This is a genomic window from Chryseolinea soli, from assembly GCF_003589925.1.
Lineage (GTDB): Bacteria > Bacteroidota > Bacteroidia > Cytophagales > Cyclobacteriaceae > Chryseolinea > Chryseolinea soli.
Map to the genome: position 1 here is coordinate 1,670,707 of NZ_CP032382.1, position 57,671 is coordinate 1,728,377.

Below are 57,671 nucleotides of genomic sequence, written 5' to 3' on the forward strand. Positions count from 1 at the left end.
CGCCAGACTTTCAACACACAGGAAGTTTTGGTTTATCCCAATCCGTCGTCGGTGGGTTATGTGAACGTCTGTTTGCCGGAAGGCATCTCGCAGCGGGTGAAGGTCCGGTTGGTGGATATGCTGTCGCGCGAAGTGAGTGCGCAAGAACAAACGGTGGACGACACCGGGTGCTTCATGCTGTCGTATGGAAAATTAAAAAAGGGTGTGTATGCGCTTCACCTGGATCGGGGTGGGCAAGTTTTTGTGCAGCGGGTCGTTGTGGCCGATTGAGGTTGGGTGTTCTACGCGGGTGTCAATTGTTTGATGATCGCGTGGTGGTTTGGAAATTCATCTAATAGCTGTGAGGTTGTTGCCATCTCGAAATCCTGGAAATCAAAACCCGGTGCTACGGTGCAGCCCGCCAGGGTGTAGGCATCCTCATCCATGACCTTTGCTCCGAACCATGTGTTCGCTGGAACCGCTACCTGTAACGCATCTCCTTCATCCACACGGCTGCCCAGCTTGTGGATGGTCAATCCCGTTTCCGACAATACATAGATGGCCAGCGTCCCGCCCGCGTGAAAATGCCAGAGCTCGTCGGACTTGATGCGATGGAACATGGACTTGTCTTGCGAGCGCAGTAAAAAAAATATGGCGGTGGAAAAGCTGCTTGCTCCTGCGAAGCGGCCGGGTAAAGCGGTGGCCGGAATATTTTCGGCGGCGCGATAAGTCTCTTTGTAAAATCCCCCTTCCGGGTGGGGCTTTAGGTCCAGGTGGTCGATCCAATATGCGGCAGGTTGCATGCTTCAGGGTTGCTATTTTGTTTGCCGAAGGTGCTTAAAAATCACGAAGCCAAAAAAAGTTTTTGTTCTGTCAAGAAATTATCGGTTTTGTTGAAGGACACCACGAATTACCCTGAAAATAGATTTGCTTGCTATGCCGCCAAAGGTTTACTTTGCTACCCCAGAATCTGACTCCGTAGCTCAGCTGGTAGAGCAATTGACTCTTAATCAATGGGTCGAGAGTTCGAATCTCTCCGGGGTCACAAAAATAAAAGCCTTTGAAACGCCAAGTTTTGAAGGCTTTTTTTATTCCATCGTTTTATCGCGGCACGATCATCATTTTCTGGGCCTTTATCCACGCCAGTGCCGACGTGGCATTGCTATTCACGGCCGACGTCAGATTTTTTCCTTCGTAAAAGGTATAGGTTGTGCTGTCATTGTAGTTGACGACCTCCATGCTCACCAGGCTGTCGGGTATGTTGCCGCCGAACCAGCGGGGATCGGAAGTTTGTTGCCAGGTGAGCAAGGTCACCACGCTGCCCTTTGGATAGTTGTTGTCTTTCCCATCCTTTAAATAGTTGGCAACTACCGCGTTCCCATACAACGTGCTGGTGGTGTGTTTTTTTGTGTCGACAAAAGAATTTATAACAAACCCATTCAACGCTTGCAACGCCTCCGTTTGGACTGGCGTGGCAGCACTATTGTAACGCGTTTGCAACTGAGGTTTATGATCCTGACCGCAAGCGGCGAGAAACATGGCGATGAGTATGATAAAATTGCTGCGCATGGCAAACTAATTTGAAAGATGAATGGGATACGTGAATACAAAATCGTTGTCCTTCACCGGCATGTGACAGCGGGTGCACTCCGTGACGAACAATGCATTTTTTCCATAGGGCTGTAAATCGAGGCCGCGCCAGCGACCCCAGCCCCAACCCTGGGTGTCTTTATATTTTACGGCATCCTTCACCATAAACTCCACTTGCCAAAACTCTCCTGTGCTGATGTTGCCCGTGCTATCCATATTTTCCTTCCAGGCCGCCTTTGCGAATATGGCTCCATCAGGCCAGGGATTGATGTGGTTTTCCCCGATGGCCTTTATCGCGACATCATTGCCATAGATGACCCGCATCGTGCCGTTGTCGAAGCGGTCTGTTGTACTGATGGCTTTCCAGTTTTGCCAGCCGTCAATGTATGCCAGCCCATTCCATTCATCGGCTATTTTTTGAGTTGATGAAGATTTTTTGTCAAGCGCTGCATGCTGTCGTTCGAGAGCCTGCAGCGCGGCAGTATCGCTTATTTTTCGGGAAGAAATTTCAGCGAGGTAGCCCTCCAGGACGGCGATGTCACGGTCATCCAGTTTGGCAGCGCCATGCAAAGCCAGGTAGCTATCCAGGGGCATTTCACCATTGCGAATATCGTTGACGGCCCAAAATAAAATGTTCTTTTGGGCCGGGGGCGGCAGACTATCCCAGTGCGAAAAGTTCAGTGCCTTGCGGCCATCCCTCACATGCGAGGCCACCAAAAAATTTGCTGGTGTGATCTTATCAAACCATTTCAAATTCGTTTCGTTGCTGTGGCAGTCGTAACAACCTTTCTCAAGAACGGCTTTTACGTTGGCGGGCACCGCAGCCGAAATATCTTGCGTGGCCGGTGGATTGATTATGGACGGCCTGATGAATTGCCCCGCGGCAAACGCTACCGCTGCAATGATGATAAGGATAAGAATTTTCTTCATAGCGTGCGAAAAGACAAAACTACTATGCAGCTCTTCCGTCATGTGATCGTGCCTGGAACCAATTTGTTAACCCTAACCCTCTTCCCATCCCTACTCGCAAAGCGGTACGCACGACCATCCCCGTAATATTTCCAAGATCTGTTTATTTGTTTCTCCTAAATCTCTTACATTTATCCGCCGAAAATAATTCGGGGTGTTAGCTCAGCTGGTTTAGAGCACTACCTTGACAGGGTAGGGGTCACTGGTTCGAATCCAGTACATCCCACAACGGGTCCTCCGCAATTTGGTGTTGGCCTTTCCATACACCATCCAATCAAACTCCATCCCAATCCTGCTTTCTGAAACCGCAACAGCGGTATGATATACCGGTTAACCGGTTTTTCGCGGATTTTATTGGCTTTGGCGTCTGTTCATAGGCGTATGGGAAAAAGCAGGCCTAACGGGTACGTTAATTGGCTGTCAAATGACCAAACATTAACCCATTCCCTTTATGAAAAAAAACAAAGCATTTTTGTTTCTGACCGTCCTTGCCGCTGTCACGGCCTGTAAAGACAACGATTCGCAACCGGCAAATGCCATCACGACCGATGAAGCCGCTGTGATCGTTTCCTCTTCGCTGGCCTCCAACACTTCCGGCTTCACATCGGTCTCCGCCAAGGCTTCGGGTGTAACGGAAGACCTGCTGGCCGACAATGCCGGCGGCCGCGTAGATGCTTGCGGCATTTCACAGAACATCGCCTTCTCGGGCTCCAGTCCAGCCGGCGACACCACCAACGTCTACGCCTATGATTTCAGCTACAAGTTCCGCCTGGTCTGCAACGACGACAACACGCCGAAAGAAGTGTCGATCGACATCAGCTTCAGCGGTTCCTTCGACACCCCCAAGTTGAAAGCTTCACACACCGGCGTTTCCGAACTTGACGTGACCGCCCTGGCCGACACTACAAAAAGCTTTTTGCTGAACGGTCTCTACAAACGCAGCGGCTCTTTTGAAAACAAAGAGAAGAAAACTTCCGGCAACAGTAGCATCGAAATTACACTTACCGATCTGGTAATTGACAAGCACTCACACAAGATCATCAGTGGCAAGGGTACCTATTCCATCACCGGCACCGTGCCCGGCAAAGGCGACTTCAGCTACACCGGCGACATCACCTTTGAAGGCAGCGACAAGGCCATCCTGGATGTGCGTGGCGACAAGTTTGATATCGATTTGAAGGCCGGTGGCGTAAACAAGAAAAATTCTTAAACGGAAGATTTCCGAACGGAAAAATTTCTGCTCACCAAGGGCCCTTTCTATTAACAAAAGATCCGGTATGTGCCGGATCTTTTTTATTGTCCATATCACTGGGGCTCTCCATGTTTTTTTGTTGATACAAATCGTTCATATTTGTCATCGTGACAAAAAAATAACCGACACGAAGGCATCAATTGTTGTGCGGGCGCTAACTTTTGTTAAAAATCCACCGGCGCCCAAAAGGTCACCCGCTTTGTTAAAAATAACCGTCTCTATAACATGCAAAAATAACCCCGGTTTTATTATCGGTGAGATACGTGCAATTGGTCACACTGTCTGATTTGAAAATAAGTAGTTCATCTCCCACTACTACTGCGCGACCCGAAAGAATAGTGTCGGGCAATGCTAAGGCGCGATAATCTGAGTTGTGGATCTGGTAGTTTTTCTCGTTGTATAGAAAGTCTATTCCTTCGTCGGTCCGGTGGACCGTGACAGCTTTTCCTTGCTGGTCCAGCAGTTCTTGCGTTTTGATCTCGTCGGGATAGTAGCCGTGATAAACGTTGCGTTGGTAACCAAACAGGTTTGTCCAAAGGTGGATGGCTGCGTTTCTTGGGCCGTGTGTAAAGGGCTCATGCCCATACACGATACAACCTGAGGTCGAACGCCACACCCGGTATTGTGGATCGAGATTAAAAAGTTCCGGCAGTGGATAGCCAACCGTGAGTGTGGTGGCCCTGCCGGAAAAATAGCCTATCGTTCCGATCATGAAATTGATGACGGGAACAAGGATCCAAGCCGAAAAGAAAAGCAATCGCCAAGCCCTCCGGCGGTCGTGTCTGATCAACAAAATAAAAACGATCAACCAAAAAATAGCCACAACGTAGGCGATCTCAAAAAGCAAAAACGCAGGCCACGAGGTGAGGCATGCTATCCAGAACAATTTTCGATAGATATTTTTGCGCCGTCTGTCAGACATCATTATTGTCCTAAACGGGGGCGCGCCGATTACTGTTTCACGGAGGCCCGCATAGGATACATCTCATACGTATTGATCGTCAGCGCCGGGTCTTTCGACATCAGCGCCCTGGCTTCGTCCTCACTCTCCACGCAAACAATGGCCAAACCCCACACGCCTTTGGGATCGAGGACGGGGCCGTAAACGAGCAGCTTCCCGTTTTCGAGCGACGGCTTCCAGTATTCGATGTGTTGCAGCATAACATTTCTCTCTGCATCACTCATGGTGAGCGCAAAGTCGGCGCGGGGCGGAATCAGTTTCATGACGAAATATTTCTTGTCCATGGCGGTGGTGTTTTTTTGTTTAGTAAGATACGCATGGAGTAGAAAAACTTTGCTCGCCTTTGACGTAAAAAATTCGTGAAGCTCAGCCCTAAAGGCTACTCACACCACGTTGTCGGCGCGCAGGAGGGTGAAGGAAATGGTGGTGCCTTTTCCTTCGGTGGAAGAGATAAAGAACACGCCGTGGTTGTATTGAATAAAATCGCGGCACAGCAACAGTCCGAGCCCGGTGCCCTTCTCTCCCTTTGTGCCGCGGGTGCTCTCTATTTTGTCGCCGCGCAGGAGGCGTTCCACCCGCTCGGCGCTGATACCCGGCCCCTGATCGGCAACGCTGATGCGAATGTGGTGCTCTTCGGGTGTCACGTTGATGCGGATGGTTGAGTGGTCGGGGCTAAATTTTATGGCGTTGTTAACCAGGTTACGCAGGATGATCCGGATGTGGTCGCGATCGGCCCGCACCAGGGCTTCCCGCAAATCGCCCGCCTCGATCCGAATGTGTTTTGCCGCCGCGAGCGACGCCAACTGGATGACTTCTTCCACCAGGGTCTCCACGTGGAACACCACCGGGTTAGGCACGATACCTTGTTGTTGCGAAGTTACCCAATGCAAAACCTCCTCCAACATCTTGTAGGTGGTGTCAACATCCAGGCGTAGGTGTTCGGAGACCCGTTGAAATTCCTCTTGTGACAAGTGTTTGCTCTTTAGCAGTGACATCACCGAACTCAAATTTCCCACGGGGCCACGCAAATCGTGCGACAGCACCGACAGAAGTTTGTCTTTTGTTCCATTCAGTTCGGCCAGTTTGCTGGCCTGCTCTTCGATTTCCATCTTTTGACTTTCGATGGTGACGTTGCGGACCAGCAGCTCATTGTTTTGACTTTTGAAGATCTCCGTTTCACGTTCCTGCTGCATTTTAGTGAACGTGATCTTCATCAACTCCTCATGCACCTGTTGATATTGTGTGACCACTCCCAACGAGAGAATGAGGCTTTGGAGCAGAAAGGAAACGCCGGCCAACAGGTTGAGCCCCGTCACCGTGAGCCATCCCATCTCATTGGCGACGATCAATAGCGCCACCAATACCGGCGCCGCGAACGAGAAAAGGAAATAGCGCGCGGGCTGGAAATTTTGCCGGAAGAAGGCTACGCCGGCGTACACGGCAATCGTCAGAACGCTAACAATGTTATAGAGCAGGATCAGGTTGGAGTTCAACGTCAGGTTGACGGGGATCGTGATGATGCAGACCAATGAGAAGATCATCAGACTGATGAACGCCCTTTTCCAACCGAGTGATTTCTTCCGGATATCAAAAAATGAAAACGCAAACCACAGCAACGACAACGGTGCAAAAACAAAATACAATTGATTGGCAGCTGAATTTAAAAACAAGCGCGGAAACGTCTCTCCGAAATAGAACGACAAAAATTGCCCGTTCACCATGAAGTACATGCAAAAGAGATACAGGCAAAACCACATGTAGTTGCGATCGCCCAGAAAAAGGAAAAGTGTGAGGCTGGTTAAAAAAATGATCAGCAGCCCGCCCGTGATAAAGAACGACAGGTGCGAATTGGTTTGAATGAGGGCATCTACATCGGCTTTTTGTTCCAGAAAAATAGCGAGAGGTTGTGCATCGCCTTGAATGGGGTCTACCCGGAGATAGATCACGCTATCGGTGGGGTGAATCGAAAAACAGATGTTCATGAAACGGCGTGGAACGGATCGCGTGGAGGGAGGCGTGTTCCTGCCGTTTTGTTGGTGGACCGTTTCGCCAGAACGAAAGAGGTAAAGATGAATGATCTCCTCCACCCGGGTGGTGGTGCAATACTCACCGGGCGGAATACCGGGTGGAATCTTCAATTTTACCCAGGTAGGAAATTGATTCGACAAACGGTTCTGCGCTGTAAATCGGTGTTGTACGCTGAGCGACGTCATGCTGTCGGGCGTGAGCGTGTTTGCGCTGTCAGAGAGGAAACCGGCGCCGGTGATGAGGGAAACCCGGAAAGCAGTGGATTCGCGTGCCTGGGCGCTGCTTTCCAAAGCCCAAACCATGATCACTCCAAAAACAACTATACAAACCCAACGCATGGAGCAAATAAAATAAATAAAGGGCTGCCTTCATAGGCCCATCCAATTCCTGCAGCACCCAAGCAAGGAAAAGTCCCAAAACGTCGTTTCTTCTTTTTTCCGGACAACCATTTTATTGCCCGGTGCTTTCCATGGACTGGCTTTTCTGCCCGCGGCAACGTACTTTACTCCGGTGAAATCGCTTCTGTTTTTCATGGTGGGATGGTTCATCCTCTTCGGAGGTGAAAAAGTGCTGGGCCAGGGAGGAGACAGCACGCGGGCTTATTTTATTGACGCACGCTTTCACACGGGAAAAATATTGGACAATATCCCCACCGGCAATTCCACCGTGCGGCCCCCGTTCATGGCCGAGTTGGATCTGGGCATTATCAAGAATGAGCAACGGGTGTGGGACTATGCCAATTGCTACGCCAAAAATGGTCTTGCCCTTAGCTACATAGATTTTGGAGACGCCAAGTTGCTTGGCAAAGCCGCAGGCCTCACGATTTTTACGGAACCGCATGTGGTCCGGTCGCAGCGATTCTTGTTCACGTTCCGCGCCGGCGCTGGATTTTCCTACCTGAGCAAACTCTACAATGCCGACTCCAATCCCGACAACATTTATTTCAGTCAACACATCAGCTTTTTATTGTTGCTGAACCCAACGCTTTATTATGTGATCCATCCGCAGTGGCGCATTTTGGGAGGCGTTCAATTCAGTCACATTTCAAATGGCGGCAGCACCTGGCCCAATTGGGGGATCAACATCGTTACAGCCAACGTGGGGGTATCCTATTCGCTGCACCCACTGGAGCTAAAGCCGCGCTCGCGCAAGCCTTTCACCGACCGCCATCTGAAAGTGATCGCGCACCTTTTTGGTGGCAGTCACACCTCGGACCCCACCGACACGGACCCCTCTAAAAAAAGATTTGCCGGCGGTGTCAATGTCGGCGTGGTAAAACCGCTGGGCAGAGTTTGCTCCATCGGCGTGGGTACTGAATTTTTTTACGACGGCGTTAGCAAATTGTTGGAAGAACAAAACAACAAACCGTACAACACGTTTGTGGGCTCTGTGAGCTTGCAGAACTATTTCTTTTTTGGCAAAATTCTTTTCGGACAACAATTGGCCTATTACATAACGCCACATCATCCCAATCCCGACAACAATCTCTACCAACATTATCTCCTCGAGTATCGAATCAAGGGTCCCTTGTATGCCGGCATCTCATTGCACGCGCATGGAAAGGTATCGGACTTTGTTGCGTTCACCACAGGTGTGATCTTTTGATCATTCTTTTTGAAAAAATTGAGCCGGCACCTTGTTGAACGTTGTCAAAAAAGTGCCGGCTCTTATTTTTTTCTTGCGACGCTTACTCGCTTCGCATGGCGTTGACGGGGTTTTCGCGCGCCGCCCTTAGCGACTGAAAGCTGATGGTAAAGATCGCGACGAGCAGTGATGTTGTTCCGGCCCAGATCACGGCCCAGGCGTCCACGCCCGTGTGGAACGCAAAACCATTCAGCCAATTGTCGGCCAGGTACCAGCCCAGTGGCGCGGCAATCACAAAGGCGATGAGCACCAGCACGGCAAAATCCTTGGCGATGAGCACGATGATGTGGGGGACGGATGCGCCCATCACCTTGCGGATGCTGATCTCTTTGGCACGTTGTTCGGCGGTGAACGTGCTGAGTCCAAACAGGCCGAGGCTGGCAATGGTGATGGCAAGCACAGTAAAGATGAGCACGATATAGCTCATCCGTTGTTCGGCGCGGAAGAGCGCATCAAAATTTTCGTCAATGAAAGAATATTCAAAGGCATTGCTGGAATATTTTTTCCAGATGCTTTCCAGCAACGCAATTTTCGCGTGTGTATCCCCGGGCGCCAAGCGGATGGCCATCTCTCCATTGGGCTCGCCGCTGAGTATGATGGCCATGGGCTTCACGTTGTTGCGCAGTGTTTCGAAATTGAAATCCTTCATGACACCGATGAGGTTCATTGGACGCGGGTTGTCGCCGCCATAGTTGATCACAAACTGATTTTCCATGGTCTCGAATCCCATTTGTTTGTAAGCCGCTTCGTTGAGAATGATGGACGCCGTGTCGGCGGGGAAGTCGCGTGAAAAGAATCGTCCTTCGGCCATCGTGTAGTGCATGGCCGCCAGGTGGTCGTGATCGACGAAGTATACCTGCAGCAGGAAATCCTGTTCGGTTCCTCCCTTGCGAAAGGCGTTGTTCCAACCGATGTGTGGCGGCAGGCTGCTGGCAAAGCTTGAGGCTTTGAATTCCGGATGTTGGGCCAGTTCATTTTTGAAAGCCTTGGCGTTTTTATCCAGCGACCAGGTGTGCAGCAAATCGATGACGTTCTCTTTGTCGAATCCCATGTCACGATGCTGCATGAAGGTGAGCTGCTTGTACACCACGATGCTGCCTAAAATAAGTGCGATGGAAATGACAAACTGGAACGTTACCAACACATTGCGCAGGCCCGAGTTCTTGAAGCCCGACCGGATCTTGCCCTTCAATACCTCCGACGGATTGAACGACGTCAGATAAAATGCCGGGTAGCTACCCGCCAGCAAACCGACGATGAGCGTGAACAAAATAAGGCTCACCACCACGACCGGTTTGGCGAAAAACGAAAGCGTCAGCATTTTGCCCGAGAGCACATTGAAAGGCGATAACAACAACGCGATGAGCAACAACGCCAGCAGCATTGATAGCGCGCTATAAATAAGCGACTCCGCCAAAAACTGGCCCATCAACCGCGAGCGCAACGCACCGATGGTCTTGCGCACACCCACTTCCTTGGCCCGGTTCGACGACCGCGCCGTGGACAGGTTCATAAAATTGATACAGGCAATGAGGATGATGAACGCGGCCACAGCTCCGAAAATATAGAGGTACTGCATGTTGCCGCCGGGGATGATGTCTTCGTCTTGTTTGGCCCTTAGGTGAACATCAACCATCGGGATGATCGTAAAGCCGACGTCGCTCCCTTTTTCGCGGAACTGTTTGAAGGTGAGGCCCAGGAATTTTTCAAGATCCCTGCCGATGTTTTTTTCGGCCAGCACATCCAATTTTGATTTGACCTGCTGCACATTGGATTGCGCATGGATCTTGAAATAGGTATAAAGGTTGTTGGACGTCCATTGCTCTTCGTTCATATAGTTCCACGACTGACCCGACAACACCATGTCAAAAACGATGGTCGAGTTGCCGGGAGGGTCTTGCGCTACGCCCGTCACTTCGCAGGCGGTTTTCTCGCCGCCACGCAACAGTATTTTTCCAATAGGGTTCTCGCTGCCAAAATAGCGTTTGGCTGCCGACTCGGTGATCACGATCTTATTGGTCCCTTTCAACACCGTTTTCGGATCGCCCGAGATCAACGGGAAAGAGAAAAATTGGAAGAAGTTGGAGTCGGCCACCAGCATGTAGCGCTCGGTAAAAGTTTTGTCGCCGATGGCTATGGGCTGCGTGCGCCACAACCCGAAGCGTACCGCAGCTTCCACTTCCGGGATCTCGGCCTGCATGGCCGCGGCCACTGGCGCGGGCGACACGGCCATATTGAAATTGTTGCCCTGCAAACGCCCTGCAAATCCAATGCGATAGGTGCGATCGGCATCGGCATGGAACCGGTCAAAACTCAATTCGTCAACGACATACAGCATGATGAGCAGACTGGCCGCAATGCCCAAGCCCAGCCCTACGATGTTGATAAACGAATAGGCTTTTTGCCGGAGCATGATGCGGAACGCGGTGGTCAGGTAGTTTTTGATCATGAACGATGAAGATGTTTGGTAGTATGACGCGGGGACGCGGGTTTTGGTTGCACCAAGATTGCGGGTTTTTAGGGCTGCGGCATGTGTTTTTAGCAAAAAACATCCTTTCGGCGGCGCATCCCAATGTGTTTTAAAAAGCTTCAAATAAACAAGGACTTTCGTTACCCCTCGACAAAGATGCCTTGCGAAAACGAAAGTCCATTTGACAAAAATCAAGAAATTAAAAGTAACCCGGATGGCGAGACAAGCATTACAAATCTTCGAAGTGTAGTCATGTCAGGTGAAAATGATGCGGGCTTACACAATGTATTCAACCCGATGCGCTTCCTGCAACAAAGGAACTTCCAACTTGCTCAACAGGCGCGAAAGAACTTGATTCGGCACCGGATATTCCCGGTTGCTATTCTGATTTATCCATTCCTTATACGGCGTCTCAATATATACCAGCTTCACACGCGCTTTGTAAGAAACAAACAAATCAATCCATTGACCGCGGAGTTGCCGGGTGATATTGGTCGCGTTCCACACAAAGGGTTGCCCCTTTCTTAAAAAAGCCTTCGCTTGCTCCTTAGCTTCCTGCACCACCCAACCGGTGGCCGACGAGTCATCCGGCTTCAATTTGTGTTTGCGCCGGATGTCATCCAGGCTGATCACCGGCAGCCCGGGATAATTTTTTTTCAAGAACGTATCCTTTCCCATGCCGGGCAGACCCGACAGCATGATCACTTCTCCTTTCAAATCATCAAACGGCACATAGTCGGGAGAAGAATCTTCTTTCTGGAAATAAACAAACCGCGCCAGGTCGGTCGGGAAAACGCGTGGCGCATGCCAGCATTGTTGCTCTTCGCAAAATGCTTTGAACAATTCAATGCGGTCCAACAAGTCTTGTTGATCCAAACACCGCCGCCCGAGCGCGTCGGCCTTTGCCAGCATGGCCAGCAACGGCATGTCCAGACGAAGCGACGCCTCCAGGACCGCTTTTCTTGGATCCGGTCTTTCCAGGGCCCATAAAGGCAATCCGTGATACCGCACCAGTGCAGCCACTTGTTCGCGGATAGCGAAAGGTGTGGGGATCGTTTTGTACAAAATTTGCCGCGCCGTAAATTCCCCTTGCCGCGCGTGACCCCGCGACGTGATGCGACCGTCCTCCTCCGTCACCGTGGTGGAACGTTTTTCAACATCGTGCAACAAGGCCGCTGCCCACAGCACTTCTTGTTGCTGCTCATCCAGTAGTTTGAATTCATCGAGCGATTGAAGGGCCTCCAGCACCATGCGGGTGTGGATGGCCACATCGCCTTCCGCATGGTGGAATGGACTCTGCGGCACGTTCCGCATGTCGGCCACCCAATCGAAAGTTTGCTCGAGGTGATCCCATGTTTTATTATTAGTTATTGACCATTTCATAATTTGTCTTTGTTTAAACGGGGAACTCTCCCGTCAGTCTTGCTCTTCTCCAGTTGCGGGTCCAGTGCTCATCGGTTTTCACATGTCCTTTGCGGACGTATTTGAATACATGATGGGCAAACTCGTCCACCGCGTATGCTTTGGCGTTTCTGCTCACGACACCCTCCCGCGTGCACGGTGCTTTTAACGCGATATCATAAGAATCGAATATACTATTCTCCGACACCAACGTCATCACTTCCTGTCGAAACGTGACTTCATCGACAGGGTGCGTCACCTTCAACTCGGGCACCGTGGGGAAATCGAACAGGGCTGCATAAAACTTCACCTCATCCCAACCCAACCACGTATCGTGCTGCCGGACGCCAAAAACATAGTAGTGATGATCCAGTTTTCGGTATTCAATAGAGTGAATGGCGTATACGTTCTCGCCAAAGATCTCGAGATCTCCTAAGTCGTTTTTTATCAACTCCCATCGCGTGCGGATCTGCTGGGTCCACGATGAGGTCGTGGGTGCGGCATGCGACCGGGCAAATACGCCATAGCGACTAAGGCAATTGTTCTCGCCATCCATTTTTTCAGTGTGAACTATGGTATCGATATTTTTTACATCCTGCCAATATTCGTGATTGATCCGGTCGTCGCTGCTCGTTCCCGGAGAAAAGGGATAATGATAGGTTCTTCCATATTTTCTTGAAATACTCATAATGATCGAAGTTAAAATAATGATCGGTAAAGACATGGCTCCGCCCTGCGGACATTTGTGTCAGCTTAATAAGCATGGAAAGCAATCTTTCCAGATTGATCTGAGATACTTATGCTTTACTCGCAAACTTTAGGGCAAAACACCATGAAGGCTCCTGGATGACGGAGCGTTTGAAGCGTTGATATGGCGTCACATGACAGGCATCTTTGAAATTCCCTCTTTTTGAAGGGTTGAACATTATTTAGTGATGCGAAGATAATTGTTAATGTGGTAAAACGGAATAACCGGAGAGAAGTTTTGGATTTCTCTACCGGTCCTGAATAACTTAGACTATATCGCTTGACAACCCGAAGCTCACTCCGAGCGAAGGCTGTTCACCGGATTCGTCAACGCAGCCCTTATGGCCTGATAACTCACCGTGGTCAACGTAATCACAAACGCACCTACCGAGGCTCCCGCAAATACATACCATGACAAGGGCGCGCGATATTCATATTGCTGCAACCAATCATTCATAAAGTACCACGACAACGGAACGGCAATGACACACGAGATCGCCACCAGCAAGGCAAAGTCCTTTGACAACATACTCCACAGCCTGCCAACGGACGCTCCCAAAACCTTCCGGATGCTGATCTCTTTCGCTCTTTGCTCAGCAACGAAAGATGCCAATCCGAAAATTCCAAGGCAACTGATAAAAACTGCCAGTCCCGCAAACATAAACGCCAACTTGCCCGTAAGCTCTTCGTCGCTGAACTTGCGCGCATATTCCTCGTCCACAAATGCGTAATCGAAAGGAGTTGCAGGGTCGTACTTTTTAAAGATCGTCTCTATTTTTGGCAACGCCTCGGCTGCGCGCAGATTCGGATTGATGCGAATGTTCACCAGGTTGTGGGCTGTGTTGTCAAGCATGTAGACTGTTTTGCGCACGGGATAAAAGGGCGACTCCATCAGCATATCTTTAATAACGCCGATCACTTTGAATGAAGTCGTTTTATCGAAGAGGGTAAGTTTGATGATTTTATCCACGGGATCGTTCAAGTTCATATATTTTGCCGCTGTCTCGTTCAGGACGATCGCCGCCGTGTCGCTGGCCATATCTTTTGAGAAATCGCGTCCCGCTACAAATTCCCATCCTACGGTTTTTCCAAATTCAGACGCTACCCAAACCGTGGGAAACCCCGATTGCCAATCGGGCCCGGCGCCCGTCCAGTCATAGCCGTTTAACACAAAGCCAACGTTGGTAACCGTATTGAGCGACTCGGCAATTTCCACGACCGCCCCCGACTTCTTCAGTTCCTCTCGCACGACATCGATATGCTGATGGATCTCCGCCGTCGGGGTATTCACCCAAATCAATCCCTCGCGGTTATACCCCACCGGGCGATCCTTGCCAAATTGGATCTGCTGAAACACAATGATGACGCCCACCATGAGCGTGATGGAAACGGTGAACTGCACCACGACTAAAACTTTGCGCGGAAGCACTGCAAACCTGCCCAGCCGGTAAGTGCCCTTCAGAACATTCACCGCATTGAAAGAAGACAAATAAAAAGCAGGATAGCTTCCCGCCAGCAGGCCCGTGATCAAACAAAATCCAACACTCGCCATCCAAAAGAAAATGTTCGACACCGGGATCGTGATTTCTTTTTCAGCGATTTGATTAAAGAAAGGCAGCGCCAGTTGTGTCAGGCACAAGGCCACGACAAAGGCAAAACCAGTGACCAAGAACGATTCGCTAAAAAATTGACCCACCAACTGGTTGCGCACCGAGCCCATGGATTTGCGGATGCCCACTTCGCGTGCCCGCTTCTCGGAGCGCGCCGTGGCCAGGTTCATAAAGTTGATACAAGCCAGGAGCAACACAAACAACCCGATACTGCCATACAGCCACAGCAAGCTGATGCGGCCACCGCCATTCTCCAGGTCGGAATACAAACGCCACTGGCTCATGGGATGGAGGAACACTTTGAAATTGAAAACAGCATCTTCTGCAGCAGCGTGATTTTGCCGGATCGCTTTGATCTGATCCGAAGCCATCTGCATGTCAGCGCCATCGGCCAGTTGGACAAACGTTCGAAACCCATTTTGGCGCCAATCGTCTTTCCGAACCCACGCGTTGGTGGCGATGAACTGGTCCCACGTGCCAAGGAAGGTCATGTCGCTGAAGTCGGAGCCGCTGGGAATGTCTTCATAAACGCCGGTCACCACAAGGTCTTGCTTGTTGTCGGTCACCGTGATGAGTTTGTTCATAGGGTCGGCATCGCCAAACAAGGCCTTGGCCGTGGAAACGGAGAGAAATACCGCCTCCTTTTTTTGCAGGCCCGACCACGATCCGCTCAGCATTTTTAAAGAGAGCATTTCGGCCATGCCGGGCTCTGCATAGTAGCCCGTTTTGGTCACCTGGTTGTCGCCGACCGCCAGAATGTCTTGGTTTCGGTTGGTCGACATGACCACGTGTTTGAATTGTGGTCCATATAAATTCCGTATCTCGTTGCCAAAAGGAGGCGCCGTGTTCCATTGTACAAACGGCCCGCTGCTGTTTGCTCCACCGACCACCACACGGGCAATGCGTTTATAATTTGGATGTACTTTGTTGAATGACACTTCATCATAGATCCACAACCCAATGAGCATGGCGACCGCCATGCCCACGGCCAGCCCGCCGATGTTGATGAACGCATAACCTTTCTTCTTCACCAGATTTCTCCAGCCGACAATGAAATAGCTCCTGTACATAGCATAAGGGTTTATATATTCTTGTTTTTTTAGTTGTCGTACGATTCCCGGCCGGCAAAGTGTGAGCACGTCGATCACAAACTTTAGATCGGCTCTCCGTTTATTCCCTTGCGCACACCTTTCATAATACAATTCCATCAGATCGCCTTCAATGGCGTCGCGCAGCTTCGGGCGGCAGAACCACCGGAAGAAACGAAGAAAAAGTTTTGGAGGAATTTGCGGGGTCATGGTTCGTCAGCGATTTGTATGTTCAATATGATCTCAATATCTCCAAATCTGCCCATTGAATAACTCCTCATGACAATAATTATTTCCTATTTGTAGGAATATAAAAATGATGCCAGGATCGCAAAGATGGAAATCAGGGTTGATCCGCGAGGACGGAGGCAACGGCTTGTTCGAATGCGGACGAATGCCGGACGGTTTTTCGTTTGTGGATGTCACCCTTTGCCCATCCCAGTCGTTAGCGCGTCATTTTATCCTGGCACAATTATTATTACTACATTTAGGAATTAATTATCACCGGCCGCTCCCCCTATGGCAGGCTCAACCTAATCCAGCGCAACACCGAATTGAAAAAGCACGCCCCACCCCGCCTCTTTCTCCGCTTCTTCCGGTGGTATTGCCACCCGGACCTGGTCAGTCACATCGAAGGCGATCTCATGGAACTCTATAACGAGCGTCTGAAAGACACGGGGAAGCGAAAAGCAGATTGGAGATTTGTGTGGGATGTCCTGTTGCTTTTCCGCCCGGGAATTATCCGCTCGCAAAGAGAATATGACAACATAAACAACTTCGATATGTTTAGAAACTACTTCAAGACTGCCTGGCGCCATCTCGTGAGCAGCAAATATTACAGTGCGCTCAACCTCTTGGGACTCACCCTGGGGCTCACGGTGGGATTGCTCATTCTGCTGTGGGTGAATGATGAGCTGCACTACGACGGCTTCCACAGCAAGGCCGACCGGATCTATCGGATCAACGTGAACCTGGAATCGAGCGGCAACAAATTTTCGGTGTCAGTTGTGCAGCCCACCGTGGCCTTCTATGGATTGAAAGAGATTGCTGACATTGAGCAGGCCGCACGCATCACGCAGACGCAAGACTATGCCGTTTTTCGCCACAAGGATGTGGCGCTCAGCAAAAATGTGGCGGTCTATACCGATCCCTCTTTCTTTAAGATCTTTGACTATCCCTTGGTGGAAGGCGACTTGAAAAATCCATTCCCCACACCCGAGTCGGTGGTGCTCACCCAAGCCACGGCGAAACGATTCTTTGGAGACGAAGATCCGTTGGGAAAGATCTTGTTGGCCGACAACAAAGACAATTTCGTGGTGAGTGGCGTCATGGCCGATTTCCCGGATAACTCCGGCATAAAATGCGACATCCTGTTTTCTACTTCGCTAGCGGAGAAGCAAAGTAAGGATCGGGGATGGCAACCGTTGGAAGAACAATGGGGCAATTATGGTTGGGTCACGTTTCTTCAATTGCGCCCCGGCACGAACCTTAAATCGGTAGAAGAGAAGCTTACCCAGATCAACATCAAGCATCAGCCGGCGTTGAAGCCCGTAGACGTAGGTTTCTACACGCTCCAATCGCTAAAAGATCTCCATCTCTACGACACCGATGGCAAACCCAGTGGCATGCAAACCGTGAAGATCTTCGCCATCGTGGCAGCGTTGATCCTGCTCATTGCGTCGATCAACTATGTGAACCTTTTCACGGCCCGCGCGACGTTGCGCTCGAAGGAAGTGAGCGTCAGAAAAATTATTGGTGCCTCGCGAAAACAGCTCTTCAATCAATTCGTCGTTCAGACCCTTTTGTTTTTCCTGATCGCTCTAACGGTAGCGCTGGGGTTGATCTCGTTTCTCATGCCCTACTACAACGTGCTTGCCGGCAAGCACATGGTGCTCGATCCATTTAGTCCGATGGTTTGGAAAGTGATTGGCGCCACCTTACTGGTAACGCTGTTGGCTTCCAGCGTTTATCCGGCCATGTTGTTGTCGTCTTTTCACCCGATCCATGCACTGCGCCAAAAATTGTCTTGGGGCATTCGCAATGCGGCGTTCCGAAAAATTTTGGTGGTTTGTCAGTTTGCGTTTTCCGTCGGGCTGATCATTGCCACGCTGATGATCGGCCGGCAGCTCACTTTTTTAAGAGAAAAGGAATTGGGCTATGATAAGTCGTTCGTGATCGGGCTCGACATGAACCGTATGAAAGATCATTTCGAAGAAGTGAAAAGCCAACTGCTCTCCCAGACCAGCATCACGGGTGTCACCAGCGCCACCAACAACATTACTAACGTAGGCGGCGCGTCGCTGGATGTTGACTGGGATGGCAAAGATCCCAATGGCAGTTTCTTTATCCACGACATGGGCATCGACAAGGACTTTATTTCGCTTTTCAAGATCGAGATGATCGAGGGGAAAAATTTTACAGGCGCCGCTACCGATTCGTCTTACTTTATTTTGAATGAAACCGCCGTGCGTGAAAGTGGCATCAAAGATCCGATTGGAAAGCGATTCCGGTTGCATCGTATCGAGGGGACCATCGTGGGGGTAGTGAAAGATTTTCATTTTGTTTCGCTCCGGCAAAAAATAGAACCTTTTGTCTTTCATTATGAGCCCGTGAGTTCGGGATTGTTTGTGAAAGCCAATGCCAATGGCGCGAAGGATGCGTTGCGCCACATCGAGAAGGTGTGGAATCAGTACAATGATGGGTTTCCTTTTGATTACGCCTTTATGGACGAGACGTACGGAAAGCACTACGAGTCGGAGCAGCGGATCGGTATGCTTTTCAATCTTTTTACGGGAATTGCCATCGTGATATCGTGTCTGGGTTTGTTGGGGCTTTCTACTTACACGGCGCAGACGCGTGTGAAGGAGATTGGTATCCGGAAAGTGATGGGGGCGAGTGTAGGAAGTATCGTGGTGATGCTTTCGAAGAATTTTCTGTTGTTGATCGGGATTGCTATTGTCATTGCCACGCCGGTGTCGTTGTGGTTGATGCAAGGTTGGTTGCAGAACTTTGCGTATCAGGTGAGTGTGCAGTGGTGGGTGATCGCGTTGGCTGCGGGGACGGCGGTGTTGATTGCTTTCTTTACGATCAGTTTTCAGTCGGTGCGGGTGGCGTTGGAGAATCCGGTGAAGAGCCTGCGGTCGGAGTAAGGGTTCTGCAGTCTGCAAAGAAAGGCGGCACGAGTGCGACACTTGCGCCAACTACATTATTTTGTTTGCCACCTCTTTCCCACTCGTCAACGCTGCCTCTACTGTCCCCATGGAAGGGCCCTCATACATGGCTTCTCCAGCAAAATAGAGGGTGTCTTGTATAGGCTTCGTCACCAGGGCCAAAGCGCTTGAGGTTTCTACAGTAGTGTAGCCATATGCGCCGTGGGTGAAGGGATCTTGTGTCCAATCGGCGATGTGCCAGTGGCGGATCCTGGATTCTATTTCGGCGGGAGTGAGTTTGAAAATGTACTGAAGCGATGCGATGGCTTTTGCAAACAGATCGCCGGTCTGATGATGCGCATTAAAGGTACGCGGGCCGCCAAACCAGCCAGTGAGCAGTGGCGTCTGGTCGGGAAGTTGTGTCCACCAGGTGGGGATGTCGGCATCGGAAAATAAAAAAGCGAGGTTCTTCAATTTTCTGCTGGCGTGATCCTCCCAAAAGGGCTCGTTAAACTCAAACAGAAACTTAATGACCCCTCCAAAGCCCATGGCTTGAAACGCAGTTCGATGCTGCGGCAGATCGGGGGTGAACCGTATCGTTCCTTTTTGCAACACGCCCAACGGTACGGTGACGATCACATTGTCGCCTTCGATGCTTCTGCCGGAATCGGTGGTTACTTTCACGTGGCCTTCTCGCCATTCTATTTCGTGAACCGGCGAAGAAAGCAGGATGGTGCCACCTGCTTTTTTTACCTTTTCAGCAAGATACTGCATCAATGTGCTGTAGCCATCGCGAACATGATATTGATGTTCTTCATCGGTTCCCGACCACTCTTCTCTTAAAGCCAATGCGCTGACACGGTGAATATCGGCCGTGTCGAATCCTTCCGCAAAACGTTGCACGCGGTTGCGCAGGTCTTGGTAGGTGTCTCCTCTGAAATGCCGGTCCAGAAAAGAGGCCATGTCGGTGTCGGTCGTCAGGGTGTTGAGGGCTTGGGTCAATTCGCCCCATTGGTCGTCCATGAAATCGCCTTGCTCTAGTTCACCTTTATTTAGCGTATAATAATTTCCTTGCACTTTCATAGCCTCGCCGTTGGCTTCACGGAGTAGGGCGAGCGTGAGGGATTGGTCGCCGTGGATAAATTCGGCACCCGTTTCCACGGGGCGGGAAAATTTTTCGGTCAACTTGTGGATGCGGCCACCGATTCGGTCACGGGCCTCTAGTATCGTCACGCTGTGATTTTTCTCCGACAGCATTCTGGCGCTCATTAGTCCTGCGGCTCCGGAGCCGATTATGATAATATGTGACATCGGGAAGAAATTTAGAAGTTATTCAGCTAAACAACTGGTGCTGGGGAAGGTTTTTTTTGAAAACAAAAACGGCTTACAAGACATAAAGAACTATCTTCGCTTCGAACGTTAAATTTAAGATGGAGGTTCAGCGATCGAATGACCATTAAAAAAATCGTACTCAGAACATTACTCGGACTGCTTGTCATTTTTTTCCTTTTCATTGGATTATTTGTCGTCCCCTATTTCGCCAATATTGTTATGCCTTGGGATAGGGCGGAAGCCATTGAAATCGCGACAAGATGGGGAGGATTGGCAGATCTACCGGACGCAGCAGAAGATATTTCGGTGGACACCGAGGGAGGTATGTTTACAAGAACCTTTATCATTGAATTTGAACTTGACAATAATGCGATCGATGCGTGGATAAAAAAAGAGTGCTCGTATGAAGGACCTGGCGCCGATCGTTGAAGAGGATGGTACCCTTCGATATGAAATTCATCCTGGCGAAGAACGGTCGATCGGGGGAACCGTTCGCATCAATCGGCTGGATCATTGGGTTATCATTAAAATGGCATGGAGCTAAACACTAAGCGAATGGACTATCATCTGAACTGGTTAAAAAATAAGTTTGACAAAGGAGAACCACTCAAATACATCTTCTTCTGGGGCCATTCGAACAAAGCCCCGGATGAAATTGGAAAATTTGTTTTCAGTCAATGGTATCCTTCACCGTTCACATTGGATGGCGTAGAATACAAAACGGCTGAACATTGGATGATGGCCCAAAAAGCGCGTTTGTTTGGAGACCACGAAATTTCCGAGCGGATCTTAAAAGCCACAAAGCCCGGGGAGGTAAAGGAGCTCGGCCGAAAGATCAGGGGATTTGATGAAGTCAAATGGAACAACGAGAAATTTGAAATCGTAAAGACTGGAAATATTCACAAGTTCAATCAAAACAAAAAGCTTAAGGAATATTTGTTGAGTACCGCCGACAGGATCATTGTAGAAGCAAGCCCAACCGATTCCATCTGGGGAATTGGGCTCGGCCAAGATGCTAAACTGATTGAAGATCCCCATACCTGGAAAGGGGAGAACTTATTGGGGTTTGCCATCATGGCGGCAAGAGATTTTTTGCGCGACGAGTCGCTGAAGAAATAATTCTTATAAAAACTCCAACCTAGATCTTCCCGACTTGAAGATCCTTTGTCACTTCCGTGGAACTAAACGCCGGTGTCAGGCTAAGACTTCCTCCGATAACTTTGGCGACTTCATCCCGGAATACGTCAAGATAAGTCCCACGACGCTTGTAGCAATTCCAAAATAGGCCGGAAGCAAGTGGGACGTCGTGGTGTAGCCAATCAGGAAGTGAACGCCGATCGCCGTAGAAAAACCGACGGTCATCGACAGCGCAAGGATCTGCCAAAGATTAATAGAAGGTCCCGATCTTCGGATAATGAAAAAGTAGAGCAGCCCAATGGTGGCCAATCCTCCTCCAAAGGCGGCACGGTCATGCGCGATCAGTGGCTTGAGGTTGCTGTTTATTTTTTCGATGCCGCACACCGTGATGTTCATGTACTCCAGATCCTGGGGAACAAAAATTGTGGTCATCCCAACGATCATGATCGTGACACCCGCCAGGAGCATGCCTGTCGCGGAGAACAATAGGAAGATCCTCCCTATGCCATATCGCGACTTGAAATCAATCTTTTCCTTTGCTAGAAAGACATCGCTGACAGCGCTATTCCGTATGATGATCGAATAGGAACGGGTCAACCCCGCGACGAAAAATGGAAGCAAGAGCAACGTGGCAACACCATGCCAGGTGTCGAGGTATCCATAGCCCAGATAAGTAAGGAAGCTTCCAAAACCAATGAGTCCGGAGAATAAAAACAAATACCAGGCCCAGGCTTCCTTATTTTTTAGAGGGAATTCCGCCAACCACATATAGAGCAAACCCACTGCAATGATAGAGCCGCCAAACGACACACGGTCGTGAAACATGAAGCGTGTCATGGTGCCGTTATTGAAGGCCGACAATTGATTGGCATCCATCCCCAGGTACGATATGTCGTGCGGAAGAAAATGACCGGTAACCGATTGAACAATGACAAACAGCCCCGAGAGAACCAGGATAATGGCTGTAAAGATCAGCAGGAACCTGCCGTCTCCTAAAAGGGCTTCCAACAACGTTCGTCTGTCCATTTTAAATCGATCCGGTTTAAAATTTAACTTCCAGTGGCTCTATCCCTTCTTTCCTGAAATAAGCATCCAACCTGCCGGCGAGTCTCGGCCAATTTTTATGCGGCACCATGGGATAAAGATGATGCTCCAGGTGAAAGAGGTGATTAAAAGCAATGGCTGAAAAAAAAGTGCCGCGAAATAGTCGCGTTTGTTTTAATTCATTCGCTCCCTGGGGCGTGTGAACCAAATATGACGTCACCAAAGGAATGATCCAACTGCCGGCGATCATCAAAAACATGTAGACCAAAAATATGCTCGTATACTGAGCACTATAGATGCAGAACGCGACTAGCGCTAACACGGAAACACCTTCTACAAGAATCAGCGTATGAAACTTCTTCCCCTTTGATTGCACAAGCGCCCAGAAATATATTTTGAATTGAAAGATAACTCCCTCCACCAAGGTTCGGCCCAGCGACATCCTTGATGCCGCACCCTCGACATCGTCCTCATGGGGAAACCGCTTGTGGTGATAGAGATGGCTTAGCTTATAAGCATGACCACTCCGGAAGCAAAGCAATTCAAGCACGGAAAGAAATGCCGCGTTCAAGGTCTTATTCAATTTAAGATTCTCGTGAACGAGATCGTGCGACGTTGAACCATACGTAGTAAAGCTCAAGGCCATCGTGCAAAGAACGGCGGGTATCCAATAGTCATTTGCAGCAAATAAAAAATAGAGAACAAAAAATCCGAACGGCAGGAATAGTGTGACCCATAGTTGAAAACGCGACAAGGTCATCAGGTCGAGACCGAGTTCCTTAATGGAGGGCTTGGGGGATGGCGTTAACGGTTCCAAGGTAGAATAATAGTTAGTTTTTTGTTATTGATCTCAGTCTTGAACGCTCTTCATTTTTTTCAACTCCGCGAATGCTTGAAAAATCCTTGCGACACCGGCACGAACATTAATCCGGCAAGTCCAAAGGCGACAAATGCGTACTTCAATCCAAACGCTTGCGCCAAATAGCCAATAAGTGGCGGACCTAAAAATGCGCCCGTAATGCCATACGTGGCAAGAATGGAAATAGCCATCCCGGGCGAATACTTTCTCGACCCCGCCGCCAACGAATAGGTTACTGGAATGACCGAAGCGGTACCAAACCCCACCAAACAAAAACCAGCCATCGAAGGCCAGAACGTGGGGAACACCACCGCAAGCGCAATACCGGCTACAATAAAAGCAGCACTAACCATGAACATGCGATCCATTCCGATGCGCGTAACAATACGATCGGATGCAAAACGCGACAGCGACATGAAGATCATGAAATTGAGATACCCGAGGGTGAAGATCTCTTCTTTGACCACTTCCCTAAAAAAATTTCCACTCCAGTCGAACATGCCACCTTCGCAGATCGATGCCAGGAAAACCAGGATGCCCAGGTAGACCATATACGGATCAGGCTTGGCTAGGATGAGCTTGTTGCCGGCCGGAGCCCGGTCGTTGTCCAGGAGAAAGCGGTAGCAGGTTAGCGTAGCCACCAGAATAATGCCGGTCACGATAAGGAGGTGCGTTGCGATGGACACATTAAAAAGGAGGAGCAGCGAAGTGAACCCCACGCCGGCAATACCCCCCGTGCTCCACACACCGTGAAAAGAGCCGTTGATGTGCCGGTTGAAGAGTTTTTGAAGGTGAAGGGCTTGCGTATTCACGGCGATGTTGATGATGCGCGTGCTGAAGGCTAACAAACATAAAGAGGCAATCAGCCCCAATTTGGTAGTAGAAAAACCCAAGCACGAAAGGGCAACTGCCAACGAGCAAAACGCCGCCGCCAGCGGAACCCGGCTATTGTAGTGCGACACCAGCCAGCCCGAAATGGGCAAACCGACGAGGGAACTGAAGGGCATGAAAATAAGAATGGTGCCCAGTTCGGCGTAGTTAAAGCCAAAGAATTCCTTTATGGTGGGGATGCGCGAAGTCCAAGTTGAGAAGCAAAAGCCTGAAAGAAAGAAAAAGAGGCTCAGAAAGGCGCGCTGCCTGTTTTTTAAGTCCATGTGCCCGTTGATTCGGATACTATTTTATCCAGGACAAAGATGAAGACCGATCGGGATAAATTCAGCATTTTTTACACAGGAATTCTGACACGGCCAAGATCGCCGGCACTTTCCAAGGTCCAGTAGCCGGGATCACGTCCAGCGAAATCCCTGTGGACGTCCATTCGGATCGTCAAACCCTGTTTTTCGTTAGATTTGGAACAATTGAGGAACCGCCAGCTTGAAAACATTTTTTAGTCTTCTTTTCCAGGTGCTCATCTACGGGGGCATCATCCAGAGTGTGTTCATTGTGTTGCTGCTCAATAATAAAGGTGTGCGGAAAGGACGGGCGAATATCTTCCTGTCGGTTTTGTTGCTGGCGCTGGCGTTTAGCATTTCGCACATCCTGTTTGCCGGGGTAGTGCTCGACCATCTTTCGGCACGGGTCTATTCGATTGGCGATCCCACCTTCTACCTGATCGCGCCCTTGTTGTGGTTCTATAGCTGCGAGCTCACCGGACAGCGGATCCGGTTTTCGTGGACCTTGCCGTTTCACTTTGCACCGTTTTTTATCATCATATTTCTATCGCTATCGCTACACGAGCTTCCGAACGGCCACATCAGCCAAGTCCTGGCCGGGAGCCACCGGTTAGTGACGATCTTTTTCTGGATCTCGGTGGTGACGCAATTTTCGTGGTACCTGGCGTTGGTAAGGAAGCGACTGTTGGCCTATCAAAATTTCATGGAACAGGAAGTTTCCAATACCGAGAACGTGAACATTTCGTGGGTGCGATTCTTTATGGCCGTGTTCCTCGCGATAAACCTGCTCTTTCTTTTCAGCCTCTTTGCCGCCATCCATTTCCAACCCAGCGCATGGCTTCCTATGGCCACGGCCTTGACATTTTCACTTTCCATTTTTGCGCTGGGGTATAAGGGGATCCTGCAAAAAGAGATCTTTCAACCCGAAGGAAGGACCGATGACAAAAGCCGCGCGCCGATTGCTCCCGTGAAAGAGAAACCCGACCAGGCGCTCATCGACCAGGTGACAACTTACATGGAAGAGCAAAAACCTTATCTCGATCCGGAATTGACGCTGACAAGTTTGGCAAAAGATCTGAACATGACCCGGAGCCAGCTCTCGCAATTGATCAATGTCGGCATCGGCGACAATTTTTATGATTTCGTCAATAAATATAGAGTGGAGCAGGTAAAGAAATTGATGACCGACCCACACGTGAAGAATTTCAACATGCTCGGCATCGCCCTCGAAGCGGGATTCAAATCAAAATCGACCTTCAACCTCATCTTCAAACGGTTCACAGGCTTGACGCCAACCGAATACCGGAAAAATCTTTCGGACTAAGACGTCCACCGGGATGTCTGTAGACGCTTGTAATCCTGCGTTGCCATATTGTTGTACAAAAAAACAATATGAACACGGAACAGTCCAAACGGCTCATCGAATTGAGTCATGTCACAAAATCATTTCCTTCGGTCTCGGGAAATTTTCAGGCGTTGAAAAATGTGAGCCTGAAAATTGACAAAGGTCAGCTCGTGGCCGTCACCGGAAAATCGGGGAGCGGGAAGTCCACGCTTCTCAACATCATTGCCGGCATCGATAAGCCCACGGAGGGCCAGGTCGCGATCAATGGCATCCGGGTGGACAAACTCTCGGAAAGCGAACTCGCCACGTGGCGGGGGAAAAATATCGGTGTTGTTTTTCAATTTTTTCAACTGCTGCCCACCCTCACGGTCATCGAGAACATTATGTTGCCGATGGATTTCTGCAACCGGTATCCCAAAAACGAGAGAAGAGCGCGTGCACTGGCTTTGCTGGAGCAAGTGAACATCAAGGAGCAGGCCGACAAACTTCCCTCCGCTTTGTCCGGCGGGCAACAGCAGCGCGCGGCCATTGCGAGAGCCTTGGCCAATGATCCGCCGGTCATCATTGCCGACGAACCCACGGGCAACCTGGACTCACAAACGTCGGCCGCCATCTTCGAATTGTTTGCAGCCCTGGCCCGTTCGGAGAAGACGGTCATCGTGGTCACACACGAGAAGGATTTTGCCGACTACTTCAAAGATGTCATCGTGATTGCGGACGGTGCGATTGTCAACGAATTTATTCCCGCCTGAAAATCCCGCCATGAAAACACGATACATCAAAGTCATCCGCGACCTGACGTCCGACTACTCAAAGAACATCATGCTCATCGTCGCCATCGCCCTCGGCGTTTTTGGCATCGGCGCCATCCTGGGAGGTTACAGCGTCATTAAACGCGAGATGACCGACAATTATTTAAGCACCACGCCTGCGTCGGCAACCCTGGAACTCGAAAAAGAAATTTCAAAAGGTCTGATCGACAGTGTCAGAAAAATTCCCGGCATACAAGAGGCGGAACGCCACGCCACCGTCACCGCACGGATGAAGGTTGGTGACAAATGGTTTCCGCTACTCCTCTTTGTCGTTGATGATTTCAAAGACAAACGAACGAACAAGCCGCATCACCTCAGTGGAGAAGCAGACCCTTCACCCGGGTCAATGCTGGTAGAGCGAACCGCATTGATCGTCATGAATGCCAGCGAAGGTGACGACCTGTTGATCAAAACGCCCCATGGCAAACCCATGAAAATAAAATTGTCGGGAACAGTGCATGACCCCGGCCTGGCACCGGCGTGGCAAGAGCAAGCCGGCTACGGATACATCTCGCTCGAAACGCTCCACGCCCTGGGAGAAATGCAGGGCTTTGATCAGCTCAGGATCCTGGTCAGCGAGCATCCTTATTCAAGAGATCACATCATGGAGCGGGCACAATCGGTGGCCCGTCAGGTGGCACTCGCGGGCTATGCGGTTCACGAGATCCAGGTGCCGTCGCCTGGAAAACATCCGCACCAGAGCCAGATGAATGCCGTCATGTCGATTTTCATCGTATTCAGTTTTATGATCCTCGTGTTGGGATCCATATTGGTGGCCACGTCCATGGCCACGCTCATGGTGAAGCAGGTCCGCCAGATCGGTGTGATGAAAACGATCGGAGCGAGCTCGGCTCAGGTGATGAGTTTATATGCGCTGATGATGGTCTTGCTTTGTGTGCTGGCCCTGATCGTTGCTATTCCGCTAAGCCAGTTGGCTGCTGCTGGTTTTTATCGCCAGCTGGCTGTTCTTCTCAACCTGGAGATCAATAACAGTTCCATTCCTTATTGGGTCGCGATGACTCAGGTAGGCGCTGGCCTCGTCATTCCCCTCATCGCGGCGGCTCTTCCGGTTATTCGCGGCAGTCGCATCACCGTCAAAAATGCATTGGATAACTACGGCGTTGCAAAAAAATACAGCGCAAGCACGTCGTGGGTCGTGCGTTTTTCACAGTTGAGTTTTTTTAGCGAGACCTTCCGTCTTGCTATTCGAAATGTTTTCCGGCAGCGTTCGCGGTTGGTGATGACCCTTGGATTGCTCGCCGCCGGCGGTGCCATGTTTATGACGGCGCTCAATGTGTCGGAAGCCTGGGAAACCAATCTGAAAAGAATATACACGCAACGGTTGTATGACCTGGAAGTACACCTGAATAATTTTACCCCGGTTGATTCGACCATCAAAAAAATTAAAGCCATTCCCGGTGTGCGTACGGCAGAAGCTTGGAGCAGTTCGCCCACATCCGTCAGCAGAGAAAATGCTTTGAATATAACGGGCACGTACCCCGACAAAGGTCACGCAAGTTTTAGCATGTTGGCACTCCCCGTGCCCACACAACTCCTAAATCCCACAATTACCGAGGGCGTGTGGCTTCACGATCCAACAGCGCATGATGTGGTGTTGAATCAGTCGGCAAGAGGTTTGTTAAAGATCGGCGACGAGGTATCGCTGGCCATCGAAGAGAAGGTTTCCACCTGGAAGGTGATCGGTTTTGTGGAAGACGTTGGCTCACATTCCACCGCTTATGTGTCGCTGCAAACTTTTTCGACGATAACAAACACTGCGGGCCAGGCAGAGATGCTCCGGATTTCTTACCTGGATCGTTCAAAGGAAAATGCGATGCACAAGAACCTCGAAATAGAAAAGCTTCTCGAAAAGGAGAACATGGCCGTGAGTTCCACCATCCCGGTGTGGTTGCTGCGCAATGCCATTGCCGCTCACATGAAGGTGCTCGTCAATTCGCTGTTGGCCATGGCGCTGCTCATGGCCCTCGTCGGCACTATCGGATTGGTGTCTACCATGAGCATGAGTGTGCTGGAGCGAACCCGCGAGATCGGCGTGATGCGCGCCATTGGTGCAACACCCGCAAAGATCAGAAACCTGATCGTCTGGGAAGGCCTGTTGATCGGCACGATCAGTATTTTCGTGGCCTTTGTTCTATCGGTGGTGTTGTCAACGTACATGGGAAGACTGATCGGTGACATGGCGTTCAGAACGCCCTTGTCTCTGACCATCTCAGCCTTTGCGTTGATCACCTGGATCGTTGCCATCTTTGTTGTCGCTTATGTGGCCGTGTTGTTGCCGGCAAGAAGAGCAAACCGGATCAGCACCCGCGAGGCGTTGGCTTACGAATAGACATTCCACTTTGAAATCGATAACCCGGAACAGGATGCGTTGCCATTCTATTCCGGGTTATTTTCTAAGACCATGCATCCCTTCAGGGCCTGCATCGGATCCTAAGGATCAACATAAAAAGGTAGTAGTAGGCAATTAAAGGGATTCGATACATTTTACTTTCTGCACAGCGTTTCTCATCGTTGCATCAGCACATTCCAACTACCTATTCCATGTATGGGTAGGCTAAAATCTTTTTCAGATCACCCGGAAGCTTCACCACCTCCTTCTCCAGATAGGTTTCCATCATCAGGACGTCATCATAGGTGTTCCTCAACCGGAGGAGATATGAAAACCGCAGCAGGGAAATCGCCAAGAAAATATCTTCGTCTTTAAGAACCGGAAAGGTGATGGCCCGGTCGGGAACAAACCGGTGCTGTTGTATCCGGTCGAGCGTCAAAAGCTCGGAGGTGAGTTGACGGCCAAACACGATGTCGAGATTTCCATTCCAGTGAACGTGTCCTATTTCGGTTTCGTGAAAGAAGAACGCTTTTCCACCCATCGGGTGAGGAAACGAACCGAGGCCGTGCCAGGTAGTTACCTGATCCTCTATCCGGCCGATCAATTTTTGAACCGCCGGCCGCGTGACCTTAAAGAACAGATGATAAAAGAAAGCGGGATGCATCATGTCACACGTTGATACTGAATTTGCGATGGCTCACCTTGTAATAATAGAGGTAGGAAACCACCAGGGTGATAAAGAAGAACGTGTGAAATACTTCCAGCAACACGCTATCGCCACTGGACAGGTGCGCCACCGGTGTGGACAATAAAACAATACCAAAACCGAAATAAGCAAACTCCCGGATCTTGTGGGGAGTCCCCGGCACAACGAGGGCCAACACCCCCAGGAGTTTCGCGGTGGTCAACTCCAACCTAAACCAATTGGGCAATCCCAAATGGACAAATGCTTCTTTCATTTCCGGATTGAATGCAAAGTTGACCGCGCTCCACAACATGATCGCCACGATAATGCCCGTGGAAATCCAATAGATGATCTTATCCTTCTTCATAGGTCGTTATTTATTTTTTCAAAGTTTTTATATAGCCCACCAGTTCATGTATTTCCGTTTTGGAAAGACTCGTCTTAAACGACGGCATCGCGTTCTTGCCGTCGGCGATGATCGTTCGAAGCGCGACCGTGTCCAACGAAGTCAATTGCAGATTCGCTGCTCCGGCAATTCCGGCAGTGCCATCGCTGCCGTGACACACGGAACATTTGCTTTCGTAAAGCGCTTGACTGCCCTCGGTCGTCACTCCCTGCCTGACGCTGGTATCTGACGCGACCGGGGAAGACTGTCCCTCTGCCGCTTCCTTCTTCGCACAACTCCACGCGAGACACAGGGAAATCGCGACGACTACTCCGTTAATGATGCGTGACATCGGTAGCTCTCTAGTTGAACTTAAAGACACTCAATAGCAGAATGGCAAAAAACATGACGAGCTGCACCGCATGGAAGATCGATAGATTTCGTTTTATCTTTTTGATCTGCTGCGAAATGCCGGCCCCGGTCTCTTGCAGGATCTTCGATAGCTTCGATCCCTGCCCCCTGCGTATTAACAAACCGTTCAGGATGGTGAGCAGCACGATCGGGACTTTTACCCTCAGCCACACTTGCTCACCGAACACACCGTGTGTAAACGCCATCATCCCCACCGCCGTGATGATGATGAGCAACATGCCCACGCCCATCAGCACGGGAAATTTGGACATGGCCTGCCAAATCGCCTGGCCCTTAGGCGGATCCAGTTCGTATTGTCGCCAAAATTGATTGACCGATAAATAGTCGACTACCGTCGTACCGATAAAAAGAATGATCCCCGTGATGTGAAACAGGAGGAAAGCATGATAAAGGGTTTGTGTTGTCATGGATGTATAAATTAATATGCGATGTCTATGATGGATCGAAACGTGCGCGCGTCGTTGACAATGCCGAGCATGTAATGCGCGAGGTCTGCCCGGTTAATGCTAAAGGGTCGCGCGAGGTGCGTACCAACGGCCACCCTATACTGGGCGGTGAGGGGTTTGTCTTTCAACATGGGAGGCCGGATGATCGACCAATCGGCCGCGCTGGCCTGCACTGTCTTCTCCATAATGCGCAAGTCGGCATACGGATTTTTTAAAATTCGTTGCAAGACCTGCGTTGCGAGGAGCCGGATAAAAAATCCCATCTCCTTATAAGTATAGAGTGCGCCGGCCGAAAGACAGATGAGGCGCGTCACGTTTGCCTGGTGCATGGCAGCCAGAATGTTCTCCATCCCTTTCGAATAAACCGTTGTCGGCTTGACATCCCGGCCCACCCCGAGACAGGAAATGACCGCTGTTTTTCCCACCATTTCTTTTTCGAAACTGGAAAGCTGCAGCACATCACCTTTCACAATGGTCAAGGCATCGTGCCGGAGGGTGAACGCCGCGGGGTTGCGCACCACGGCCGTGACGGAAAATCCTTTTTCGAGCGCCTGGATCACCGCTTCCCTGCCCGAACCACCTGTGGCGCCGAAAATCAAAATGCTGTCCATAAAGGCTGTTTTTTATTCCGTTTTCGTTGTAAAACGCCTAAATGTACAACGGTTTCGTATGTTTACAATAGATTCGTATAAAATATTTTACATTTGCTACGAAACCGTATTAATTTCCTAATGGAAAAAACGATTGAATTGGTCAACCTCTGGGGGGCCTTTGCCACACAACACCCGGATGCGAGCATCGAGGATTTTTGCCGGCACCTGCTGATTCATAGACGGGAAAACGAAAATAAGGGTCCGTTACTAGGCGGGGTGGTGCCCATGCACACCGATGGGTTGCTCATGAAACTGATCGGCCGCATCCACAAGCTCCATGTTTTCTATGCCTCGGCCGCATTCGTCGGAACACCTCTGGGCCAATTGGAAGAGTTCGGACTCCTGGCGACGATCCAGCAACGCGGCAATCCAAAAAAATCGGAACTGATCTACAGCAACCTCCTGGAACTTTCGAGCGGAACAGACATGGTGAACCGTTTGAAATACAAGGGACTCATAAAAGAATTTGACGACAAAGACGACAAACGCTCCAAACGCATGTCGCTCACCCCGCTCGGGGAGAAGACCATGTCGACGTGCATTCATCGCGTGTTGAAGCTTGCCCGGATGATGTTGTATGAAATGACGGAAGATGATAAGCAGTTGTGTATTCAGCTCTTGAAACATGTCGAGATCAAATTCGCAGGGTTGATACAGAAACACAAAGGGGAAACGTTCGAGGATATTTATAAGGAGCTGGTGGCAGAACCGGACCAGAAAACAGAAAAGAAGAAGAAAAATTCTTAACTTTCTTGTGATCCCTCTCCGTCATGATCAATTATGTAGAAATACTTAAATCGGATCCCATCCATTTTAAGCAATTCTCCTGCAAAGAATTACTTTTCCTGAACTATGACTGCCCGGTAAAAGAGAAAAAAATAGCCAAATGGTCAGAGCACAATTATTTCTATTATGTGCTCTCCGGTCAGAAAGCATTGTGCACACCCAATCGCTCCTGGCTGCTGACAAAAGGAACGTTGTCGTTCATCAAACGGGGCGCCTGCCTGGTTGAGCAATTTTTTCGCGAACCGTTTTGCATCGTTGTTTTCATTATGCCGGATTCGTTTATCTCACGATTCATTCTCGAAAACAAAGATCAGGTACCCCCCGCGCGACAGCATCAAAAAGATGATGACCTGGTGCTTCCGGTAGAAACCGACGACGTGCTCCACAAATTCTATGAGTCCGTCCTGCCCTACTTCACCTCCAAAACGCCGCCTTCAGAGAAGTTGATCGAGCTCAAGTTCAACGAGCTGTTGTTGCACATCGTGAACAATCCCGACAACGCCGAGCTGATATCCTACATGCATTTGGTCGCCTCCCACAAAACCGGTACACTGGAGAAAGTGATGGAGGCGAACTATCCCTACAACCTCACGCTGGCGGAATATGCCACGCTGTGTAACCGGAGTCTGTCTTCCTTCAAACGCGATTTCGAGGCAACCTACAAGACCTCGCCCGGACGTTGGCTCTTGAATAAAAGATTGGAACATGCCCACCGGCTTTTGTCGGACGTGGACAAGACGCTGTTCGATGTTTTGTTGGAAAGTGGTTTTGAAAACCAGGCGCACTTCAGCAGTGCGTTCAAAGCGCGGTTCGGCCAGTCGCCGTTACAATACCGGAAAACGCTGGAGGCCACCGTGTCATGAACTTCTCAGCATAAAAGTTGGACTGCTAGCCAAAACCTCGCCAAGTCCCTCGCACTATCTTTATCCTATCAAAAAGAAAGGAATATGAAAAAGCTCATCCCCCAGAGCATGGCATTGCTCATGCTGTTTCTCATTTCCATTGGCGTTCCGGCAAAGGATACGTCTTCGGGAAAATTGCTTTCCGATTGGATCGGTGTTCATCTAAAGCTCGTGCGCACTACGCAAGGCGTCGCGCATGTGGCTTACTCCCGGCACTTCTCCTACACCGCGATTGCTTGCTATGAATCGGAGATCATCGGCGATAAGAAATACAGATCGCTGGCAGGCCAATTGCAAGGTCTGAACAGCTTGCCTTTGTTTACATCCCCGACTCAAGGCGAACCGGCAGCCAGTGTCAACGCGGCCTACGCGGCGATGCTTCGGCATTTCTATGGCAAAAATTCAAATGCCTACCTGATCGACTCCACCGAAGCGGCCAACATCGCATGGCTTCAACAATGCGGCGTGACAAAAGATGCGCTTTCCGCTTCCAGTGAATTTGGAAAAAGCGTGGCGCTCGCCATCATTCAGTGGTCGGAGACCGACGGTTCCGAAAAAGCCGACGCGCCCTATTCGCCGCCTGCAGGCGAAGGGCAATGGCAGCTCACGCCACCTTCTTTTAGCAAGGCTGCCATGCCCTACTGGGAAAACATGCGGAGCCTGGTGAGCGGAAGCGGCACAAATGTGTTCGCGAAAATGCCGCCCCAATACTCGCTCGATCCTAATTCCGATTATCAAAAAATGGTAAAGGAAGTATATGACGTCTCGCTTCATCTCTCGGAAGAGCAAAAGAACATTGCTTTGTTTTGGGATGATTCACCGGGAGAGCATTTAACGGTATTCGGTCATTGGTCGTCCATCGTGGCCCAACTCATCGACGCTAAAAAATTATCGCTGCTGTCGGGTGCCGAAGCCTATGTCAAGATGCATATCGCGCTGCAAGATGCAACGATGGTGGCTTGGCATGGAAAGTATCTGTACAACGTGTTGCGGCCGGTAAGCAATATTCAAAAGACGATGAAGGCCGGCTGGTTGCCCCTCATTGAAACGCCACCCCATCCCGAATTTCCCGCCGCACACGCCACCTTCTCTACGGCCGCAGCCACGGGATTGACGAGCGCCCTCGGTGAAGGTGTCGCGTTAACCGACAACACGTATGCCTACCTGGGAATGCCGGCAAGAAAATTCCCCTCCATTAAAGACGCCGCTAAAGAAGCGGGGCGCTCAAGGTTGTATGGAGGTATTCACTATAGTTTTTCGATAAACGAAGGATCGGCCATCGGGGAGCGCACGGCGTTGAATGCGTTGAAAAAATTGAAGTTTAAAAATTGACGACGGGTTACGTCATTCACCGTTCAGCTTGGAGAGAACGATCTTTATGATTGAAGTACCTCAAAGCCATGGCATACTTTAATTAATAGAAAGCCCGTGTTTTTTACTGCAACGGCAGGTGCCTTTTTCCGGGCCTGCCGTTTTCAATTTTTCACCCAGCAAGTACAAACACAGTTCTTGAAAGAATAGGATTTCTGCAGCCGACGCGTTATTTTGATGAGGTGATCAATAAGATTCTAAAAGTTGTCTTCTGTTTGCCGGCTATTGTTGTTCTGCTCGTCATCCTATTTTCAAACATCAATCTCTACTACACACCGGAGATAACGTTTGTTGCTCCCGATAGTGTCCGTGCCGATCTGCTCAAAGAACTCCGTGGACTGAAAAGCGCGTTGCATGACAACGCCGATATAAAAATGCAGCGCCTGTACCCAGAAGGTTATCTCTTCATGAACGCCATCTATGGATTGGCGTGGTGCAATTTCATGGAAGGATTGAGCAACGAATCCGAATACTTCGAAGAAGGCACGGTCGAACTTAAAAAAACGTGGGATAAAATTGATTCCGATCGGGGGCGTTCTCCCTTTAACGAGTCGCTCCCCTTGCGTTATGGCGCCTTCTACACCGGGTGGAGCACTTATTTCCTGGGTCGGAAATTATCACTTGAACATCCCACCAAAAGAAAGGAAAGTGAGGTTACCTATTTTAAACAACAATGCGACAGCATCGCAGCCGTTGTAAAGGAGAGGATTTATCCGGTCAGCTACTACGGAGGCGCATGGCCCGCCGATGCCATTTTATGTATAGCGTCCTTGTCGTGGCATGATAAACTTTTCGAGCCCCGATATGCCGAAGTGCGCAAAGCGTGGTTGGAGAAAGTAAAAAACAATCTCGATGTCCATGGACTGATCCCCCATTCGGTCAGTCCATTAAACGGAAAACCCGTTGAGAGTGCCCGCGGTTCATCGCAAGGGTTGATGCTGATCTTTCTGCGGGAAATTGATGCCTCCTTTGCTTCTGAACAGTTCGCCATCTTTCGATCCAACTTCCTCGATCGTACCCTGGGCCTTTCCGGCATTCGCGAATATCCAAAAGGCGAGTTTGGAATCGGCGATGTCGACTCAGGGCCCATGCTCTTTCAGGTCGGTTCTGCGGCGACGCTCGTCGGCATGCAAACGCTATGCCTCTATGGCGACGTCGAGAACAGTGTTCAGATGCGAGATGTCATCGAAGCCGTGGCTTTTCCATACGAACGAGATGACCGGAAATCCTACCTGTTCGGTCTCATGCCGATAGCCGATGCCTTTATAACCTGGAGTCACAGTGTCGAGCGCAGTCATGACAACGTTTCATCGTCATTTACAACTTTTCATGTCATAAGTGCTGCGGTATGCATTGCCCTTGGAGTATTTCTCTGGATCATATTGAGACCAAAAAAACCAACGTCAGATGTGTTGCATGTCCCGTGGTAATTGTTCAAGGCCTATCCTTGCCGCAATACTGGACCGTTAGACGGACATTAATCCAACGCACAAAAGATCTTCTTCATCGCCGAATCTCGTTTTTTATAATTCGGACCTGCAACTTTGAAATGACTGTCGAGCACAACCAGGTTTTTTATCTTGGCAACGTCAAATAGCTTCTCCTCTTGCGGATCGTTCACCTGGTAGGCGCGTAGTAGCGCCGTACCTTTTGTTCCCACACCATAGCATTGCGGTTCGGCGGTTCTCAACTTGCCGTTATACTCAAATTGAATCTGTAGTTTCTTTTTGATCGCTTTACAAATCAAAATGCCGGTCAACGAATCTCCTTCCACGGCTTCCATCTTCTGATAGCCTTTGGCCAAATCAAAGTTCATTTGTGCCTGCAACCAAAACTCGGGAGTGGTGCCCAGCAATTTGCTGAGTTTGAAGGCCATCTCAACCGAAACGGCATACTCTCCTTTTATAACGGCGTATAAATTTTTTCGTGCGATGCCCAGGGCGCCCGCCACTTCGGTGATTGTGAGTCGATGAGGTTTGATGTAAAGCTCTTCGAGGATCTGACCGGGGTGACTGGGGCTGTGCATGCGTGGCATAGAGGTTACTTTTGGTCCTGGCGATAATTAAGCTCCCGTATCTCTCCTTTAACAAACCGGAACGAAAATGTTCCCATGCCATGGACCGTCAGACGGCAACTGTCGTTACTTTCTTCCAGAACACTGACCTGTGCAATAGAAAGATCGCGCAGATCTTTGGCGGCATGTATCACGGAAAGCCACAGCAATAAATAGTCTTTCAGCTCGCGCGACAAGCCGCGGGCCGTTCCTTTCTCAAAGAGACTTTTTAAAACGCTATGACGAATAGATACGATCATCAACAACCCAAAACGTATTTTCTGCGTTAGGGGTGACAAAAGTAAAAAAATATTTGTAACCTGCGGGGTAACATAAAGAGAACTTGCTATCTTTGCATCACATTAAGAAAATGAAAATGAAACCGAGTATCCATCTGAATAACCGCCACACCAGCTCGCAAAGCATATGTTTTGCAGGGAGAGGAGCTTATGGCGCATGCCCGGGTCGAAGTATTTATATCTAGCATTAGATTTATTCTAAATACGAAGCCCCGGGTCTACAGCCTGGGGCTTTTTCTTTGCTCAAATCTTAATCGGACACATAGCTCAGCCGGTAGAGCAGGGCGCTGTTAACGCCCAGGTCGATGGATCGTGCCCATCTGTGTCCTCCTATGTTAAAAAAAACGAGGTGTATCGACTCACGCTTATACCGTGTTGAAATCGTAGTCTGGTTACACGTTGGTTCAAATCCAGCCACCTCGACGGGAATGAAGTAAGATCATAAATAAAGCAATATGGAAACTGACAAGACGATCGGAGAGAAAAAATTTCCGGCCAAAGCATTAAGGTGATGCTCCTGCCTTTTAAGCAGGAGAACACGGATCGTTACCGTGTGGCCGGACAAGAATGAGTATTCATCAGTCATCGCAAAATCACGGTGAATGATCGAAGTATTTTGTTTAACAATTAAGGAAAGAATTTTTTTACACGTTTTAATATGAAAGAGTACCACAAGATCCAGACCGTATTTTTACGGTCCCCGGAAAGCAATTTTAAGACCCTCATGGAAGGTCACTGGGCATTGCCGGAGTTTGAAATTTTAAAGGACATTCCATGGATCTGGACTGAAAAAATTGACGGAACGAATATTCGTATCCAGTGGAATGGCCGGGAAGTCCGTTTCGGTGGAAAAACTGACGACGCCCAAATCCCTACGTTTCTGCTGAATGTTTTGCAAGACAAATTTACAGCAGACCGGATGAAGGCCGTTTTTACTGACGCCACCGAAGTGTGTTTGTACGGCGAGGGTTACGGTGCCAAAATTCAAAAAGGTTCCCATTACCTGCCCGATCGAACGGATTTCATTTTGTTCGACTGCAAAGTTGACAACTGGTGGTTAGCCCGTCCAAACCTGGAAGATATCGCGAACAAACTTTCCATTGGCATTGTTCCGATTATGGGTATGGGCACGCTGCCGCAAGCTGTTGAATTGGTAAAGAAGGGCTACAAATCCACGATCGCACATAATAAAAATTATGACGCCGAGGGATTAATTATGAAACCCGCCGTTGAATTGTTCAACCGGCAAGGTCAACGGATAGTCTCCAAAATTAAATTCAGAGACTTCATCCGTTAAGAAGTCAGTGTCCCAGGTATAAATGGTTATTGTACTGGGGACATTGTTCTCTGGAGATTAAGCTAACTAAGTAGAAGCATCCCGCCGAAAACGGGAGGGACTGGAGCGTTACCAGAAATCTCCACATAGGGCAAGTCGGAAGGATGGGAGGTATATTCTCCTGTCCCACGTCAGTGCCGGTGGCGCGATAGCATAGTCGCCGAAAAATGCGTTCCGGGTTTCCCGGAAAGATCGAGGTTAAAGCCCTCCGCGCCACAACACATTGTGAAACAAATAAAAAAATCATGACGAATCACGTTCTACACAACATCAACGGCGAGGTTATCGCCGAGCTCCAGGCCAACGGCACCGCCATCCGCGACGCCCAGCAGTTCCTGGAAATCATGATGAATCTCCCCGCCGATAAGATTGTCATTCACAAGGCGTGTTTAGATGAATCATTTTTCGATCTGCGTAGCGGCCTTGCCGGCGAAGTGTTGCAAAAAGTGGCGAACTATTCCAGGCAACTGGGAATCGTCGGTGATTTTTCTGTTTATGAAAGTAAGAGTTTGCGCGATTTTATTTACGAGAGTAACAAGTCAAACACCGTGGCCTTTGTGAGTACACTCGATGCTGCGTTGAAAAAACTGAGTGCTTGAAAAAAATATTCAAAAAGTGTTACCTAATGGGTAACAAATAAAAAATTACATCGTATATTTGAGTCATGAATAAGAGAAACGTACATAGTTCCTATCGCCGACCCCAACCGCTAACAACCCGGGAGGCCGGACTATGTATGCCTGATCAATGATGTAACATCGCGTTGTGTAAGACCATACAAGCCTCCCTGATCAGGAGGCTTTTTGTTTTTATAGGTAATATTTATAGGGTAATAGAGGAGTCGGTCGTCCTCGCTTGCTTTGGACGCAAGAGATCCCTGGTTCGAATCCGGGTTACCCTACGTGGTCGCCGTAGCTTTAGCGAAGGCGGGCGGCGCTCGCCGAAACTTTAGCGAAGGCGAGCATTGCTCACAAAGCTCTCAACGCTGGCGAGTACCACTCACCACGCTCGTTTGATGATGAGCAAAAAAGTATTTCGGAGAGTAGTCCGTAAGTGGGAGCGGGCCGCTCTGTAAAAGCGGTGCTTTTAGCCTTGGGTGTTCGATTCGCCCCTCTCCGACTTGCCCGCCGTAGCTTTAGCGAAGGCGGGCGGCGCTCGCCGAAGCTTTAGCGAAGGCAAGCTTACTCATCGAACCATCAGCGAAGGCGAGCTTGCCTGAACTCGAGCGTGAGATTGTTTGCAGATGTCGGTCTGACCGTTCTGTGAGATAGTACGTTCTGGAGCGTTGATTTCTTCACGCATTTCATAGCTCCGCTCCCGGGCCGCGGGGGCCCCGCATGTTCCCATCCGGGCTTAACCCTATCCGCACATGCCCATGCCAGGCCGAAGATAGGCTTAGGCCCGGATGGGAACATGCTGGAGTTGGTGTGGGTGCGAAGTGTGGGTGTGGCTCGTACCATTCCGTTCGCCTCCGACTCATCGTGATGTGATGAGCAACCCGCCTTCGCTAAAGCTTCGGCGGGTGATATACATGGTGATGTAACGCAAACTGGTTTCGCGGCGGGATTGTGGATCCCGTGTTTATGAGTTCGAGCCTCATGCATCACCCTTATTATAATTGCCCTGTCGTCTAACGGATCAGGACACGAGGCTACGAACCTCGAAGTGCAAGTTCGATTCTTGCCAGGGCAACACCTTCGCTAAAGCTTCGGCGAGCGAGGCAGGCAGACATTGGTTCGCTGCACTGTCCTGCTAAGACAGGTCCCGGGCTATGGGATGAAGGTTCGATTCCTTCGCTCTCCGCTTAAGTCTTTGAGTAATTATACATGGAGGGTACCCGGCCGGATGAGGAGCTTGTCTTGAAAACAAGTAGCGGTTAACCCCGTTGTGAGTTCGAGTCTCACACCCTCTACTCCCGCCGTAGCTTTAGCGAAGGCGAGCTCGCCCGTCGAAGAAGACTTACCCATCGAAACTTTAGCAAGGCGAGTTCAATCGTCGAACTTATTCAAAGCCGACTTATTCATATTTCAAACTATCCGAAGGATTCGCGCGACTGGCCCTCAGGGACTGCCAGCCCACGGGCATCAGCGTCATCATCAAAGTTATCCCACCGGCGATGGCAAATACAATCCAGGGTATTTCAATGTGATTGGTGTACCGCTCCAAAAACAATTGCATGATGTACCATGCTATCGGAGCCGCCACCCCAAACGCGACCGTTACCAACACCAGAAAATTTCCGGAGAGCAACAACAGTATACTCGAAACGCTTGCCCCCAGCACTTTACGGATGCCAATCTCCTTCGTGCGGCGCGTGCACACGAACGAGACCAATCCATATAATCCCAGGCAACCGATGAAGATGCCTACGCCGGCAAAGGCGGTGAGCATGTGTGAGAATTTGTTCTCGTCGTCATAGAATGTGCGCAACTCGGTGTCCAGAAATGTGTACTGGAAATAGTTGTCGGGAAATTCCTGTGTCCAGTATTTACCGATGAGGGCGATAGCTTCTTGTGCCGCCGACGGGTCGATGCGGACGCTGGCGAGAGAAAAATGGTTCTTGCGAAAAGAATAAAGATGCGGAACGATGCCTGACTTCAGGCTTTGCGAATGATAGTTCTTTACGACACCGATCACGGTCCGTGGCACAGCATTGTCGCCCTCCGAGAGCTTGGTCCCGATAGCCTCATCCGGCGTAGCAAAGCCCAAGGCCGCGGCGGCCTGTTCATTGATCATGACCACAGGGTTTGTCTTGGAGGTATCGTTCGCCTGAAACATGCGGCCGGCCAACAGCGGGATCTTGTAGAACCGGAAATAGCTGGTGTCTACAAATTGCAACCGGAAGGTAGCCGCGCCGTTGGCTAAACCCGGATGCTTGATGGTCCACCACCACCAGTTGCGCGTGCTCGAGGGTGACGTGAGTCCGAAGGTCACGTCCTGGATCACGGGGTGTTTCAACAGTTGCTGCCGCAGGTGTTCGCGTTTCACTTCGTCGCCGCCATCGGGCATGTCGATGGTGATTACCGATTTCGTATCAAAACCCAAATCCTGTGTGTGGAAATACTGCATTTGCTTCAAGGCGATCAGCATGCAGATCACCATCACCTGGGCAATACCAAATTGAAAGACCACCAGGGCCTGGCGCAAAGAAATGCCCCGGGCCGAAAGCGCTGCCAGCTTATTGCGCATGACGCTCATTGGCTGGAAGCCTGACAAAATCAGTGCCGGGTAAAATCCGGAGGCAAATGTTACGGCAAGTCCCGTGATCAACAAAAAAACAAACGTGTTGCCGTTCCACACCGGTGACCCAGCGATGTGCGTGTTTAAAAGATAATCCATGCGCCCCACCAACAATGTCGCCATTCCACCCGCGATCACCTCCGCCATCAACACAATGACGGCGGTCTCGACAAAGAACTGACACACCAGCGCCGCGCGACTACTCCCCAGGATCTTGCGAACGGCAATCTCGCGGCTGCGCTGCACAGATTGCACGGTGGCGAGGTTCACAAAATTGATGCAGGCAATGACCAACACAAAAAGCCCGATGTAGAAAAGTGTATCGGGTAGCCAGTGCGGCATGATGTAATTATACGTATCGTTGTCCTCATTGAAGTGCATCTCCGAAAAAGGCAGGAGTTTGAAATAGGTATACTGCCCGTTTTCTTTGTGGAGTTCAGCTTGCTTTTTTAATTGCGCCTCTACACTCGCAGGGTCCACGCCTGCTTTCAACATGACATAACCGTGATGACTGGAGTCGCCGCCGCCCCAGTTGTTTTCATCCGATTGCCACCCCGCATAAAGGGACAGGGTCTTATAGGAGGTAATAAATTGAAATTGGAATTCCGAATTGGCGGGTGCTTTTTGAATGATGCCCGTAACCGTAAGATCGTACGCATTGTCGTAGCGCACCGTTTTTCCCATGGCGCCCTCGGGAAACAACCGGCGGGCCGTTGGCTCATCCAAAACCAACTGGTAAGGCTGGGACAGGGATTTGTCCGGCGATCCAGCGATCCATTTTATGTCCAGCGTTTTCATGAATTCCGGCGTGACATAGAAGCTGTGTTCCTGTTGCAGGTTCTCATTCCTTACCTTGATCACGTTTGGATTCCAAAACAACGCCGCCGACGCACTCTCCACCCCACTGTTTTCTCTCAAAAACTTTATCACGGCACCGGGCACATGCGAGGTGGGCTCATTGAATTTATCATAACTCATGACCTGGTACATTCGCTCCGCGCCCGGATATTGCCGGTCGAAGCTATTCTCGAAGCGGACCACCCAATACATCATCAGAAAGGTGGCAAGCCCCAGGGCGAGACCCGCAATGTTCAGGGCGGCATACGTACGGTTGCGCAGCGTGTTCCGCCAGGCCACGATAATAAAGTTCTTCAGCATAGCGCGTTGGATAAAAGGTGAAGCGAAGGTGTTTCTTAAAATAATACCTGGTCTGAAAAATCGAATGGCTTGACGTGCAAATCGCCGCCGTGCCTTCCGCACACCCACCACCTCAACGTCTGCGTCGAATGCCTCCAGCAAGTCGCCTTCGATGCCCTCGTACAATTGCGAGGGGCAGAACCACTTCAAAAAACGAAGGGCCAGGCGCGGCGGATCGATTTTTTGGGACATAGCCTACCGCCCCGCGAATTTAAGTTGAGGAATAAGCTTCCAAAGATCGGTGCGCATCTCCTTGATGGCGCGCAACATGGCCAGGCCCGCATTGGTGATGGTGAAAATGCGCTTGCGTCTTCCACCACGGGCGTTGGTGGCACCGCCCATCTTCGATTTGATGAGGCCTTTATCCTCAAGGCGATAGAGCGTGACGTGAACGGCACTTAGCAGCACCTCGCGGCCGGCGCGTTCCTTTATTTCGCCGACAATCGCGTTGCCGTATGCTTCCTCCTGCAGAATGCCCACCATGGTCAGCACCAGTTCCTCAAATTCGCCCAGGTATTCTTTCCCCATTTGTATGTATTTTGTTAAAGTAATATACGGCTTGTCTTTCTATTTGTTAGCATTTTGCTAAAGATATTTTTTTAAGTTCATCAAAAATTGCAAGCGCGGCGCAGCCAAACCCGGTCCGTTCTCTGAAAAGTGCAGGTTTTACAAATTCAGTAGAGGATTTCACTTTATTTAAATGAACCTGTCCGGATTTCGAGACCCTCGTTGTCTTTAGGACATGAAGCCATTTATCTCGTTCCGGCTTTACGGATTTTGAATTACTTTATAACTTACATAACACAATTTATGACTATGGAAAAATTCATGCTGATCATTCGCGAAGACCTGAAACGCATCGGTGCGCTGACCGACGAGGAGCGCTTCTCCAATATGCCTGAGCAAATGGAGTGGATCAAGTCTATCGCCGAGTCGGGCAACTATGTCACGGGAGAACCGCTGGAAATTCGGGGGCGTTATGTGAGCAAGAACGAAGTGCTGTCGGACGGACCGTTCATTGAAGCGAAGGAAGGCATTGCCGGCTACGACATGATCATGGCCGAGAACATCGATCAGGCCGTTGCCATCGCGCAGATGTGTCCCTTGGTGATGAAGGGCGTGGCCGTTATTGAGGTGAGACCCGTGAGCATGCTCGACACGCTTTCGTAGCCTTAGCAACGCAATTCACAAAGACAAGAACAACCGATGGCCAGCATAGAGCAAGCCGTAGACAAACTTTACAAAGATCATTTTGGAAAAATGGTCGGCGTCTTGCTCTATGCCTCGCGCGACATCGACCCCGAAACGGCCGAAGATCTTGTCCAGGATTCCTTTTCCGCGGCACTCACCGATTGGAAAAGCAACGGCATACCTCTCAATCCCGCGGGGTGGATCTACAAAGTGTGCCGCAACAAGGCGCTCAACAAAATCAAAAAAGAAAAACGCACGGAGGGCCTCAACGAAAATACATTCCAGGAATCCGTAGAGATCCGTTTTTCCGAATCCGCTTTGGACGATCAACAGTTGAAACTATTATTTGCCTGCGCTCATCCCGATCTATCACCCAAAGTGCAGGTGGTGATCACGTTAAAATATGTTGTCAACCTGAAAGTAGACGCCATCGCCGGTGTGTTGGGCATGACGGTGGACGGCGTGGATAAATTGTTGCTCCGGGCACGGCAAAAGATCAGGGACGAAAAGATCCTGCTGGAGGAGCCTCCACCCGCGGCCCTGCGACCGCGATTGCCCATCGTCCACAAGATCATCTATCTCATCTTTAATGAAGGATACAAGTCGTTCCGCGGCACGGAAATTATACGCGAAGAACTATGCGAAGAAGCGCTGTTGCTGAACAAAGCCCTCATGGACGCCCACCTGGGCAACAAACACACCGCAGCACTTCACGCCCTCATGTTGTTCAACAGTGCCCGCTTCAAATCCCGCTTCGGTCTTTCTGGCGAGTTGCTGAACCTTGAAGAGCAGGATCGCTCGCTTTGGGACAAAGCCTTGATCCAATTGGGCAACGACTTTCTTCATACGTCAAAAGGCGAGGAGATCACTTCCTTTCACCTGGAAGCCTCCATAGCATTCCTGCACTGCAGAGCCCATTCGTTTGCCGACACCGACTGGACTACGATCACACAATTGTATGCGCGGTTGCTCAAAGAGCATCCCAACCCTTTTGTGGAGCTGAACTATGCCATCGCGCTTTTTTATTCCGGGCAAAGGCTGAAGGCGTTTCAAATCTTGCATGCACTGGAGCGTCAACCCATTCTAAATCAATACTACTTATTGAACGCGGCGCTTGGAAAACTACATCACCTCGAAGGTCAAGACGATCTGGCGACGCAATACTTAAAGAAGGCCCATGAACAAACGGGGGTTGCAAAAGAGCGGGAACTTATTCAGAAGATGATACTCGAAATCGAGACCGGCGAGTCATAATAGCGCATCCTCGACACGGTAACCTATGAGGTGAATTCGCTTCTGATTTTCACCAGTAATTCTTCGCAAAGTTCACCGTCGGGAGTCTCGGGTAAATCAGAATGCTTAAACAGTTCGTCCACCATTTGCATTTTCTCATCGGCCTGCTGCAACAGATCATCATACGCAAACTCCCCGGCGCGGATGCGCAAGAGCCATTCCCGGTCGGGGCGCCTCACGTTCACCATATTGAAGCGGGCGATTTCTTCCGCCATATTCAACAAGCGAAAAACATGCATCATGTTCTTGGCGTCATAGTTCTTTCCATGCTCAACGGTATTTTCATAGCGCGCTTCATTTCTCTGGTCCACCCATTCCCAATATTGTTTGTATTCTTTACAATACACGGTGTAGCCGTCCTTATTAAAGTATAGCGTCGCAGCAGGAGTGAGGCCCTCGGGAACCGAGCTCAGCGACACCTCATCGGATCGTTCGCTGGAACAGATTCCACGGAAAGGCTGCGTGGGCGACGGCCCGAACAACGCATAGATGTCACGCATATGGTTTATACTTACCAGGCCACACTCTTCTTGCCGATAGTGCATGTTACTTAACCATTCGCTTGCCGGGACCGAGCCTTGCCCTTGAACAACATAACAGAAATCCAAAACCGTCTTTCGTTTCTTGTCCAACGGATTCAGTATCTTTTTATTCAGACCCCTCGCTTTCTTGATTTGAGCATACGCATATTGCCCAAAGGTTTGATTGCAAAGCCGGGATAAAAAAAATTCCGGCCGGATCAAATCCATGCTGGGATGACGGTAAAGAATGCAATCCGCCGGAGTGTTTAAAAGCTCCAGGATATTGGGATTATTTTTTAACAACAGGTCGACGAACTTCCAGATCTCATAGTACATCTCATCATTTGTGGCGTTATTGATCTGATCGGTATACGTCAATCCATAAAATTCTTCCTTGGGCAAGACAAACACGCCTTTTATATCGGTGTCGGAATGTGGCAAGGCCAGGCCATAGGCCTGGCTACCACTGATGCACTTGAACAAAATGCTGGAAGAATCTTTCTGTAATTCTTGTAACGTCATACGATGTACTTTCTGAATATGCGATTTAACGGTTCATCATCCACCGCAACGCCAGTTTCCGAAACTGCCCTTTTGCAGATCGCCATTTGCTCGCGGATATAATCATTAACCGATGCCAGGCTTGCGATGGAACTCTTCTCGTCGCCCACGGCCTTCTGTCTCAGAAGATCATCCACCGTTTCATTCAAGTCCGCTCTCATGATCGCCCGGAGTTTATCAAATTCCATCGGCGGCACTTCCGAGTGGTTAACGATCCATTGACAGGCCAGGAGCGTGCGCAACGCATAGCAGTATTTCTTCAGCCTGACGGTATCTCCCGAAAGATCGCTTTCAAAAATACCAAGCGTCATGCTAAGATAGTGATGCATGGCGGCACGGGGTGAGAAGTAGCGTGGCATAAGTGCCCTCATCTCGCCGACAAAACCGGGATCCGCCTCATAAACCACCGGCGACTGCAACCACTCATAAAGTGGGGCGTTTGATTTCCGGAAAAGACGGAGCGCTTTTCTCAGTTCCCATCCGCTGATATCCAGCACTTCATTTACCGGGAGCTCAACCACATCGCGTTGATCATTCAGCGACAAATAAAAGTCAGCTTTGTGAACATAGATGAACCGCACGTCAAAATCGCTGTCGGCAGAGGCAAATCCCCAGGCGCGGCTTCCGGATTCACAGGCAAAGAGGATCCGAATATCGAATTCCCGTTCCAGGGCCCGCAGTTTTTCTTGAATGATAGCTTTCATGGTTGTTTTTGTTGTCCAGACAAAGCTATGATACAAGTGCGCAGTCTTTCTGCGTAGTTGCTGTCTAGGTGTCTTTTATTTTCGAATGGCTGCTGTTTTGTCAAGTGACCACTATCCCTGCGAATCCTGGATACGAGGACTACTCAATTTCGATGTCGTATTTCGCCAGCAACCCCATCAACCCTTCTCTGCTGAACTTGGCTTTCTTGATTTTATTCTTCTCCGGATCAAAGGCAAAATTATAGGCGGTGCGAAAGTCAGTCTTTTCCAGGATCGTATTCTCGAAAGTAGCTCCCATCAGATCGCAGTTTTCAAACGTCGCGCCGCTGAGATCAGCATTGGCAAAATCGACTTCCTGGAGGCTGCAGTTCTTTATGATCTTCTTTTTGAGCGAGAGCTTATAGAAAGTAGACAGGTTAAGAATACAATCCTCAAAATCAACCGAGAAAAGGAAAGCGTTACAGTTGTCAAAATGCAGTCCCAGCAGTTTGCATTGCTTGAAGCGGACGCCTTGCATGGAGGTTTGATAGAGTTTGGTGGTACTGAGGTTACAATCCAGGAACTCGCAGTCGGAGAATTTTATGTTGGAAAGATCGGCGTTGATGAAAGTACATTGCTTGAACTGGCAATTTTCATATTCGGTGTTTGGCAGTTTGGTTTCGCTGAAGTTTATCCTGTCAATTACTTCCTCCCAGTTGCGTTTCTTTTCCATGGTGTGTTAAAATAGAGTCTTTATTCTCGTTGTTAAAGATAGTTCTTACATGCATACGTTGCGATGTTTCGCTTGCGGTTTTGCAATGGCGTTGCGTGTGCGTCACTACCGCAATACCGCAAATACGCAACGTGGATGCAAGAACGGCCGTTGCGATGAAATTTCAATATCTGTAGATACAATTATGAGAAAGGCCCAACGCAACGGCCTGTACCGTTTGCGTTGCGTGCGATGTTTGCGATAATATTATATATGTATTTCACCGATATCTTACAAGACGTACTGTAAATATATATTTGATTGAAACACCCCAACATTCCTAAAAGCGCCTCGTTAATTCTCTCACAAAACAACAAAACTAAAATGACAAGCGCTCCTCCTGCTAAGTCTTAAAGCCTGCACCAGGCAACTCTCTCCTGCTGCAGCACCTCTGACTGCGGCACACATTCACCCACTATTTAGTACACAGATCTGAGAATTTACCCAGCCATGCCGTGGCAGTGTCTTCTCGTGATCGGAAAAAAAATTAAAACAAAACAATGACAAGCGCACCGCCTGCCAAATTATAAGCCTGCACAGGCAATCACAACAGTTGCTCCAGTTCCTTCGACTGCAGCTCAGCGTCTCGCTTTCGTTCAAAAATTTTGAGTGGCCTCCATCACTGGCAATGGCGTTGCCGTGTGTGCCCCTCTCTTTTCGAACGAAAGCCGTCCAAGACTTTTTCGATTCTCTTTTCACTTAACCAAACAACTATGGCTAATCTTTTAAAGAAAGCTATGGGCCTCTTCGTGGAATTCGATGAAGGTCCTGATGATCAACGCGCGCCGCGCAACGATTCTTCGCCAACGCCACCCCCACGCGCCACCGCACGGGCGGTGCTGAATGCAGAAGAACTCGACAAGTTCGGGAAGCACTTCGAGAAGTTGTTCGACCAGCAAAATTTGCCGGGACCGGACTACTACGAATTCATGAAAATGATGGAAACACTCGAAGCGCACATCAAGGATGAGAAAGCGCGGATCTCTGCCACGTTCGCGGCCCTCGCCATTCAAGGCTTGACAAAAGAAAAACTTGTCGAGACCGCGAAGACCTACCAGGAGATCATCCGTCACGACCAGGCGCAATTTGAGAAGACGGCGTCGGAAAAACGCGATAAGGAGATCGGTCAGAAGCTAAAAGATGTGCAAGGCTTGGAGGAAAACACTGCCCGCCATGCCGAGACCATCCAAAAGCTGACCAAAGAGATCTCGGATTCTCAACAGGCGATGGAAAAACTAAAGCAAACCATTGCCGAAGAGGAGGGCAAGCTGAACCGGAACAAGCAAGGCTACTTGACGGCCTGCGAAGCCATGTTCGGAAAGATTGCGGACGACATAACCAAAATTCAAACAAACCTATAAACTATGGAAACACAAATTTTTCCTGCAGATGCACAACAATTGAAATCGTATTGGAAGCGACCCGGTGGAAAATTCGGTACGCTGGCCGGGCTGGGTATTCTCGGCGCCATCGGATACTACGTGCTGCCGATCCTCACCGCCGTGGTGTGGAACACTTTCAACTTCGGTGTGGCACTGGCCTGTCTGGGCGTATTTCTCTACTGCATAACGCATCGCAAGCTTCGCATGAGCCTCTTTTATCTCTATGAGATCCTCATGAAGAAACTGGTGGGCGTGGTGATCGAGCTCGACCCCTTCATCATTGCAGAAGACTACATCAGCGACATGCAGGAAGAGCGCGAAAAGCTCTACAAGCAAGCCACCGACGTGGACGCGCAAAAGGAGAAGATCCATGCCAAGATGCGCGAAAAGGAAGGTGAGATCAACAAGCTGATGACCAAAGCGCAAGTGGCCAAGGAACGGGGCATGATGCCCGAACTGGGCAACGCGACGCGACAGATCGGCCGCTTAAAAGAGTATGTCCAACAACTCTCGCCCATCTTCGAAAATCTGTCGCGCATTGGTGACTACCTCACCAAGGTGCATAAGAACAGTGCTTATCTCATCGAGGATGCGAAGAACGAATTGGAGGTGAAGAAGGATCTGTACAAATCGGTCACCTCCGGCAATCGTGCGCTGACCTCAGCGCTGAAGATCTTCAAAGGCGACCCGGAGAAGAAAATGATGGTGGAGCAGTCGATGGAATTTTTGAAGGAAGACATTGCCGGGAAACTGGCCAACATGAAAAAGGCCATCAGCTACTCGTCGGACTTCATGAAGTCGATCGACCTCGACAACGCTACCTACGAAAAGGAGGGCTTGAAGATGCTGGACAAATTCAATCCCGACAGCGAGTTCAAACTGGCCGTGTCTTCGCGACAGTCGACCGGCACGAGTGGTAGCGACTATGGTGACCTTTTAAAATAAAACAACGCAAACAATTTTCTAAACCAAACAACAAATTAGTATGTCAGTAAAAGTTAAAACATCCGGAAAAGTAGTCATGATCGTGCTCGTGCTGGCCGTCATTTTCGTCGGCAAAGTAGGGTGGTGGGATAAACGCCCACGCGAAGCCAAGCAATCACAAGAAATCGGCCGTGTGGCCTTGCCTGACGCGCCCGAAGCGTCGCTGGCCGGTCAGGCCATGATGTTGCCCCTGCCCGCACCGAAGGAGTCCGTGAACGGTGGTACCAAGATCGTGTGGAAGATCATGGCGTGGAACTCGCAGTTCCCGCTCATGTATGCCAACGGTGGCGCGGTGACCACGCAAGGTTCCTTGCTGGACAAAGCGAAACTTCAGGTCGATATCTCGCGTCAGGACGACTGTTTCAAGTCGCTGGCCGACATCGTGAAGTTTGCGCAGGACTATAAGGACCATCCCAACTCCACACCCGGTGTGTTCGCGTCCTTCATGGGCGACGGTATGCCGGCCTTCTTTGCCTCGTTGTCGAAGGAGCTGGAGCCGCTGGGTCCCGAGTACCAGCCCATCGCTTTCTATGCCATGGGTAAATCATACGGCGAAGACCAATTGATGGGTCCTGCCGATTGGAAGAAGAATCCTTCTTCGGCCTTGGGTAAAACAGTAGCCTGCGTGCTGCGCGACGGTGACATGAACATCTTGTTGAAATGGGCTGGCGACAACAACCTGCGGGTGAACCCCGACGAGACGACGTTCGACAAGAACGCCATCAACCTGATCGCTGCTGCCGACTTCCTGGATGCCGGTAACAAATATATCTCCGGCTACAAAGAGAAGCGCAAGATCGTGGAAAATGGCCAGAAGCTTAGTGAAGAAGTCACTGTCGGTGTGGATGCCGTGGCTACCTGGACGCCTTGCGACGTGAACATCGCGCAAAAGAAAGGTGGTCTGGTGACCATTGCCAACACAAAACAGTATGCGTCGCAGATGCCCAACATCACGATCACGATCAAGAAGTTTGCGTATGACCACCGCACCGACATCGAGAACCTGATCATGGCGCTTAGCCAGGCGGGCGACCAGGTGAGATCGTTCAAAGAAGCCAAGGCGTTTGCCGCTAGCGTATCGGCCAAAGTGTATAACGAGCAAAGCGGCGACTACTGGCTGAAGTATTATAACGGCGTAACCGAAAACGACATGCAAGGCGTGCCTGTATCGCTCGGTGGTTCGATGGCCTTCAACTTGCAGGATGCCGCCAACATGTTTGGTCTGGGCAAAGATGGTATCGACCGCTATAAGATCGTGTATACTACCTTCGGCGATATTTTGTCGAAGATGTACCCGGAGTATATGGCGACTTACCCGCAGTATAGTGCAGTGGTAGATAAATCGTTCCTCGTGTCGGTGATCGCCAACCACGGCGAGCTGATGGAAGGTAAGGCCTTGCAAGTGGCGTACTCGAACGAGATCACGAGCGAAGTTTCTTCGAAGTCGTACCAGATCCAGTTTGAAACCGGTAGCGCGCTGATCAAACCCGAGTCGTATAAGCTGCTGGACGAGATCCTGCAAAGCTCGGTGGTCGCCGAAGGTTTGAAGGTAGGTGTGTATGGCCATACCGACAACGTAGGTGGTGCACAATCGAACCAGGCGCTTTCGGAAGAGCGTGCCAATTCGGTGAAGAGCTACCTGTTGAGCAAAGGTCTTTCGTCTCAGCGTATTGAGGCAAAAGGTTTTGGTCCATCCAATCCCATCGCCGACAACGCTACGGCTGCGGGTCGTGCCAAGAACCGACGTGTACAAATTGTTTTAGGTGAATAACAAAATGTCAATGGATATCATCAAAAGTGTGTTTCGTCCATTGACCCAGATCAAGGGCCGCACTTCCATAACGCTTGTCGTTGTGGAAGCGCTGGCGGCCCTGCTGGCCTGGGAGATCTTCGGACAACATGGACTGATCCCCACGCCTTCCAAAATCATGGTAGCCGTCGGGCGGATCGTTACCTCGGCCTATTTTACCGACAACCTGTTCAGCAGTCTTTCGCTCACATTGTCGGGGATGGGCATTTCAATTGTCCTGGCGCTGGTGGTGAGCTATCTGTCGCTGATCCCGGTGTTCGCGCCGGTGACGCGCTTCATCGTGAAGTGCCGCTACCTGACCTTGACCGGATTGATCTTTCTGTTCACACTGCTCACACAGGATGGTCACCAATTGAAGCTCAGCCTGCTCATCTTTGGGATCGTTCCATTCTTTGTGACGTCGCTGTTGTCGATCATCGACGGCATCAACACACAGGAATACGATCTCTGCAAGACGCTGCGGATGAACAATTGGCAAACGCTGCTGGAGGTGGTGATCGTGGGCCGGTTGGACCAGGTGTTTGAAGTGATGCGCCAGAACTTCGCCATTGCCTGGATGATGATCACCATGGTGGAAGGCCTCAGCATGTCGGAGGGAGGCTTGGGCACTATGCTCATCAAGTCGAACAAGTACATCGACCTGAGCACGGTGTTTGCCATCCTGGTCATCATTTTCGGGTTGGGTATTTTCTTTGACTACTTGTTGAAGCAAATGCGCTACTGGCTTTTTCCGTATACTAAAATCGAAAAACGATCATGAACTATACAAAGAATGAAGTGCTGCTCGACGTGAAGGATGTGAGCTTACGCTACGACAAGCCCATTCTCCGCGACATCAATTTCACGATCCGCAACATTGTGCGACCAGGCCTGGACCAGGGCCAGGTGATCTCGCTCATCGGACGAAGTGGAGTGGGCAAGACGCAGTTGTTCAGAGTTCTCGCTGGCTTGATTCAACCCGATACAGGGACGATCTTGATCGGCGTCGAGCAACAAGCCGTAGAAGCGGGGCAGGTGGGCATTGTGCCGCAAAATTATCTGCTGTTCAACCATCGCTCCATCTACGACAACCTGCGCCTCGCCATGAAGCACGTGACGTTGGAGAGTAAGGAGAAGGACGCCCTTATTCAGGATTATGCCGTGAAGTTTGACCTGACGGAGCACTTGAAAAAATATCCGCAGCAACTTTCCGGCGGGCAGCGTCAGCGCGTCAGCATCATTCAACAAGTGCTCACGGGCAACCGTTTTATCTTGCTGGACGAACCTTTCTCGGGATTGGATGCGCTCATGATCGACAAGGTGATGGACTTGCTGGGCCGCGTGGCCACGTTGCACGAATGGAACACGCTGGTCATTGTGAGTCACGATGTGGAGAACTCACTGGCCATCTCGGATACGGCGTTCATTTTGGCGCGTGAGAAAGACAAAGAGGGCGCCACCATCACCGAGACACTCGACCTCATAGAAATGGGGTTGGCGTGGACGCCGGGCATTCGTGAGAACGCACATTTCCAGCAAGTGGTATCGCAGATCAAACACAAAATCTAATGTCAAAGGTGTCCGGAAAACCGGGCACCTTTTTTCGTTCTTGATTTTTTTAGCCTTCCACGATGCGCATCGTCCAGAAGTCATCCGAAAGATTTTCGCTCAACAGGTAATCGTAGGGCATCGTGTAGTATCCGGCCTTGCCCCAGCCCTTGCCCCAACTGTTGCGCACCCAAAACCGTTTTGACGCATCGTTGTAGCCTACCGCCAGCACGGCGTGACCACCCACTTCCTTTTCCGACGGATCGGGCATGTTCAGTTTACCGGTTTCGGCGACTTCATCGCTTTCAAACGATTCGTACACCGTGAAGCCGAACACGAACGGAAAGCCGTCGGCCAGACAGCTTTTCATTTGTTTGAGGTCGCGGCGCACGCGGTGATAGGATAGCACCTGGTGCTTCTCTGCTTCGACGTAACAAGGATCGGGGGGCAGTTTTGCAAATTTCCGGATTTCATAGGGCCACATTCTTTCCGGGCACACACCGTTTTTGTTTACCGTTTTCATGCCGTCGCGGATCATGGCGCCGGCGTCGGTGTTCACGGTGCCCTCGATGACCCGTTCGTTGTAGTAGATGAAGAGCCGCGAAGGGGTGAACGGCTTCATCTTGTTTGTCTTTCGGCGAAGCTCGAATTCATAGGCGGCACCAATGGCGTTGGCCGTACAACTCCCCAGCGATTCCTGGTCGTACACGGGCGGACAGGAATTGCGCAGATCTTTTGACGAGGGTAGCTTGCGCAGCAGCCGGGTGGGAGCCGAATACATCAGGTCGCGTTGATCGGGCAGATCGGGAACCCAGCCAAGTTGTTTTACGTGCCGTTTTTTTGTTTGAAGTTTCATACGTTTTGGGTTTTCTTTTCAGATTTAATGATACGGTATTGGGGTCTTTTGTTGGTTGCTCTTCAGAGGGAAAGGTTGATCCCGAGTTCCTGCGCCGTGATCGGTCCGACAATGCCGTCGGCTTCGTTGATCCCGAATTTTTGTTGTTGAAAACCTATCAAAGCTTTCAATGTCCGCTCGCCAAAATCGCTGTCGACAATGCCTTCGTAAAATCCTTTCACCTTCAGGGCTTGTTGGAGCACAGCGACCAGCGGGCCTTGCGAGCCGAAACGCAGCTTTGCACTTTGCATGGTCGAAATCTCAGACGCCTCGCGGCCGTTCACGAGCACGTAGGGAAATGAATTTTGCGGCAGGGCGTAGGCGTTGTCGTGGAACACTTGCCAAGGCCCGATATTTTTATCGCGGCCGGGTTTGTCGCATTTGGGAAAACCCATGATCACCTGGCATCCGGCGCTGGCGTAGTTGGTGGAGTCCAGGCCCTGGAACCAGCCGCAGTGAATGTTGTCGTGGGGGTTGTCGTATTCAATGCGGTCGTCGTTCTCAAAGTCCAGGTCGTCGGACGTGCGGCGAAAGGGATGGACGGCATTCTGGCGGAAGGCTTCATGGGCCGTGGGCGTACCCGCTTTGTGTATGCCCTTGCGATAATCCTGGTAGTAGCCCGTGAGCAAGCAATTTGTGCGCTCGCCACCTGCCAGCGATTTACTCACATTGATCCGGTTGGGCACCGTACTGGCCGGAAATGCCGCCAATTGCCGGTTGGCCATATCCCATTGCAAAATGGTGCACCGTGGATTCGAGTAGTTGATCTCGGCCGTTTCCAGAAGTTGTTCGGACTTGAAGGACTGGTCATTGGCGTTGGACGTCACTGCGCCACGAAGCCCCACAAGAAGCATGGACGTTTCGGGAAGCATAAATTGATTTACCGCGCAAAGACGCTGCAGCAAATCATGTGTAAGCGAAAAAGTTGACATAACATTGAGGGTTAAAGGTTATTCATGGATCACCGCCCATTTACTGACAACGAGAAAAGATATCCTGTTGCTATACCGTTTTATTACAATCGCTCCTATCCATCATTTATTTTTCTTGAAGACACGCCGGGCGCGCAACGAGGCTCATGACTTATACACCCGGAGCATTTCATTAAAATTAGACGCCGACAAACGGGTCGCCGCGTTCGACAGCAGGGCCATCTCGTTTTCGTACAGGGCATTTTTTTCCAGGTATGACCGGATGAGGGCCAGCACACCCGACACGATCGCCGTGGACACGTTGCAACCGTCGCGGGTCATATATGCGTTATCGGATTTTTGCAGAGAATGGAAACTCCAGTTGGGGAGCACAAAATCGATCGCGGAGTTTATCGCATGGCTTGAAATATTTTCCTTGGAGATGGCGCCAATACCCAGTACGTTGGGATCGGCGGCCGGGTAAAAGGCGACGTTGGAGTAGATCGCGGTTTCGTCCTGACCCGCCGCCACCAGAATGGCGCCCTTGCCGGCCAGTGATTTGATCACGGCATCAAATTCCGCGCGTTTAGCACCCGGGTCGAAATGAAGGCTCAGGTTGATAATGTCCGGAGGTGTTGCCAGTTTGTCGATCCATTGCAGCGCGGCAAGCACGTTGGTCATGGACACTTGGCCGTTATCCACCGCTTTTACGATCAGCAGTTTTGCTTCCGGCGCAATGCCCACCAGCCGGTTGGCTGGATCTTCGCGCGCGGCGATGATGCCGGCCAGGAACGTGCCCTGGCTGTCCGGCGATGTGTCCGAAACGTTGTCCGACCCATTCAACACATTGTGCTTGCCGGCGATGGCATCGCCCAGTGCACGATGATCGCTGCTGCCGCTGTCGACCAGGGCTATCGTTATGCCCGCCCCTTTGGTTTGTTTGAATTTGGCATCCAGCACCAGCAACTGGTTATAGTCGAAGCGCGTGTCGCTGGCGGGTGTGGCGTCCTGTGGTTTGGCTTCTTGTGATTTGGTCTCTGCTGGTATGACTTCCCGCGGTGGTGCATCCCGCTGCGGGGCATCCCCGATTGAGGTTTGCAAAGCTTCGAAGTTTGTTCCTCCGCTCCAGTAGTAGTTGGCGGCTTGATCTTTCACCCAGGTGTTCACGCCTTCGAAGGCGTCGCCTTTATAGAGCTTGCCGTCCACGTCGAGTTCGCTGCCGGGCGAGAGGTATTGAAACGTGGGCGCATTAACACTCGGCTTGCCCACCCGCACATTCAGATATTGTGTTACGGTCACTTTCATCAGCCCTTGGGAGTTATAGTTTTGCCGCCACTGCTGGTCTTACCACCGTCGGCCGTTGCGCCGGCGGGTTGGACGCCACTGCGCAGGTTCATGAGCTTGTTCAAAAGGTCGAACCAAAACGGTGCTCCCAATGACAAGGCGAAGGCGGTGAGCAGCCAGCCGGGAACCCTGCAGAGAATATTTTGATAGAACCATTCACCGGAAGGTATCGATTCTTGTGGCACACCTGCACCCTCTTGTCCAGCCCAACCCAGCGCCAGTACTTCCCGCGTTTTTGAGATGTCGTTGGTCACCACTTTCGAGGCTTCATCCATCAGCGTTTTGTTCCGCTTCTCGAGCGCTTCCAGTTCATCGGTTGCTTTTTTCAGCGTATCGCCAGGCGCATTTTGTGCGCGCAGACTTTGCAGGTCTTCCTTCAGGGCAGCGTGCTCTTTCATATAGGCGTCGGCCTGCCTCACCAGTTGTTCACGCAGCTCGGGGTCGTTAGACAATTTATGGATGATCACGACGGTGTCCACATTGAACGTTATGGCAATGCCCAGGCCCACAAAAAAAAGAATGATCTGCGTTCTTTTCTTATACCATCCGGATGCGCGCTCCATCGTGTCGTTGAACCATTGCTCGAGGGCGTTTTGGAATTTTTCGATATCACCATGCGATTCGGCCCACACCGAGCGCAGGTAGATGAGCGTTTCTCCTTTCACAAGCTTCTTTGTTTCCGAAAGGGATATGCCGTTTGTCAACGCGTCATCAATTTTTGAGCGGAAGTCATCGCCGGGTTCGGGATTCGCGCCCTTTAAAATGTCGAGGATCACTTTGCTGAAATTGCGGGCGGCCAGGTAGGAAGGTTTCTTGCTGTTGTTCTGGGCCATGTACTTAATGAGGGGCGACAGATAGAAGGCTTTGCTGAAGTCGTCCGTTTTCACTTCCTTGTCGTTATCGTCGAGCATGCGTTTGATGGCTTTCTCCAGGATCTTGGCGCGCAGGTGCAAAATGTTGGTGGCCAGAATTTCCTGGACGATGGTGGCCAGCAAACTATAGAGCAGGTAGATGAACACGAGCCCGATAACGACATCCAAGGCAATTGAGCCGGTCATGACTTCATGGTTTAA

General features: G+C 50.3%; 52 protein-coding genes and 7 tRNA genes (1 of these 59 running past the window's edge). 29 read left to right on the forward strand and 30 right to left on the reverse strand.

Annotated features, from left to right (window positions below; genetic code table 11):
- On the forward strand, nt 1-270 hold the end of the coding sequence (locus D4L85_RS07135) for a PQQ-dependent sugar dehydrogenase (protein ID WP_119753679.1). 1,920 nt of this gene lie to the left of the window's left edge; only the last 270 of its 2,190 coding nucleotides appear in the window; its start codon lies off the left edge, out of view; its stop codon occupies nt 268-270.
- Nucleotides 271-281: 11 nt separating this feature from the next.
- On the opposite strand, the gene D4L85_RS07140 is transcribed toward D4L85_RS07135, so the two are convergent.
- Entirely contained in the window at nt 282-782 is a 501-nt protein-coding gene (locus D4L85_RS07140) for a cupin domain-containing protein (RefSeq protein ID WP_119753681.1), read from the reverse strand.
- A 169-nt stretch (nt 783-951) separates the two neighbouring features.
- Here D4L85_RS07140 and D4L85_RS07145 point away from each other — a divergent pair.
- A tRNA-Lys gene (locus D4L85_RS07145) sits at nt 952-1,024 on the forward strand.
- 56 nt (nt 1,025-1,080) lie between these two features.
- Here D4L85_RS07145 and D4L85_RS07150 read toward each other — a convergent pair.
- The gene (locus D4L85_RS07150; protein ID WP_119753683.1) at nt 1,081-1,548 is read right to left on the reverse strand and encodes a hypothetical protein; all 468 of its coding nucleotides are present in this window, start codon (nt 1,546-1,548) and stop codon (nt 1,081-1,083) included.
- Nucleotides 1,549-1,554: 6 nt separating this feature from the next.
- The gene (locus D4L85_RS07155) at nt 1,555-2,499 is read right to left on the reverse strand and encodes a heme-binding domain-containing protein (protein ID WP_119753685.1); all 945 of its coding nucleotides are present in this window, start codon (nt 2,497-2,499) and stop codon (nt 1,555-1,557) included.
- Nucleotides 2,500-2,689: 190 nt separating this feature from the next.
- Here D4L85_RS07155 and D4L85_RS07160 point away from each other — a divergent pair.
- Both D4L85_RS07160 and D4L85_RS07165 read left to right on the forward strand, forming a co-directional pair.
- Nucleotides 2,690-2,764: transfer RNA gene (locus D4L85_RS07160), tRNA-Val, on the forward strand.
- A gap of 225 nt (nt 2,765-2,989) precedes the next feature.
- Nucleotides 2,990-3,748, forward strand: a complete 759-nt coding sequence (locus D4L85_RS07165; protein ID WP_119753687.1) for a hypothetical protein — start codon at nt 2,990-2,992, stop codon at nt 3,746-3,748.
- A 244-nt stretch (nt 3,749-3,992) separates the two neighbouring features.
- Here D4L85_RS07165 and D4L85_RS07170 read toward each other — a convergent pair whose 3' ends face one another.
- The 3 genes from D4L85_RS07170 to D4L85_RS07180 all read right to left on the reverse strand — a co-directional run bounded on the left by D4L85_RS07170 (nt 3,993) and on the right by D4L85_RS07180 (nt 7,081).
- Nucleotides 3,993-4,676 carry a hypothetical protein gene (locus tag D4L85_RS07170; protein ID WP_160143584.1) on the reverse strand — a complete coding sequence of 228 codons (684 nt, stop codon included), beginning with the start codon at nt 4,674-4,676 and terminating at the stop codon, nt 3,993-3,995.
- 65 nt (nt 4,677-4,741) lie between these two features.
- Nucleotides 4,742-5,035, reverse strand: coding sequence for a YciI family protein (locus D4L85_RS07175; protein WP_119753690.1), 294 nt, complete (start codon nt 5,033-5,035; stop codon nt 4,742-4,744).
- A 99-nt stretch (nt 5,036-5,134) separates the two neighbouring features.
- The gene (locus D4L85_RS07180) at nt 5,135-7,081 is read right to left on the reverse strand and encodes a sensor histidine kinase (protein ID WP_160143585.1); all 1,947 of its coding nucleotides are present in this window, start codon (nt 7,079-7,081) and stop codon (nt 5,135-5,137) included.
- Nucleotides 7,082-7,289: 208 nt separating this feature from the next.
- Here D4L85_RS07180 and D4L85_RS07185 point away from each other — a divergent pair, with 208 nt between their 5' ends.
- Complete coding sequence (locus tag D4L85_RS07185; protein ID WP_160143586.1) at nt 7,290-8,384, forward strand: acyloxyacyl hydrolase; 1,095 nt, start codon at nt 7,290-7,292, stop codon at nt 8,382-8,384.
- A gap of 82 nt (nt 8,385-8,466) precedes the next feature.
- Here D4L85_RS07185 and D4L85_RS07190 read toward each other — a convergent pair whose 3' ends face one another.
- The 4 genes from D4L85_RS07190 to D4L85_RS07205 all read right to left on the reverse strand — a co-directional run bounded on the left by D4L85_RS07190 (nt 8,467) and on the right by D4L85_RS07205 (nt 15,949).
- Complete coding sequence (locus D4L85_RS07190; protein WP_119758684.1) at nt 8,467-10,872, reverse strand: ABC transporter permease; 2,406 nt, start codon at nt 10,870-10,872, stop codon at nt 8,467-8,469.
- Nucleotides 10,873-11,169: 297 nt separating this feature from the next.
- Complete coding sequence (locus D4L85_RS07195) at nt 11,170-12,276, reverse strand: AAA family ATPase (protein ID WP_119753693.1); 1,107 nt, start codon at nt 12,274-12,276, stop codon at nt 11,170-11,172.
- Between the two features lie 13 nt (nt 12,277-12,289).
- The gene (locus D4L85_RS07200) at nt 12,290-12,982 is read right to left on the reverse strand and encodes an RNA ligase family protein (RefSeq protein WP_119753694.1); all 693 of its coding nucleotides are present in this window, start codon (nt 12,980-12,982) and stop codon (nt 12,290-12,292) included.
- A gap of 354 nt (nt 12,983-13,336) precedes the next feature.
- Complete coding sequence (locus D4L85_RS07205; protein ID WP_228450794.1) at nt 13,337-15,949, reverse strand: ABC transporter permease; 2,613 nt, start codon at nt 15,947-15,949, stop codon at nt 13,337-13,339.
- Between the two features lie 344 nt (nt 15,950-16,293).
- Here D4L85_RS07205 and D4L85_RS07210 point away from each other — a divergent pair, with 344 nt between their 5' ends.
- A complete protein-coding gene (locus tag D4L85_RS07210; protein WP_228450795.1) occupies nt 16,294-18,888 on the forward strand; it encodes an ABC transporter permease in 2,595 nt (864 codons plus the stop codon).
- A 51-nt stretch (nt 18,889-18,939) separates the two neighbouring features.
- On the opposite strand, the gene D4L85_RS07215 is transcribed toward D4L85_RS07210, so the two are convergent.
- On the reverse strand, nt 18,940-20,199 hold the full coding sequence (locus tag D4L85_RS07215) for a flavin monoamine oxidase family protein (RefSeq protein WP_119753695.1): 1,260 nt from the start codon (nt 20,197-20,199) through the stop codon (nt 18,940-18,942).
- 138 nt (nt 20,200-20,337) lie between these two features.
- On the opposite strand from D4L85_RS07215, the gene D4L85_RS07220 reads away from it, so the two are divergent.
- Together D4L85_RS07220 and D4L85_RS07225 are read left to right on the forward strand one after the other, a co-directional pair.
- The gene (locus D4L85_RS07220) at nt 20,338-20,649 is read left to right on the forward strand and encodes a hypothetical protein (protein ID WP_119753696.1); all 312 of its coding nucleotides are present in this window, start codon (nt 20,338-20,340) and stop codon (nt 20,647-20,649) included.
- A gap of 126 nt (nt 20,650-20,775) precedes the next feature.
- Nucleotides 20,776-21,339, forward strand: a complete 564-nt coding sequence (locus tag D4L85_RS07225) for an NADAR family protein (protein WP_119753697.1) — start codon at nt 20,776-20,778, stop codon at nt 21,337-21,339.
- Nucleotides 21,340-21,414: 75 nt separating this feature from the next.
- Here the strand turns inward: D4L85_RS07225 and D4L85_RS07230 are convergent, their stop codons facing one another.
- Genes D4L85_RS07230 through D4L85_RS07240 form a run of 3 tightly spaced genes read right to left on the reverse strand, consistent with a single transcriptional unit; the run spans nt 21,415 to nt 24,414 of the window.
- Entirely contained in the window at nt 21,415-22,383 is a 969-nt protein-coding gene (locus tag D4L85_RS07230; RefSeq protein ID WP_119753698.1) for a hypothetical protein, read from the reverse strand.
- 16 nt (nt 22,384-22,399) lie between these two features.
- A complete protein-coding gene (locus D4L85_RS07235; protein WP_228450796.1) occupies nt 22,400-23,218 on the reverse strand; it encodes a fatty acid desaturase family protein in 819 nt (272 codons plus the stop codon).
- Between the two features lie 59 nt (nt 23,219-23,277).
- Nucleotides 23,278-24,414, reverse strand: coding sequence for an MFS transporter (locus D4L85_RS07240; RefSeq protein ID WP_119753700.1), 1,137 nt, complete (start codon nt 24,412-24,414; stop codon nt 23,278-23,280).
- 220 nt (nt 24,415-24,634) lie between these two features.
- Between D4L85_RS07240 and D4L85_RS07245 the strand changes: the two genes are divergently transcribed.
- The 3 genes from D4L85_RS07245 to D4L85_RS07255 all read left to right on the forward strand — a co-directional run bounded on the left by D4L85_RS07245 (nt 24,635) and on the right by D4L85_RS07255 (nt 28,939).
- Nucleotides 24,635-25,756: a helix-turn-helix domain-containing protein gene (locus D4L85_RS07245; protein ID WP_119753701.1), complete on the forward strand. Its 1,122-nt coding sequence runs from the start codon at nt 24,635-24,637 to the stop codon at nt 25,754-25,756.
- A gap of 68 nt (nt 25,757-25,824) precedes the next feature.
- The gene (locus tag D4L85_RS07250) at nt 25,825-26,529 is read left to right on the forward strand and encodes an ABC transporter ATP-binding protein (protein ID WP_119753702.1); all 705 of its coding nucleotides are present in this window, start codon (nt 25,825-25,827) and stop codon (nt 26,527-26,529) included.
- A 10-nt stretch (nt 26,530-26,539) separates the two neighbouring features.
- Nucleotides 26,540-28,939: an FtsX-like permease family protein gene (locus D4L85_RS07255; protein WP_119753703.1), complete on the forward strand. Its 2,400-nt coding sequence runs from the start codon at nt 26,540-26,542 to the stop codon at nt 28,937-28,939.
- Between the two features lie 205 nt (nt 28,940-29,144).
- Here D4L85_RS07255 and D4L85_RS07260 read toward each other — a convergent pair whose 3' ends face one another.
- Genes D4L85_RS07260 through D4L85_RS07280 form a run of 5 tightly spaced genes read right to left on the reverse strand, consistent with a single transcriptional unit; the run spans nt 29,145 to nt 31,498 of the window.
- Nucleotides 29,145-29,606, reverse strand: a complete 462-nt coding sequence (locus D4L85_RS07260) for a luciferase domain-containing protein (RefSeq protein WP_119753704.1) — start codon at nt 29,604-29,606, stop codon at nt 29,145-29,147.
- 1 nt (nt 29,607) lies between these two features.
- Nucleotides 29,608-29,991, reverse strand: coding sequence for a DoxX family protein (locus D4L85_RS07265; protein WP_119753705.1), 384 nt, complete (start codon nt 29,989-29,991; stop codon nt 29,608-29,610).
- A 10-nt stretch (nt 29,992-30,001) separates the two neighbouring features.
- Nucleotides 30,002-30,361, reverse strand: a complete 360-nt coding sequence (locus D4L85_RS07270) for a c-type cytochrome (protein ID WP_119753706.1) — start codon at nt 30,359-30,361, stop codon at nt 30,002-30,004.
- Between the two features lie 10 nt (nt 30,362-30,371).
- Nucleotides 30,372-30,848, reverse strand: a complete 477-nt coding sequence (locus tag D4L85_RS07275) for a hypothetical protein (RefSeq protein ID WP_119753707.1) — start codon at nt 30,846-30,848, stop codon at nt 30,372-30,374.
- 11 nt (nt 30,849-30,859) lie between these two features.
- Complete coding sequence (locus tag D4L85_RS07280) at nt 30,860-31,498, reverse strand: NAD(P)-dependent oxidoreductase (RefSeq protein WP_119753708.1); 639 nt, start codon at nt 31,496-31,498, stop codon at nt 30,860-30,862.
- Between the two features lie 120 nt (nt 31,499-31,618).
- On the opposite strand from D4L85_RS07280, the gene D4L85_RS07285 reads away from it, so the two are divergent.
- The 4 genes from D4L85_RS07285 (at nt 31,619) to D4L85_RS07300 (ending at nt 36,029) form a co-directional block, all read left to right on the forward strand.
- Nucleotides 31,619-32,287 carry a MarR family winged helix-turn-helix transcriptional regulator gene (locus tag D4L85_RS07285; protein ID WP_119753709.1) on the forward strand — a complete coding sequence of 223 codons (669 nt, stop codon included), beginning with the start codon at nt 31,619-31,621 and terminating at the stop codon, nt 32,285-32,287.
- 23 nt (nt 32,288-32,310) lie between these two features.
- A complete protein-coding gene (locus D4L85_RS07290) occupies nt 32,311-33,189 on the forward strand; it encodes a helix-turn-helix domain-containing protein (protein WP_119753710.1) in 879 nt (292 codons plus the stop codon).
- A gap of 84 nt (nt 33,190-33,273) precedes the next feature.
- Nucleotides 33,274-34,560, forward strand: a complete 1,287-nt coding sequence (locus D4L85_RS07295; RefSeq protein WP_119753711.1) for a vanadium-dependent haloperoxidase — start codon at nt 33,274-33,276, stop codon at nt 34,558-34,560.
- 254 nt (nt 34,561-34,814) lie between these two features.
- Nucleotides 34,815-36,029: a hypothetical protein gene (locus D4L85_RS07300; RefSeq protein ID WP_160143587.1), complete on the forward strand. Its 1,215-nt coding sequence runs from the start codon at nt 34,815-34,817 to the stop codon at nt 36,027-36,029.
- Between the two features lie 47 nt (nt 36,030-36,076).
- On the opposite strand, the gene D4L85_RS07305 is transcribed toward D4L85_RS07300, so the two are convergent.
- Complete coding sequence (locus D4L85_RS07305; protein WP_119753713.1) at nt 36,077-36,634, reverse strand: HigA family addiction module antitoxin; 558 nt, start codon at nt 36,632-36,634, stop codon at nt 36,077-36,079.
- Between the two features lie 5 nt (nt 36,635-36,639).
- A complete protein-coding gene (locus D4L85_RS07310) occupies nt 36,640-36,912 on the reverse strand; it encodes a hypothetical protein (RefSeq protein ID WP_119753714.1) in 273 nt (90 codons plus the stop codon).
- Between the two features lie 295 nt (nt 36,913-37,207).
- Here D4L85_RS07310 and D4L85_RS07315 point away from each other — a divergent pair.
- The 7 genes from D4L85_RS07315 to D4L85_RS34360 all read left to right on the forward strand — a co-directional run bounded on the left by D4L85_RS07315 (nt 37,208) and on the right by D4L85_RS34360 (nt 40,199).
- A tRNA-Asn gene (locus D4L85_RS07315) sits at nt 37,208-37,280 on the forward strand.
- Nucleotides 37,281-37,609: 329 nt separating this feature from the next.
- The gene (locus D4L85_RS07320) at nt 37,610-38,248 is read left to right on the forward strand and encodes an RNA ligase family protein (RefSeq protein WP_228450797.1); all 639 of its coding nucleotides are present in this window, start codon (nt 37,610-37,612) and stop codon (nt 38,246-38,248) included.
- Nucleotides 38,249-38,532: 284 nt separating this feature from the next.
- Entirely contained in the window at nt 38,533-38,886 is a 354-nt protein-coding gene (locus D4L85_RS07325; protein ID WP_119758688.1) for a DUF4180 domain-containing protein, read from the forward strand.
- Nucleotides 38,887-39,113: 227 nt separating this feature from the next.
- Nucleotides 39,114-39,188 (forward strand) — tRNA-Pro (locus D4L85_RS07330).
- Nucleotides 39,189-39,323: 135 nt separating this feature from the next.
- Nucleotides 39,324-39,406 (forward strand) — tRNA-Tyr (locus tag D4L85_RS34355).
- Between the two features lie 500 nt (nt 39,407-39,906).
- Nucleotides 39,907-39,979, forward strand: a tRNA-Arg gene (locus tag D4L85_RS07335).
- 136 nt (nt 39,980-40,115) lie between these two features.
- Nucleotides 40,116-40,199: transfer RNA gene (locus D4L85_RS34360), tRNA-Ser, on the forward strand.
- Nucleotides 40,200-40,303: 104 nt separating this feature from the next.
- On the opposite strand, the gene D4L85_RS07340 is transcribed toward D4L85_RS34360, so the two are convergent.
- On the reverse strand, nt 40,304-42,916 hold the full coding sequence (locus D4L85_RS07340; RefSeq protein WP_228450798.1) for an ABC transporter permease: 2,613 nt from the start codon (nt 42,914-42,916) through the stop codon (nt 40,304-40,306).
- A 3-nt stretch (nt 42,917-42,919) separates the two neighbouring features.
- Nucleotides 42,920-43,252 (reverse strand): PadR family transcriptional regulator, encoded by a 333-nt coding sequence (locus D4L85_RS07345; protein ID WP_119753715.1) that lies wholly within the window; start codon nt 43,250-43,252, stop codon nt 42,920-42,922.
- Nucleotides 43,253-43,540: 288 nt separating this feature from the next.
- Here D4L85_RS07345 and D4L85_RS07350 point away from each other — a divergent pair, with 288 nt between their 5' ends.
- Nucleotides 43,541-43,894, forward strand: coding sequence for a YciI family protein (locus D4L85_RS07350; protein ID WP_160143588.1), 354 nt, complete (start codon nt 43,541-43,543; stop codon nt 43,892-43,894).
- Between the two features lie 36 nt (nt 43,895-43,930).
- Nucleotides 43,931-45,169, forward strand: coding sequence for an RNA polymerase sigma factor (locus D4L85_RS07355; protein ID WP_119753717.1), 1,239 nt, complete (start codon nt 43,931-43,933; stop codon nt 45,167-45,169).
- Between the two features lie 23 nt (nt 45,170-45,192).
- Here the strand turns inward: D4L85_RS07355 and D4L85_RS07360 are convergent, their stop codons facing one another.
- The 3 genes from D4L85_RS07360 to D4L85_RS07370 form a co-directional block, all read right to left on the reverse strand.
- On the reverse strand, nt 45,193-46,251 hold the full coding sequence (locus tag D4L85_RS07360) for a DNA polymerase beta superfamily protein (RefSeq protein ID WP_119753718.1): 1,059 nt from the start codon (nt 46,249-46,251) through the stop codon (nt 45,193-45,195).
- Complete coding sequence (locus tag D4L85_RS07365) at nt 46,248-46,994, reverse strand: nucleotidyltransferase domain-containing protein (protein ID WP_119753719.1); 747 nt, start codon at nt 46,992-46,994, stop codon at nt 46,248-46,250. The genes D4L85_RS07360 and D4L85_RS07365 overlap by 4 nt, the downstream gene beginning before the upstream one ends.
- Before the next feature lie 139 nt (nt 46,995-47,133).
- Nucleotides 47,134-47,706, reverse strand: a complete 573-nt coding sequence (locus D4L85_RS07370) for a pentapeptide repeat-containing protein (protein WP_119753720.1) — start codon at nt 47,704-47,706, stop codon at nt 47,134-47,136.
- 752 nt (nt 47,707-48,458) lie between these two features.
- Here D4L85_RS07370 and D4L85_RS07375 point away from each other — a divergent pair.
- From D4L85_RS07375 to D4L85_RS07395, 5 genes are read left to right on the forward strand one after another with little or no spacing between them, the layout of a single operon-like run.
- Nucleotides 48,459-49,106: a DUF4047 domain-containing protein gene (locus D4L85_RS07375; protein WP_119753721.1), complete on the forward strand. Its 648-nt coding sequence runs from the start codon at nt 48,459-48,461 to the stop codon at nt 49,104-49,106.
- Nucleotides 49,107-49,109: 3 nt separating this feature from the next.
- On the forward strand, nt 49,110-50,072 hold the full coding sequence (locus D4L85_RS07380; protein WP_119753722.1) for a PspA/IM30 family protein: 963 nt from the start codon (nt 49,110-49,112) through the stop codon (nt 50,070-50,072).
- Nucleotides 50,073-50,112: 40 nt separating this feature from the next.
- On the forward strand, nt 50,113-51,882 hold the full coding sequence (locus D4L85_RS07385; protein WP_119753723.1) for an OmpA family protein: 1,770 nt from the start codon (nt 50,113-50,115) through the stop codon (nt 51,880-51,882).
- A gap of 10 nt (nt 51,883-51,892) precedes the next feature.
- Nucleotides 51,893-52,681 (forward strand): ABC transporter permease, encoded by a 789-nt coding sequence (locus D4L85_RS07390; protein WP_160143589.1) that lies wholly within the window; start codon nt 51,893-51,895, stop codon nt 52,679-52,681.
- The gene (locus D4L85_RS07395; protein WP_119753725.1) at nt 52,678-53,469 is read left to right on the forward strand and encodes an ABC transporter ATP-binding protein; all 792 of its coding nucleotides are present in this window, start codon (nt 52,678-52,680) and stop codon (nt 53,467-53,469) included. Before D4L85_RS07390 ends, D4L85_RS07395 begins: the two co-directional genes overlap by 4 nt.
- A gap of 49 nt (nt 53,470-53,518) precedes the next feature.
- Here D4L85_RS07395 and D4L85_RS07400 read toward each other — a convergent pair whose 3' ends face one another.
- The 4 genes from D4L85_RS07400 to D4L85_RS07415 all read right to left on the reverse strand — a co-directional run bounded on the left by D4L85_RS07400 (nt 53,519) and on the right by D4L85_RS07415 (nt 57,656).
- Complete coding sequence (locus tag D4L85_RS07400) at nt 53,519-54,304, reverse strand: C1 family peptidase (protein WP_119753726.1); 786 nt, start codon at nt 54,302-54,304, stop codon at nt 53,519-53,521.
- A 62-nt stretch (nt 54,305-54,366) separates the two neighbouring features.
- On the reverse strand, nt 54,367-55,275 hold the full coding sequence (locus D4L85_RS07405; RefSeq protein ID WP_119753727.1) for a peptidoglycan-binding domain-containing protein: 909 nt from the start codon (nt 55,273-55,275) through the stop codon (nt 54,367-54,369).
- Nucleotides 55,276-55,419: 144 nt separating this feature from the next.
- Nucleotides 55,420-56,559 carry a S8 family peptidase gene (locus D4L85_RS07410; protein WP_119753728.1) on the reverse strand — a complete coding sequence of 380 codons (1,140 nt, stop codon included), beginning with the start codon at nt 56,557-56,559 and terminating at the stop codon, nt 55,420-55,422.
- Nucleotides 56,559-57,656 (reverse strand): hypothetical protein, encoded by a 1,098-nt coding sequence (locus D4L85_RS07415; protein WP_160143590.1) that lies wholly within the window; start codon nt 57,654-57,656, stop codon nt 56,559-56,561. The genes D4L85_RS07410 and D4L85_RS07415 overlap by 1 nt, the downstream gene beginning before the upstream one ends.
- Nucleotides 57,657-57,671: the final 15 nt, after the last annotated feature.

Bases quoted from the DNA above. Each gene is read 5' to 3' on its own strand.
- D4L85_RS07140 (WP_119753681.1), bottom strand. From the start codon at position 782: ATGCAACCTGCCGCATATTGGATCGACCACCTGGACCTAAAGCCCCAC.
- D4L85_RS07150 (WP_119753683.1), bottom strand. From the start codon at position 1,548: ATGCGCAGCAATTTTATCATACTCATCGCCATGTTTCTCGCCGCTTGC.
- D4L85_RS07155 (WP_119753685.1), bottom strand. From the start codon at position 2,499: ATGAAGAAAATTCTTATCCTTATCATCATTGCAGCGGTAGCGTTTGCC.
- D4L85_RS07165 (WP_119753687.1), top strand. From the start codon at position 2,990: ATGAAAAAAAACAAAGCATTTTTGTTTCTGACCGTCCTTGCCGCTGTC.
- D4L85_RS07175 (WP_119753690.1), bottom strand. From the start codon at position 5,035: ATGGACAAGAAATATTTCGTCATGAAACTGATTCCGCCCCGCGCCGAC.
- D4L85_RS07180 (WP_160143585.1), bottom strand. From the start codon at position 7,081: ATGGTTTGGGCTTTGGAAAGCAGCGCCCAGGCACGCGAATCCACTGCT.
- D4L85_RS07190 (WP_119758684.1), bottom strand. From the start codon at position 10,872: ATGATCAAAAACTACCTGACCACCGCGTTCCGCATCATGCTCCGGCAA.
- D4L85_RS07195 (WP_119753693.1), bottom strand. From the start codon at position 12,276: ATGAAATGGTCAATAACTAATAATAAAACATGGGATCACCTCGAGCAA.
- D4L85_RS07200 (WP_119753694.1), bottom strand. From the start codon at position 12,982: ATGAGTATTTCAAGAAAATATGGAAGAACCTATCATTATCCCTTTTCT.
- D4L85_RS07205 (WP_228450794.1), bottom strand. From the start codon at position 15,949: ATGACCCCGCAAATTCCTCCAAAACTTTTTCTTCGTTTCTTCCGGTGG.
- D4L85_RS07215 (WP_119753695.1), bottom strand. From the start codon at position 20,199: ATGTCACATATTATCATAATCGGCTCCGGAGCCGCAGGACTAATGAGC.
- D4L85_RS07220 (WP_119753696.1), top strand. From the start codon at position 20,338: ATGACCATTAAAAAAATCGTACTCAGAACATTACTCGGACTGCTTGTC.
- D4L85_RS07225 (WP_119753697.1), top strand. From the start codon at position 20,776: ATGGACTATCATCTGAACTGGTTAAAAAATAAGTTTGACAAAGGAGAA.
- D4L85_RS07230 (WP_119753698.1), bottom strand. From the start codon at position 22,383: ATGGACAGACGAACGTTGTTGGAAGCCCTTTTAGGAGACGGCAGGTTC.
- D4L85_RS07240 (WP_119753700.1), bottom strand. From the start codon at position 24,414: ATGGACTTAAAAAACAGGCAGCGCGCCTTTCTGAGCCTCTTTTTCTTT.
- D4L85_RS07250 (WP_119753702.1), top strand. From the start codon at position 25,825: ATGAACACGGAACAGTCCAAACGGCTCATCGAATTGAGTCATGTCACA.
- D4L85_RS07255 (WP_119753703.1), top strand. From the start codon at position 26,540: ATGAAAACACGATACATCAAAGTCATCCGCGACCTGACGTCCGACTAC.
- D4L85_RS07260 (WP_119753704.1), bottom strand. From the start codon at position 29,606: ATGATGCATCCCGCTTTCTTTTATCATCTGTTCTTTAAGGTCACGCGG.
- D4L85_RS07265 (WP_119753705.1), bottom strand. From the start codon at position 29,991: ATGAAGAAGGATAAGATCATCTATTGGATTTCCACGGGCATTATCGTG.
- D4L85_RS07270 (WP_119753706.1), bottom strand. From the start codon at position 30,361: ATGTCACGCATCATTAACGGAGTAGTCGTCGCGATTTCCCTGTGTCTC.
- D4L85_RS07275 (WP_119753707.1), bottom strand. From the start codon at position 30,848: ATGACAACACAAACCCTTTATCATGCTTTCCTCCTGTTTCACATCACG.
- D4L85_RS07280 (WP_119753708.1), bottom strand. From the start codon at position 31,498: ATGGACAGCATTTTGATTTTCGGCGCCACAGGTGGTTCGGGCAGGGAA.
- D4L85_RS07285 (WP_119753709.1), top strand. From the start codon at position 31,619: ATGGAAAAAACGATTGAATTGGTCAACCTCTGGGGGGCCTTTGCCACA.
- D4L85_RS07290 (WP_119753710.1), top strand. From the start codon at position 32,311: ATGATCAATTATGTAGAAATACTTAAATCGGATCCCATCCATTTTAAG.
- D4L85_RS07295 (WP_119753711.1), top strand. From the start codon at position 33,274: ATGAAAAAGCTCATCCCCCAGAGCATGGCATTGCTCATGCTGTTTCTC.
- D4L85_RS07305 (WP_119753713.1), bottom strand. From the start codon at position 36,634: ATGCCACGCATGCACAGCCCCAGTCACCCCGGTCAGATCCTCGAAGAG.
- D4L85_RS07310 (WP_119753714.1), bottom strand. From the start codon at position 36,912: ATGATCGTATCTATTCGTCATAGCGTTTTAAAAAGTCTCTTTGAGAAA.
- D4L85_RS07320 (WP_228450797.1), top strand. From the start codon at position 37,610: ATGAAAGAGTACCACAAGATCCAGACCGTATTTTTACGGTCCCCGGAA.
- D4L85_RS07325 (WP_119758688.1), top strand. From the start codon at position 38,533: ATGACGAATCACGTTCTACACAACATCAACGGCGAGGTTATCGCCGAG.
- D4L85_RS07340 (WP_228450798.1), bottom strand. From the start codon at position 42,916: ATGTCCCAAAAAATCGATCCGCCGCGCCTGGCCCTTCGTTTTTTGAAG.
- D4L85_RS07345 (WP_119753715.1), bottom strand. From the start codon at position 43,252: ATGGGGAAAGAATACCTGGGCGAATTTGAGGAACTGGTGCTGACCATG.
- D4L85_RS07350 (WP_160143588.1), top strand. From the start codon at position 43,541: ATGGAAAAATTCATGCTGATCATTCGCGAAGACCTGAAACGCATCGGT.
- D4L85_RS07355 (WP_119753717.1), top strand. From the start codon at position 43,931: ATGGCCAGCATAGAGCAAGCCGTAGACAAACTTTACAAAGATCATTTT.
- D4L85_RS07360 (WP_119753718.1), bottom strand. From the start codon at position 46,251: ATGACGTTACAAGAATTACAGAAAGATTCTTCCAGCATTTTGTTCAAG.
- D4L85_RS07365 (WP_119753719.1), bottom strand. From the start codon at position 46,994: ATGAAAGCTATCATTCAAGAAAAACTGCGGGCCCTGGAACGGGAATTC.
- D4L85_RS07370 (WP_119753720.1), bottom strand. From the start codon at position 47,706: ATGGAAAAGAAACGCAACTGGGAGGAAGTAATTGACAGGATAAACTTC.
- D4L85_RS07375 (WP_119753721.1), top strand. From the start codon at position 48,459: ATGGCTAATCTTTTAAAGAAAGCTATGGGCCTCTTCGTGGAATTCGAT.
- D4L85_RS07380 (WP_119753722.1), top strand. From the start codon at position 49,110: ATGGAAACACAAATTTTTCCTGCAGATGCACAACAATTGAAATCGTAT.
- D4L85_RS07385 (WP_119753723.1), top strand. From the start codon at position 50,113: ATGTCAGTAAAAGTTAAAACATCCGGAAAAGTAGTCATGATCGTGCTC.
- D4L85_RS07390 (WP_160143589.1), top strand. From the start codon at position 51,893: ATGGATATCATCAAAAGTGTGTTTCGTCCATTGACCCAGATCAAGGGC.
- D4L85_RS07395 (WP_119753725.1), top strand. From the start codon at position 52,678: ATGAACTATACAAAGAATGAAGTGCTGCTCGACGTGAAGGATGTGAGC.
- D4L85_RS07400 (WP_119753726.1), bottom strand. From the start codon at position 54,304: ATGAAACTTCAAACAAAAAAACGGCACGTAAAACAACTTGGCTGGGTT.
- D4L85_RS07405 (WP_119753727.1), bottom strand. From the start codon at position 55,275: ATGTCAACTTTTTCGCTTACACATGATTTGCTGCAGCGTCTTTGCGCG.
- D4L85_RS07410 (WP_119753728.1), bottom strand. From the start codon at position 56,559: ATGAAAGTGACCGTAACACAATATCTGAATGTGCGGGTGGGCAAGCCG.
- D4L85_RS07415 (WP_160143590.1), bottom strand. From the start codon at position 57,656: ATGACCGGCTCAATTGCCTTGGATGTCGTTATCGGGCTCGTGTTCATC.